The sequence below is a fragment of the Paraburkholderia madseniana genome (assembly GCF_009690905.1).
Classification (GTDB): Bacteria; Pseudomonadota; Gammaproteobacteria; order Burkholderiales; family Burkholderiaceae; genus Paraburkholderia; species Paraburkholderia madseniana.
In genome coordinates this window covers 1-57,671 of sequence record NZ_VOSW01000049.1, presented here as the reverse complement: position 1 = coordinate 57,671, position 57,671 = coordinate 1, and the positions used below count along the sequence as shown (strand labels likewise).

Sequence of the window (57,671 nt, the reverse complement as noted above, 5' to 3'; positions counted from 1 at the left end):
GAACTGTGTCGCGGACAGAAGAGCTTGTCCTATTGCGAGGAACGGGTGCTTCGCATTTTTGCTATGTGATCCAAAAGGCGCCGAAATCCCGGTTCGTTGGCCTCGGGCTGCAGGTCGACACCAAGGCCGCGCTCGATGCGCTTGCGGGGCTGCCTGGGGCATCTGCGGTCGAACGATCGCCCTTGCCGGGCGGCGGCTATACCGTACGATTGACTGATCCTTCCGGTTTTCGCGTCGATGCGATACGGGATCAGGCGCCGGCTTCGGCGCTATCTCATCGGCCACCGTTGCCGTTCAATTCCGTGGACGCGGCCGTGCGCATTAACGGAACGCAGCGGCCGCCCGAATGCGCGCCGGAAATCATCCGGCTCGGACATGTGGTGCTCGAACTCGTCGACTATCAGGAAACCTGCGCGTGGTATACGCAGCACTTCGGCTTTATTCCAAGCGATGTGCAGGTACTTCCGGATGGTTCGCCCGTCGTTGCATTCATGCGGCTCGATCTGGGCGACAAGCCGGCCGATCACCATACGCTCGCGCTCGCACAAGGTTTCGTGCCGACCTACAGCCATAGCGCGTACGAAGTCGTCGACGCTGACGCGATTGGCATGGGGCAGCGCGTGTTGCGCGACAAGGGTTGGACGCACGCGTGGGGCATCGGCCGGCATATCCTGGGCAGCCAGATTTTCGACTACTGGCAGGATCCGTGGGGCGACAAGCATGAACACTATTGCGACGGCGATCTTTTTACAGCCGACACGCCCGCGGGCGTGCATGCGGTGAGTCGCGAAGCGATGGCGCAGTGGGGACCGGCAATGCCGCGCAGCTTCACCAAACCAAAATTCACGCCCGCGAGCATCGTGGCGCTCGTCAAAAACCTGCGCCGCAGCCCCGACCTGACGTTCGCCAAGCTGCGCAGGCTGGCAAAGATTTTCGCCTGAACCAATCCCTTCCATAAAATACGGAGATCGATAAATGGCACTTCACGTTCTGCATTACCTGCATCACGGCCACGCCCAGTGGGGCGTGGTCGCTAATGGCGCTATCACGCCGATTCCCGGCGAATTCAGGTCGACCGCTGAGTTTATCGAGGCCAACCCGATCGAACGGCTGTTCCTGCCACGCGGTCTGACGATTCCCGAATCGGAAGTGCAATGGTTGTCGCCCGTGACTGCCAATCAGCAGTTCATCTGCCAGGGCGCAAATTATCGCCAGCATATGATCGAGTCCGGGATGGACCCGGATGTGAAGAAATTCAACATGATCTTCACGAAGGCGACGAGCTGCATTGTTCCGGCCGACTCGCCTGTGGTTAAGCCAAACGGGGTGCAGTTCCTCGACTACGAGATCGAACTCGGTCTCGTCCTCAAACGCGACATTACGTCCCGCGAATCTGTCACCGACGGGAATCTGCATGACTACATCGCAGGCGCCGTGATCGTCAACGACTATTCCGCGCGCGATATCCAGATTCCGCAAATGCAGTTCTACAAGGGCAAAAGCTATCGCACGTTTGGCCCCGTCGGCCCTTATCTTTGCCTCCTGGAGAAACAGGATATTCCGAAGCTAAAGGAACTCGTGCTGACGCTGACGGTAAACGGAACGGTCCGCCAGAATGACTCCACGGCGGGCCTCGTCTACGGCCCGGCGGAGACCTTGACGGAGCTTTCCGCCGTTCACGACCTGCACGCCGGCGATTTGCTCGCCACCGGGACACCTTCCGGTTGTGCGCTGAGCATCCCGTCGCCCGAAAAGCAGCGCGCCGCGGCGCAACTGCCCGAAGCAGAAAAGTGGCGCCTTTTTCTGAAGATGCAGGAGGACAGGCCGCAATACCTGCGGGCGGGGGACCTCGTGGAGGCGCATATCGTCAGCTGCGACGGCGCCATCAATCTGGGCGTGCAGCGGAACGTTGTTGTTGACGAGGCAGCATGACAGGCGTCGCGAACATGGACGATGTCCAGGCCATCGAAACGCAAAGTCAGTTGACGGACCTGCCGTCGAGTACCTACGAGATGATCTGCCGGGGCGCCGCCATCAATCCATCGGCACCCGCGCTTTCGTTCATTGCAACGGCCGACGAGTACCGGAACGGCGAGTGCTGGACCTATGGCCAACTGGTGCGCGACATCACGCGAACCGCGAACATGTTTTCGCGGCTGGGAGTGCGACGCGACTCAGTTGTCGCCTATGTACTGCCCAACCTCCCGGAGGCACACTTCGTGATCTGGGGCGCTGAGGCGGCGGGAATCGTCTGCGCGATCAATCCGCTGCTTGAGGGGGAGGCTATCGGCGAACTGCTCAACGCTTCGGGGGCCAGCGTGCTCGTCACACTGGCGCCATTTCCAGGCACTGATCTTTGGCAAAAAGTGCAAGCGGTGCTGCATAAAGTGCCTTCCCTGAAGGATCTTGTGCTCGTCAATCTGGCCGACCGGATGCCGCGCGAAAAGCGTTCCGCGGCCCGGACGCTGCACCGTGACGAGTGTTCAAGATTGCATGGGCCTGGCGGCATTCACAGTGCCGTTCCTTCACATGTGGGCATTCACGATTTCAGCACCGCGATTGCCAAGGAAGACGAGGCGCTCGGCAGCGTGCATGGGATGGGTGTCGACGATCTATCGTCCTTCTTCTGCACGGGCGGCACCACCGGACTGCCGAAGATTGCGATTCGACGGCACGGCAATGAGGTGGCCAATGCGTGGAACGCGGGTCAATTCTTCGGCGAAAGCATTGGGCCGGGGAAAACGATTTTTTGCGGATTGCCGCTTTTCCACGTCAACGCCGTACTGGTGACAGGTCTGCTGGCGTTCTCGCGTGGTGCCCACGTCGTGCTCGGCACACCGCAAGGTTATCGGGGCGAGGGCGTAGTCAAGCGTTTCTGGGAAATTGTCGAGCATTACCGCATCAATTTCTTCAGCGGTGTCCCGACACTCTATGGGTCTCTGCTGGACGTTCCGGTTGGCGAGCACGATATCAGTTCGCTCGAGTATGGGCTGTGCGGCGCCGCCCCCATGCCGGTGGAACTGCTCCGCACATTCCAGGAGCGTACCGGCGTAAGAATCCTGGAGGGCTACGGCCTCACGGAAGGTACCTGCGTCAGCAGCGTCAATCCTCCGCTTGGCGAGCGTAGGGTCGGTTCGATTGGGCTTCGTCTGCCCGGTCAGGCAATGAAAGCGGTGGTGGTCGACGAAACCGGCCGCTATGTACGGGATTGCGTTGCGGATGAGGTCGGCCAACTGGTTATCTCCGGGCCAAACGTGTTCGTTGGCTATACCCGCCCGGAGCAGAACAGCGGCCTCTGGATGGAAGGCGGTGACGGCACGCGCTGGCTCAACACCGGCGATCTCGGACGGTGCGACCCCGACGGTTACTTCTGGCTCACCGGCCGGCAGAAGGAACTGATCATCCGCGGGGGGCACAACATCGACCCGGCGGCAATCGAAGAACCACTGCATCGGCATCCCGCAGTCCAGATCGCCGCAGCGATAGGGCGCCCGGATATGCACGCCGGTGAGTTGCCGGTTGCCTATGTTCAGTTGAAACCAGGCACCACCGCAACCGAAGCAGAATTGGCCGAGTTTCTGCGCCACGAGATAAACGAACGTGCCGCGTTGCCGAAGGGCATACGGATCGTGGATGCGATACCTCTGACGGGCGTTGGCAAGATCTTCAAGCCGGCACTGAAGCGGCGCGAAATGACGGACGCCCTGCAGTCGGCACTCGTAGAGGCTGGCGTCGAGGATGCAACCGTTAGCCTGATTGATGACACCTCGCGCGGCATTTCGCTTCACGTCGAACTTTCCAACCCCGCGCTCAAAGCATTGGCGACTTCCGTGCTCGGGCGCTTTCCGTTCGCATTTTCGATCTCGGCCGCCGCCGCGAGGCCCTCACGGGCAGAGCAACCGACTGTGATGGACCCGGCAGCGATAGATGCGCGCGGCAGGCCAGCGTAACACGGACCGCGAGATCAAAAGGGCGCGTTCAGTCATGCGCGCGGAATAAAGGTTAATCACCCGTACGCACGCGTCCCGATGCGTATTTCCAATGCCTGACGGTGCTATGAGTTTAGGATATCTAATTTGTTGAAGAACAGGATGAGCGTTGTATCAGAAAGGTCTTTGCGTTCGCAGGTTGAAAAATGGCTCGGGTCGACTTCTTCGACGCCGGTTCGGGTTGCCCGGCTCGGCCGCGCGCGCTCGAATCAGAGACCCTGTGTTCGTATCGAGCTACTGCTACCGACAGGCCCAGTTGGATTCTTCTTCTTCCGGCACCGCGACGGCGCGTGGTGCGTGTTCCCGCCTGAGACGGAGCGCCTCGCGATGCACGCTTACTAGAGTGCAGGGCGATTGGGGCTTGCGGCATCCGTGACGATACGAAAGGCAGGAAAACTATCAATTGATCAGTTCCAAAGGCAACACCACTGATTCATAAAAATTTCCAGACAAAGAGACAGGAGAAGACACATGAGAAATTGCAAACGCGCGATCAGTTCGGTTGGTATGGCAGCTTGCGTCTGCTCGGCTGGGCTTATCGACAATGCCAATGCACAGTCGGCCGGAAGCGTGACACTGTCGACAGGATGGCTTCACGTTGCGCCACAGGGCGACGCAACACCACTGACCGTGGAAAGCATTGGCGGCGTAGCGGTGAATCGGCAGGTGGCTGGTAGCGGGGCGCACGCCAGCTCAACCGATACGGTGGGGATTACCACTGAGTACTACGTCACCGACAACATTGGTATCGCCATGCTGTTTGGACTGCCACTGAAGGTAAATCTGGTCGGCGATGGCACGCTGCAGAAGTATGGCAACCTCGGTTCGACGAGACCGATGCCGCCCGCCATCGAACTTCGATACCACCTGTTTTCAGCCGAATCGAAATTCCGTCCGTTCGTCGGACTCGGCGTGAACTATACGTGGTTCACCCAGGTTCGGACAACCAATAGCCAGTTTGTCACTGATAGCCTTGGTCCAGGCGGCTCGGCACGTGCGACACTCAGTTCATCGTGGAATCCGGTATTCGAGATCGGGGCAAATTACGCGATTACAAAACACTGGTCGGTCGGAACCTCTCTCGGCTACGTTCCGGTGAAGACCCACCTTACGTTATACGGGCAGACCGCAACGGGAACGCAGATCGTTTCGAAATCGACGCTCCGACTCAATCCGATTAACGTCTTCCTGAACGTCGCCTATACGTTCTAGCGCGTGCAGGTTCTCAATGCGTCAATCAAGAGGTTTGAACGCTCATTGAAGAAATGGACGTTTTTTTTCGGCACCCGGACCTGGCTGCGGTCGGCAACTTCACTGTCGAGTACGACATGTGGTGACACACGCTGATGCATTGGAGCCCGGCGTTGCCGGGTCTCTGCGCCACAGCCCGGCATGACTGCGCTGCTGCTCGGGGAAGCGGTCGGTCATGCAGTCATGCCACCGCTTGCGCAACAAAGCTTCTCTTTGGATCGAATAATGAAACGACAGGTCCTCAAGACCATTCTTTTTGCCTTGCCCAAGCTCCTTGAGCTGACGGCACGCCGGTTTCCCGCCTATCGTGATCGCCTGAAGGAGCGCGATCTCGTCGTCTCGATTGGGCTCATGGACGGAAGCATCAATCGGGTCATCGAGTTCAAGAATGGCCACATTCGGTCGCGTGCCGGCAATCATCGGCGATCCGACGTGCGCATGGCCTTCAAGGATGTCGCTACCGCGCTGAAGTTCTTTTCCTCCAAGCCGGACCAGGGCGAGATTATCCACGCTGCCAAGAACTTCAAGGTGGTCACCGAGGGCGAAGACGAACTGCTGGTTTGGGTCATGCAAACCCTGAGCATGATGCAGACCGTCGGTTTGCCGATGGGCACGCCGATGCGCGACGGCACCCGCCGCTACACCACCTGCACAAACGGCGGGCCGCTGTTCGTCTACGTCAAGGGTGGCCGCGTCATTCGGGTGACGCCCATCGACCTGGACAGCACCGATGCGCCAAGCTGGGTAATCGAAGCGCGCGGACGCCGCTTCAGGCCGCCACGGCGTGGATTGGTTGCGCCCCACGCGTTGACGCTCAAGTCGCTCGTCTATTCGGACAAGCGCATCCTTCATCCCATGAAGCGGGTCGATTTCGACCCTGACGGCGAACGCAATCCCCAGAACCGGGGCAAGTCCGGCTATGTGCGTATCAGTTGGGACGAGGCGCTGGACATTGTCGCCAAAGAAATCAACCGGCAGAAGCGCGTTCACGGTCCGGGTTCGATTACCTTCCCGCTGTCGTCCCACCACCAGTGGGGCAATGTGGGCTATTACCTCAGCGCGCTGACGCGCTTTGCCAACCTGATCGGCTTCACCCGGGTCGCCGCGAATCCGGACAGCTGGGAGGGCTGGTACTGGGGTGCCATGCATCATTTCGGCAACTCGATGCGCATCGGCGTGCCATCCGGCTATGGGGGTGTCGAGGATTGCCTCAAGGAAGCGGACATGATCGTCTTCTGGTCCTGCGATCCCGAAAGCACCAACGGCGCCTATGCGGGATTCGAGGGGACGCCGCGGCGCCTGTGGGCCAAAGAACTCGGCATCGAGTTCGTTCATATCGACCCGCACTGCAACCCCACCGCGCAATTGCTCGGCGGGCGCTGGATCCCGGTCCGACCGCAAACCGACGCTGCGCTCGCAACCGCCATCATGTACGTGTGGGCCGTGGAAAACCTGTACGACAAGGATTACGTCGGCACCCGCACGACCGGGTTCGACGAGTGGAAAGCCTACCTTCTCGGCGAAACCGACGGCGTTCCCAAGACGCCCGAGTGGCAGGAAAGCGAGACCGGCGTGCCCGCCAAGGACGTCCGCGCGCTTGCGCGCCGATGGGGGAACAGGAAGGTCCATCTGGCTGTCGGGATGACCGGTGCGGGATTTGGTGGCGCGGGCCGAGGCGCAACGGGAGCGCAATGGGCGCGCTGCATGATCATGATGATGGGGATGCAGGGCTGGGGTAAGCCAGGCGTGAATTTCGGCTGCCTTGAAGTCGGTGTCCCTCACGACCTCCATTTTTATTTCCCCGGCTACGCGGACGGCGGCATTTCCGGCGACCTGGCGTGGACCGCCAATGCGGTGAACAATTACCAGCGCATGCCGCACATCCTGACCATGAATCCCGTCAAGCAGATGGTCCCGCGGCAGCAACTGCCCGACGCCATCATCAACGGTCATGCCACGGGCTACCTGTGGGACGGCATGTCGCAGGAAGCCCAGTTCGCGCCGTTCACCTATCCCATGCCCGGGTATTCGCCGATCCACATGATCTACCGTTACGGCGGGTCCGCCTTCAGCACGGTGACGAATTCCGGACGCTGGGCCGACGCCTACCGACACTCGAGCATCGAGTTCGTGGTCAACCAGTCCATCTGGATGGAGGGTGAGGCTCAATTTGCCGACATCATCCTGCCTGCATGCACTTCTCTGGAGCGCTGGGACATCGGGGAATGGTCGAATTCCGGCGGCTACGCCCATCATGGGTACAGCACGGTCAATCATCGCATCATGACGCTGCAGCACAAGTGCATCGAGCCTATGGGCGAGTCCCGTTCCGACTACGACATCTTCACCGCGATCCTGACCCGGTTGGGCCTGGGCGCTGTGTTCACCGAGGGATGCAGCGAGCTTGACTGGGTCAAGCGGGTCTTCGACTCGTCGGATCTGCCCGATCACATTTCGTGGCGCGAGTTCTGCCGCAAGGGCTATTTTGTCGTGCCGCCCGAAAAGCCCGAGTTGCGCCATCCGGTGGACATGCGCTGGTTTGCGGAGGGCCGGCGAAAGGACCTGCAGGAACCACATCCGCTGCCGTCGCAGTTCGCTGAAAAATTTGGCACGGGCCTGCAGACGCCGAGCGGCAAGCTGGAGTTCGTGCCCGAGTTGCTGAAGCGGCATACGGCGGACAATCCCGAGCGGCCGCCGCTCAACCGCTATATCCCCTCCTGGGAGGGGCTGCGTTCGGAGCTGGCCCAGCGTTATCCGCTGCAGTTGATTGCCACTCACAGTCGTTACAGCTTCCATACCCATTGCGACGGCAAGAATTCCTCGGTTAACAGCATCGAGGACCATCGCGCGCTAATCGGCGGGCACCGCTTCTGGCTGCTGAGGCTTGGTCGGGCAGACGCGGCCATTCGAGGCATTGTCCATCGCGACCTTGTCAAGGTTTACAACGACCGGGGCGCAGTGATCTGCGCGGCCGACGTCTCACCGCTGGTCAACGCGGGAGTGGTCAAGTCGTACGAGGCGAGCGCCGAATTCAAACTGATTGAAATCGATGGCGAGCGCGTCGAAATCGGCGGTTGCATGAATATGCTGACCCCCGACCGGCCTCAAACCGCCGGCACGAGCAGCATGAGCCCTAACTCCTGTCTGGTGCAGGTCGAAAAATGGAGAAGTGCCGAGGCGTTCATGCTCGGTCGCGCAGCATGAGGAACATGGAATGAGCAAGTGGAATATGGTTATCAAGGTTGGGCGTTGCGAGAACTGCCAGAACTGCGTCATTGCCGCGCGCGACGAGCACGTCGGCAACGACTTCCCCGGTTATGCCGCGCCCGCCGCGGCCGATGCCGAGAGCCCCGTGCGCATCCTGCGCCGTGTTCAGGGCGACTCACATATGGTCGAGACCACGTATCTGCCGGTCATGTGCAATCACTGCGACGAAGCGCCGTGCATGCGTGTCGGCGGTAGCGCGATCCGCAAGCGCGCCGACGGCATCGTCATTATTGACCCGGACAAGGCGCGGGGCCGGAAGGACATCGTGAAGTCGTGCCCGTACAAGGCGATCGTCTGGAATGAAGAGCTTCAACTGCCACAGACTTGGATCTTCGATGCCCATCTGCTCGATCAGGGGTGGCCCCGGCCGCGTTGCCAGCAGTCCTGTCCCACCGATGTCTTCGAGACGGTCAAGCTGGATGACGCAGCGATGGCCGAGAAGGCCCGGCGCGAGGGGCTCAAGGTATTGCGGCCCAACCTCGGCACGAAGCCACGCGTGTGGTACAGCGACTTTGAGCGCTGGGAAACCTGCTTCATTGGCGGAAGCATCAGCGCGCAGATGGGCGAAGTGGTCGAGTGCATCACGGATGCGGTCGTCGCTCTGTACGTGGGCAATCAGAAGGTGGCCGAAACCGTCTCGGACAGCTTCGGTGATTTCCGGTTCGGTGGCCTTGTCAAGGGAAGCGGCCTCTACCGGGTCAAAATCCGTCATGACCTCGGCAACGCCTGGCGCAATTGCGTACTGGACGAAAGCGTTTACCTGGGCGACATCAGGCTCGCCCAGTCGACAAACGGCGTGGGAGTCGCGTGATCATGAGCACTGCAACGAAGCTGCTTTGCCTGGGACCGGAGGACCCGATCCGACTGGAGACACGAAAGACCGCGATGCCCCGACCGGGAAAAGGCGAGGTTCTGGTCCGGGTCGAGGCGACGTCGGTCAATCCCATCGACGTCAAGCGCGCCGAGGGGTACGGCCGGCGTCTCCTGAGCCTCAAGGGAGCAGGAACGTTTCCTTTGGTCCTCGGCAACGATTTTGCTGGAGAGATCGTTTCCGTTGGCGCTGGTGTCAGCGCGTGGCAACCAGGCGACCGGGTCATGGGATTGGTGCCGACTGGCAAGAAGGGCGGTGCGCATGCCACGCACCTGACGGTGGACGCTCGCCTGGTGCGGCCGGCGGTCCGCGGGCTTGCTTCCAGGGCTCTGGCGGCTTTGCCCTATACTTTTACCACGCTCTGGCTGGCGCTACGTGGTGCGGGAATCAGCGAAGGCAATGCAACGGGCAAGAACGTGCTGGTGCACGGTGCATCGGGGGGCCTCGGCCAATTGGCGCTTCAGGTCCTGGGAGCATGGGGAGCATCAGTCACCGCTATCTGCAGCACGGCAAATATTGACCTCTGCCGGAATCTCGGCGCGACGGCAGTCTGGGACAGAACCCACCGCCGTCTGGAGGAACTGCCTGATCATTTCGACGCCGGCGTGAATTTCGGCGCCTGGGAGGATGAGGCAACCCTTCTGTGCCGCCTCCGGCAAGGAGCCCTGGGATACGCCACGACCGTTCATCCCCTCCTGGGGAACATCGACCGTTGCGGTCTTCTGTCGGGAGCCTGGCGTTCACGCCAGGACTGGCGGCATATGCAATCGCTGGCCGACGCAAGGGGCGCACGCTACCGCTGGATCATCTTCCAACCGGACGAAGGCGCTCTCGACATGCTGCACCAGTTCCTCACGAGGGGCACGCTGACCCTGCCCGTGGGCGTCTCGGTACCTTTTTCCAATGCAGACCTGGCGTTCGAGCACACTGCCCGGCACATGAAAGGGCGCGCGATCTTGCTTCCCACGGGGGCCCTGTCAAGTTGACGAGCGTGGACTACCTGTCTGGCTCAAGCGTAGTTATCCTTATCAGATAGCTTTCTCGACCGGGGAAGAAACAGTCCAACCATGTCATATTGCAAAGCGTTCTTTGAGTATGGCGCGATGATGTACCCGCGTTCATCTGAAGTCTTGGCAACGCGAAGTGCTAGCGGATAGGGCCGAAGCATGAGAGAAACGCCTGCGGGTCGGCTGGTGGCTGATTTCGGCGTGGTTGTTCACGCGTGCCGCCGCTTTGACGAAAACGTGCTTTACCTGAGCGAGCCCCGGAATATCAGCCTTCGCCGCCGGATAACCGCGCAGTTGGTCGGTACCGATCCTGCGCGGCACCGGGTTTGAACGCAGCACCCGCCGGAATAAGCGCTTCGCCATGGCCTTGTCGCGTCGCTTTTGTACCAGCACGCCGAGTTCGGCACCGTGCTCGTCGACCGCTCGCCACAACAGATACTGCTCTCCGCGCAGCGTCGCGAACATCTCGTCCAGATGCCAGGTGCTGCCCGGCTTGCGTCGCGCCAACGACAGCAGTCCCCACAACCTGCGCCCTCAGCCCCTCGTGGAACCCGACGTTCGAGGTCGGATTCAACCTTGCGCGCAGCAAGCATCTTATCAACGCCTCGGTGACCTATATTCCGATGTCGACCTCACTCACGACCGACGCATTGAGTGCCATGGGTATGCACGGCGTGACGAAGTTGCACATCCGTACGCATCCGCTCATCAGGCACCTGGAGTTCGTCTACACATTCTAAAGATGGCTGCTGGTTACGCTCCAAGGGAGGTTGGCTGGACCGCAGATGGACAAATGGGACGAGCCACATCGACTGGGCAGTACGGCGCGAGACTCGCGCCGTACTGCGCACGGACTGCGCAGGCGGAACCTAGTACAATATCCCGTAAATAAATTTAATAATTGTCGGGCTGCAAGTAAGGCTGCAGGAGCGTAACGACCACCTCGGCCATCTCCTCGAGCGAACCTGTGCCTGGCAGAGTTTCCCAGCGGCCATTATGGCTGCGAAAGGCGGCGCTGTATCGATTGCGGCCGAGCTCGGTGAGGCGCGCCACGACGATGGGCTCCTCATCGTCCAGGCGTTTGATCAGCAGGTGACACCCGTAGCCTTGCGTGACGATTTGCTCGTGGCCGAGCAGGCTGCGCAGTTGACGCTGGAGTTCGGTAGCGTAATGTTTGGTGGGTAAAGCTGGCATGTCGTTCTCTCGATTACGATGCGCCGGTTTGCAGCGGATAGCCCCGGAAACTCACGCTATCTCGTCTGTCCGTCGCATCTCAACGCAGCAGCATCGCACATAGCGCCACGCCGGTCAGGTAGGTCCCAAGTGCGCCGACGAACCGGAAAGAGTTGGGTTTTGCCATCGTTGGCCATGCGATCAGTCCGACGACGAGCAAACAGCGGCACACGGTTGCCGCGACGATCAGCGACACTGTCGCCGTCGAAGGCGATCGCGCGCCAAGATAGAGAAACAGCAACGCGAGGAACGGCGCATATTCGGCGGTATTGGCATGAGCCCGGACGAGCTTGTTTAGCCGGTTCGCGGGGTTCGGCTCGCAGCCTGAGCTGGTGCCTTCGCGAAAACGCATTGCCGAGATGGATAATCCGAGGCCGAAAAGTAGTAGCCCTAGAACGACCACGCATGTGAGAGCAACGTTGTTCACTTGAACGAGCCTCCTTGGCAGGGAATCAACGAACGCCGGCTTGGTGGGTAGAGCTGGCATGTCGGTCACTCGATTCCGATGCGCCGGTTTGCAGCGGATAGCCCCGGAAACTCCATTTGAACGGGCGTGCCGCCTGATTGTGCGCGCGAATAAATTGCTCGGTGCGCTCGCGCAGGTGCGCGGTGCTGGTATGGCTGGTATGGCGCAGCACACGGCGCGTGTAGCGGGCAAACCACAGTTCGATCTGATTGACCCAGCTCGCGTGCAACGGCGTGAAGTGGAAGTGAAACCGCTCGCCGTGCCGCGCGTTGAACGCCTGCCAGACCGCCCGGGCGCAATGCGTATTGAGATTGTCCCAAATGACGTGCACCTGCCTGCCCGGGTACGCGGCCGCCACGCGCTCCATGAAGGTGACCAGATCTTCCTGCGTGCGCCGCTCGCGGCAGTCTGCCAGCACCCGTCCGGTATGCACGTCAAGCGCGGCAATCAGTGCCTGCGTGCCATGGCGGATGTATTCGAACTCACGACGTCGCAGCCGTCCCGGCGCCGGCGCGCGTCCCGGATGCTTGCGCTCGATGGCCTGAATGCCGGTTTTCTCGTCGATACTGAGCACCACCGCGCTTCGCGGCGCCTTGCGGTACAGCTTGCAGATCACGTTGACTTTCTCGCGAAACGCCGGGTCTGGACTGTGTAGCCATTGCTGGACCCGGTGCGGACGAACGTCACCGGCCTGCAGAATGCGCTGCACATGGCTGCGGCTGATCTGTTCGACGACGCCGCGCTCCACGGCGCGTGCCACGATCTCGTCGAGCGTCGGCGTGACCCGCCCCTCGGGTTCCTGCCCTTCACACGCCAGCGCGATCAACTGCAGTCGCGCTTCCTGCGTGATGCGCGGTGGACGACCACTGCGCTCACCCTCGCGAATGCCTTGCGCACCCTGCTGGGCAATGCGCTTGCGCCACGCGCTGACCGTTTGCACCGATACACCCAGTTCGCGCGCAATCTCCGTATTCGAGTGGCCCTCATCGGCCCACAACGCGATGCGCGCCCGCATCACATCCCGCTGCGCGGCCGTCTTGCGCCCGATCAGCAATAGCAGTTCCTGTTTTTCTTTCTTCGCCAGCTTCACCGGCTTTGCATGACGGCCTCGGCTCATTTCGCCATGGTAACCGAGGCAGTTATTTATTCAAGCTATTTAAGGGAGGTTGTACTAGGTCGCCTGCATGCGGGGCGGTTTGATATTACATGGCGACACGCAGCGTGCAGCAGCAGTGAGTGGCTTCGTTTGCTGCACCAGGCTGCCGACGTCGGCTTCGACTTTCGCCCGTTTCGGCGCCTGTCATGGTGCGTCCGGGATGGGGCGCTTCTGCGCCCGGTGATTCCGCTGTTTGGTATGACGATTCCGCTTTTCGCCTTCACCTCGGTGTAGATTTTATCGTCTTGATTGACATAAACATCAATATTGAGTTTAATGTCACTGTAGAAGTTTGGCCGATGCCGCAATAGAGGGCGTCGTCATGCACGGAGCCACGCGGCAGGCGCGTAGTCGGGAAGTTATCGGGAACATCAGGCACGTACCGCAAAGCATGCACGTGACGCGCTCGAGTTGTGAAAAACGATAGTGCAGAACCCTCGATATCGGGGGCAATCGCAGCCATGGCGTCAAGTCGTTCGTGGCATCACTCACTCCTCGGAGCAGTTGGCATGAGGCCGTTGAACTCGCGCATCGGCCCCTCCGTTTCTGGGGCACTCGCCTCGCGCCCGCTGTGCGGGCTTTGCTCGACTTACCTCGGGGCGCTGGTCGACGCAACCTCCAGCCGCGCGCGAGGTGAGTTCGTGTGCGTCGTCGAGCAACGTCATTTTTACGCCCTCGAATACCCTGGCAGAAAGCCGAACTGCATCAAATTCAGCAGGTTGATAGAGTTCGCCGAGGCAACATGATGAACACAACGCTCCTGTCAGCAATGGCAGCACTGTTCGGTGCAACGATCGCCGGCCTGACATCCGTTGTCACGCAACGAACGCAGGCTAAGGCAGAGTGGCTTGCGCACGACCGCATTCGCCGGCAGGACCTCTATAAGGAGTTCATCGAGGAGGCGTCGCATTGCTATGTCCACGCGCTTCAGCACGATGAGCCGGACCTCGCTGCTCTCGTCAGTCTGTTCGCAAAGATAAGCCGTATGCGCGTCCAATCCTCGACAGAGGTTGCGAACGAAGCCGATCAGGTTGGACGAAAGATTGTGGATACCTATCACGCCCCGGAAAAGACGTTCCTTCAACTACGTGAAATGCTCGCCGACGGTTCGATCGACATCCTCGGCCGCTTCAGCGACGTTTGCCGCGCCGAATTCGATTCGCTGCGAGCGCAGCAATTCTGAGTGAAGAATCAACCCGGAGTTTGCGCGAACCGCCGGGGTTGGGGCCTGACATTGTCAAATCCCCTGTCGAGAGAATCATTGCGAAATCCGTCGTCTGACACGCGCGTGCATGTGATGGCGCCGCAGATGGCGATCTGACCGGTACGTTATGCCATGAAACGGGAACGCCTGACACACGCACAGCGCAGGGAGCAGACGCGAGAGCGCCTGCTTGAGGCTGCGCGGAAGACGTTCGTCAAAAAGGGATTGGCCGCTACAAGTGTGGAGGACATCGCTGAGGCGGCCGGCTACACGCGCGGCGCGTTCTATTCGAACTTCGACGGTAAGCCGGAACTGCTGCTTGAGTTGCTGCGCCGGGACCACGATAGCGCGCAGGTCAATCTGAGGGCGATCATGGAAGAGGGCGGCACGCCCGCGGAAATGAAGGCGCGCGCCATCGCGTACTACAGCCGGTATTTTCGTGATCGAGACTTCTTTCTACTTTGGGTCGAAGCCAAACTATTCGCGCATCGGGACGCCGGGTTTCAGGTGCGCTTTAACGCGTTCCGGCAAGAAAAGCTCGACCAGATCAGCGCGTACATCCGCACGGTGTCGGAGCGCGACGGCAGGCCATTGCCCCTACAGGCGGACGCGCTCGCGCTCGGCTTGGTGAGCCTGCGCGATGGTGTGCAGTTCTCCAGACTATGCGATCCGCAGACGGCGGGCGACGAGGTGATGCAGACAGTGCTTGCCGGGTTTTTTTCGTGCGTATTGTGGCGACAACCGGAAGAAATACAGCACGCCGATCATCGCGCGGGCGTACCCGGCCGCAGACGTCGGACGCCCACCGCGGGCGCCGACAATATCCGTGACCAGGGTCCAGCACGATGAAATTGAAGGCAACTGCCTGGGCAACGCCCTGTACCCCGCTCAGCCTTTCGGTCGTCAGAACTCGGCGCCCCGACAGAGCCCCGAGTCTCGTACTGGTTGGCGCGGGCAGTTGTGTATGTAAACCCCTCAAAGGAGATGACCATGTTTAACGACCACACGGATTTCCAAAATAGCGATCGCGGAAGCGGCACGAATGATCGGAGCGACGTGGGTTGGGCGTCGAACCATGTCGTCGAGGTGATTAATCCCACTCCGGCAAGGAACTGGGCATGGGCGCACCATAGCGACTTATACGACTGGATGGACTGGCACAGTCCGTTTCCTGCGGCAGGCCCGTCGGAGTGAACGCGGTATGGCGGCGCTACGCTATTGCGGAGGCGAAGCTTCCGCTCGACTCCTTTCGCGAGCTATGAAAGGATCTCGACCAGCTCGACGGGCAGATCTCAGACATCGAACGGCGTGTGCGGACCTGGATGAAGTAAGACGAGCGGTCCAAAGAGAGCGCTGGCCATGTCGGGCCGTGCCAGCCACGAATGATATCCATGATGGTATCAATGCCGTCTGGAGTGTCGTTCGGTGATCGCCGGGTTTTAGCAGTACCTTCGTGCCCCCTACTTCAGAGGGTAGTCGTCCATTTCGTACATGTATGGCCCCGACGCCTTTTGCAATCTTCTTGTTCGTGATGTCGAAACGGTCTGCAGGCGTGTATCCGGCTCGCCAGATGGTGGAGGCTGCCTTCACTCGGTGCCCATCCGTCGCACCGGCAGCCGTAGTGGGCCAACCCAATCCCTATGCGGCGAGTTCCCCGTTGTCTATGTGACGCTTGCAGCAGGAAAGACGGCAATCGAAGCGGAAGCGATCGAGTTCGCACGTGAATATATCGCGGAGCGGCCTGCGTGGCCGAAGCGGGTGTACATCGTCGACGCATTGCCGCTGACTGAGTTGGGGAATGTCCATGAGCCTTCGCTGCGCGCCGATGCGGCGGTCCGACTGCTTGGCCGAACGCTGGCGGAACGCGTTCAAGATACTTCGTTCGAGATCGAGGCGAAGCAGGGCGGCAAACGCGGCTTCGCCGTTTCCGTCACGATGTTTGGTTCCAATGGTGCAATCGTGGACAAAGTCGATGCCGAACTGAAGGAGCTCCTTTTTGAATACACGATTCAGCGGGTGACCGCCCCCGTACAAAGCGCTTCGTAACCCTGGCGGTGATGCCTCCCGTATCAGCGAAGCAAGATTAAATTCGAGCCTTTGGAGACACACCATGCTCGTTACTCAGTATTTCTCGAAGGATCTGTACAAAGGCAAAACCGTTTTTGTCACCGGCGGCGGCAGCGGCATCAATCTCGGCGTAGCGAAGAATTTCGCTGCACTTGGTGCTAACGTCGCCATTTGTGGACGCACTCAGGAAATGCTCGATGCTGCGGCTGCAGAGTTACGGGCGTTCGGCACCAAGGTCAGCGCGGACGTGCGCGACAGTGCCCCACTCGAAGCGGCGCTCGAAAAATCCAGGGCAGCGCTGGGTGCAATGGACGTCCTCGTCTGTGGAGCAGCCGGCAACTTTCTCGTGCCTGCCGAAAAACTCTCTCCCAACGGGTTCAAGACAGTGATCGACATCGATCTGCTTGGATCCTTCAATGCCACTCGCAGTGCGTTCGAGCAACTCAAGGAGACGAAGGGCACGATCCTGTACATTTCGGCCGGCATGGCTTACATGCCTCATGCCTTTCAAGTTCATGTGGGTGCGGCCAAGGCTGGCATCGACATGATGATGAAGAACATCGCTCTGGAATGGGGACGATTCGGCATCCGTGCCAACAGCATCGTGCCCGGACCCATCGAGGAAACCGAAGGGTTGAAGCGCCTCTCCGATCCCGCGGAAAAGAAAAAGCTGATCAACGCCGTGCCGCTGCGCCGCACCGGAACCGTTGACGACATCGGCCAGGTCGCGGCATTTCTTGCCCCGCCGCTCGCCTCCTACATTACGGGTTGCGTGGTCGTTTGCGATGGTGGCCAGAACCTGCCCGGTTCGGCGCTGTTCAACATGGGTGCCGAGCAGATGTTGCGCGCCCAGCAAGGATGAACCCCGATCATGAACTTCGAAACACTTAGCGTCGCGCTCGCCGACGGCATTGCCACAATTGAGCTGAATCGTCCCGACTACGCCAATGCCATGAGCGAGCAGATGTGGCTGGACATCCGCGACGCATTTCGCTGGGTGGACGAGACGGCGGAGGCTCGGGTGGCCGTCATCAGTGGAGGGGGCACGCATTTTTCGTCGGGTATCGACCTCGCCATGCTCGCTGGCATAAAGAACGAGATCCAGGACCAGTGTGACGGGCGAGCGCGAGACAAGCTGCGCCGCCGGATTCTCGAGCTGCAGGACACGCTGACCAGCATCGAGCGCTGCCGCAAGCCTGTCCTGGCCGCGATCCACGGCGCCTGCATCGGCGGCGCCATCGACCTCGTCACCTGCTGCGACATGCGTTACGCGTCGGCCGGCGCCTACTTCTCGATCAGGGAAATCGATGTGGGCATGACCGCCGACGTTGGAACGCTGCAGCGCATGCCCAAGCTGGTGCCGGACGGCATCGTTCGCGAACTGGCCTACACCGGCCGCCGGTTCGATGCCGAGGAGGCGAGGCAAGTCGGTCTGGTGAATCGTGTCTATGATTCGCCCGAAGATCTGCGGAGGGGAGTGTCGGAGATCGCCGCCACCATCGCTGCCAAGTCGCCGCTGTCGATTCGCGGTATCAAGGAAATGGTGGTTTATTCGCGCGACCATTCGGTGGCCGACGGCCTGAACTATATTGCCACGTGGAATGCGGCGATGCTTCTGTCGGAAGACCTGACCGAGGTGATGACCGCCGCGAGGGAGAAGCGGCCAGCCAAATTCAAAAATTAGAGCGCGTAGCCCCAAGGCTGGCCGAGAGCGTGCAAAAGTTGGGGAGGTCGATTTCGTCAGGTTTCCTTATCTTGCGGCAGGGTTGAATGGTCTGTTCTTTCCGTCGGTCGGTGCCGGCCTGACAATGCGACCCCGATGTTACGGCTTCGCAAATCGCCGCAGCGTCGTTAGCATCGTTCTTCCCGCGTTTGCCCGACATCCTGTATGGCGCTACAAAGAGGGGCGGCCGGGATTCGCAAATATCTTAAGCTTAAGATATGGCAGAGGTCCTTTTGGTTGGCGATCGCGGCTACGGGCGCATGGACAGGTCGATCGAGGTCGGCCCGCGATCGGTAACCAAAAAAACCTCTGCCTTATGCTCTGCAGAGCATAATTGCGAATCCCGGCCATCCTTCAGCCACTTGGGGTTGGTGATTTCGGTCTCCACCGATTCCCGTTCCAGCGAGGCGATCATCTTGCTGCCGAACACGGAACGCTGCTCCGCCTTGAACTTTATCGCGATGTGGAACCAGTCGAGGATCCGGCCGCGAGCCAGCTGACTGCCCTGGACGGCCTTCTCAAATTCACCAACGTCGTCGCTGATAACGGTCACGCGTTCATCGCTCGCCACTCCTTTTTGACTGAAGAACTGATCGAGTCACGCGGAAGCCGAGGTGACTTCCTAGTGCACATAGGAGTATACGGCGTTGTCAACTTGCCATGCGTGAGACAAAACGCTGGAGGAGTGACGATGATTTAGAAACCAGTCGACGGATCTGGGGCGAGGTCGGTGAATTCGCGCCAGGCAACGAACCTTGCTGCAAGCTGTTTGCGATAAAGTGAAGCGCGTAGCAGGTGCCGCTTGAGCGCGAAGTGTTGCCGGATCAGTCCGAAGCTCGACAGGAAGGCCTGCGTGCGTTTCGGATTGCGGAAACCGCGCATGCGACGCTCGCGTTCGCGTGTCGGGTGGTGGGTGTTTTCAGCTCGGTTGTTCAGTCGGCTGCCGCTTTGACAGACACGTGCTTTACGCTCGCCAGCTCTGGAATCTCAGCTTTGGCGGCCGGATAGCCGCGCAGCTCATCGGTGATGATCTTGCGCGGCACTGGGCTCGAGCGCAGCACACGCTTAATGCGCTTGGCCGCGGCCTTATCGCGCCGCGTTTGCAGTAGGATGTCGAGTTCGGCGCCGCGCTCGCCCACTGCGCGCCATAGCAGGTAAGGTTCGCCGCGCAACGTCACGAACATCTCGTCAAGGTGCCATCTGCCGCCTGGCTTGCGACGCGCCGCTTTCACCCGACGAGCAAAGCCTGCGCCAAACTTATCGCACCAGCATCGGATCGTCTTGTAGGTCACGATCACGCTACGTTCAAAGAGCAGTTCTTCGATGTCACGCAAGCTGAATTGATACCAGTGGTACCAGCGCACGGCGCAACTGATCGCGCCCGCTGGAAAACGGTGACCGCGATACAGCGATTTCCATTTCTTCATTGCGTCATCTTACGTGAGACGACCAGCAACCTGACAACGCCCGTCGGATACCGGCCTCGTCGCCTTAGCCGACGGAGGTCCAAAGTGCCAGTTTCATGACCTGCATCAAGGCGTTGCGGAAACAGGCGAGTAGCTTGAATTCAAACGTGCCAGGTCGGCTTGTCGTTTTTATGCGCGATCAGCCGGCACATTAAAACGGAGTCGTTGCTCAGCGATTTGTGCAGTGGGACATCGAGTGCTCGGCAAGCGCCTTATGAGACACACACGTATCGTCGCGATTCACTACGGTGGTCCCAACGCGCTCGCGGTAGTTAAGGAGGAATGCTCCGAGCCCAAGGATGGCGAAATGCCGGTCAAAATGCCGGCCGCAGGTGTCAGCTTGACGGACTTGATGATGCGCGAGAGTGTTCCTCCCGAAACGCCGCGACTGCCTTTCACGCCGAGGTGCGGTCTGGTCGGCGTTGTGGATTCGCTCGGCGGTGAGGCCTTTGCCGCGATGCCGATCACCGGCGCGTACACGCACTCGCAGTATGTGTGTCTGCAGCACCGTGAATCCCGCTCCTGGCCGGCCTTCCGCCGCGCCGTTTGCAAATCAGATTTACTCAACCCGAAACCGATGCCGTCGTTTGCAACCGTTGCCCAGACGACGGGGCTGCCGCCTCGCCTTGCAGAGGTGTCAGGGCGCGGGCCGGCCGCCACGCTGGTCGTGTTGCTGGCGCTTGCTCTGGCGAGTTGCGCGACACCGGTCATGCAGCCCTCCATCGAGGTTCCCGGCCGGTTCGCGGCCGCGTCCGCATCTGCGGAGGAGCCCGAGACCGCTTGGTGGGATAGCTTCGGCGATCCGGTGCTTTCGGATCTGGTCCGTCGGGCGGCGCAGGAGAACCGGGACGTCCGGATCGCGGCGGAGCGCGTGCGGGCCGCGAGAGCCGGAGAAACAATCAGCCGCTCGTGGCTCCTGCCAACCTTGAGCATTGGCGCTAACGGCTTCGATCACAGGACCAATTACGACACAGTCCTCAAAAACGTCGTTCCTGAAGCGGCAAATACACGGGCCGGACAGGTCGGTATTGCTGCCTCGTGGGAAGTCGACCTCTTCGGCCGTCTGCGGGCGGGTGCGGCCGCGGCTGCAGCCGACACGATCGCGGTCGAAAATAACGCGCGCGGCGTGCGCCTTCTTGTGTTGACCGATGTCGCCACGAACTACTTCACGCTCGCCGGGGCGTTGCGTCAGCTGGAGACCGTGCGCGCGATATCAGCCGCGCAGGACGAGACGCTGCGCTTAGTGACGGCCCGCGAACGCGTCGGCCTCGCGACGCCGTTCGACGTCGAGCGCGTGAAGACCGAAGCTTCGAAAACGCGCGCGGCCATACCGCCGCTCGAGGCCCTTGCCGCCGTTTCGCGCCATCACATTGCGGTCCTCTTGGGAGATCAGGCCTTCAATGCCGGGAGCATCACGCCATCGGGCGTCGAAGCAATCGTTCCGCCCGCGCATCCGGGACAACCGGCCGCCCTGTTGCAGCGGAGGCCGGATCTGCTGGTCGCAAGCGCGCAGCTTGACGCGGCCAACGCGCGCAGGCAACAGGCGGTGGCGGAATGGTTTCCGCAGCTAATTCTCGGTGCAGTGTTCGGCCGTGAGTCCATCGATCTCAACGGGATTGCCCTCGGTCCGGCGCGCTTCAGCAACGTCGCCGGCCTCATCGCAATGCCGATCTTCAATGCCGGGCGGACGCAGGCGATCAACGACATCGCCGAGAGCGGTCAAAAGGAAGCGGTCCTTCATTATGAGGACGCGATCGTTCGCGCGCTCGAAGACGTCGAGAACGCGCTGGTTGTGCTCGACGACGAACGCCAACGTGCGCAGCTGCTGCAGAACGCAGCGACTTCGGCCGAAGCGGCGCTGGGCCACGCACAATCCCTTTACAACCGCGGCCAGATCGACCTTTTGCCGCTGCTCGACGCTCAGCGGACGCGGTTGGCCGTCCGTGCGATCGCTAACGACAGCAGCACGCAATTGCTGCTCGACAGCGTCCAGCTGTACAAGGCGCTTGGCGGAGGTTGGGAGGTGTTCGAGCCCGTTGCCGCGCCTGTCGGCACCGCGGTTTCGCGCAATTCATCAAACGTGGATCGACACGAGGAACCATCGTGAAAACCTCTCTCACTGCACTGTTCGCAGCCGCGCCTGTCGCAGCTATGCTGGTTGCCTGCGGGTCGAAGCCCGCCCCCGAGGCGCTTCGAGCAGTCCGCACTGCCGAGATCCGCTATGACAAGACCCCGGTGACCGACCGTTACGTCGGCACCGTGCAGTCGCGCCACGAAGTCAATGAGGCATTTCGTGTTGGCGGCAAGGTTGTCAAGCGCAAGGTCGACGTCGGCCAGAAGGTTCGCGAGGGCGACGTGCTGGCGGTGCTCGACGATACCGACTTTCGGCTCGCCGAGGAAGCAGCACGGCAGCAACTGACCGCCGCCAGTTCGCAGGCCCGACTGGCCGAGTCCGATCGGCAGCGGCTCAATTTGCTCAAAACCGACGGCTCGGTGAGCGTATCCGACGACGAGAAGGCGCAGACCGGTGCGCAGACAACGTCGGCGACGGCCCAAGCCGAGGGGAAGAAACTCGAGCTCGTACGCAATCGGTTGAAATATACGGTGCTGCGCGCGTCGCAGAGTGGCGTCGTCACCGCCGTGCGTTTCGAAGTGGGGGAGGTCGTCGCCGAGGGCCAGCCGATGGTTTCGATCGCCAACGAAGGCGAGCCCGAGATCGTCGCCGACCTGCCGGAAGATCGTCTCGCGACGTTCAAGACGGCCCGGTACAAGGCGTGGCTCGCTAGCGCGCCCGAGCAAAGTTTCGACGTCGTGTTGAGGGAACTCTCGCCCCAGGCGGCCGCGCAAACCCGAACTTACCGTGCCCGCCTGAAACCCGCGGTGCCCCGGGCGCTGCCGCTCGGTGCGACCGCCACGCTGTTGGTCGAGCGTCCGGTCGGCGAAGCGCCGGCAGCAGTCATCCCTGCCTCGGCCATCACGCAGAACAAGGGCCAGCCCGCCGTCTGGGTGGTTCGTCGTGCGGGTTCCGAGCCGGTGGGTACGGTCGACCTGACCGGCGTTTCGGTGCACGGCTATCGCAACGACGAGGTGCTCGTGTCCGGACCGCCGGCAGGCGAGCTGATCGTCACCGCGGGTGTGCAGAAGATGGCCCCTGGCCTGAAGGTCGCGCTCGCCGGCGCGCCGCGCACCTTCTAAACCGGGTAATCTGCACGATGAAGTCGTTCAACCTCACCGAATGGGCGCTGAGCCACCGCGCCATCGTGCTATTCCTGATCCTTGTGATTGGCATTGGCGGCTCGCTCAGCTTCACAAGGCTCGGCCAGCTCGAGGATCCGAACTTCTCAGTGCCGTCGATGACCGCGCTCGTGATCTGGCCCGGCGCCACGGCGCAACAGATCCAGGACGAGGTGCTCAACCGCATGGAGAAGAAGTTCGAGCAGCTCGATCACTTCGAGAAGGTCGTGACCTATGCGCGCCAAGGGTACGGCGGCATGACGATCACCGTGAAGGGCGGCACGTCCCGTGCGGACCAGCGCGAGGCTTGGTATCAGGCGCGCAAGAAGTTCAACGACATCAAGCTCGAGCTCCCCGACGGCGTCATCGGCCCGATCTTCAACGACGAATACGGCGACGTGACCGGGTTGCTCTATGCCGTCAAGGGCGACGGCATCAGCCAGTGGGAGCTATCTGACGTCGCCGAAGACATCAAGCGGCAACTCCTTAAGGTGCCGATGGTGAAAAAGGTCGACATCTATGGCAAGCAGGCCAAGAAGGTTTACGTCGAGTTCTCGAACGGGCGGCTGGCGGCGCTTGGAATCACGCCGCTGCAGATCGCCGAAAGCCTCAAAAATCAGAACAGCGTATTGGCAAGCGGACAGATCGACACGCATGGCGATCGCGTGCTCGTGCGCGTCAGCGGCCAGTTCAACAGCTTGGACGATATCCGCAACGTTCCGATCGCCGCCGGCGGCCGTCTGCTGAAGCTCGGCGACTTCACGTCGATCACGCGTGGATACGAAGACCCTCCAATTTATACGGTACGCCAGAATGGGCAGCAAGTGCTGATGCTCGGCATCACAATGACCGACGACGGCAACATAGTCGACCTCGGCAAGGCGATCGAACAGGCAGTCGCCAAGGTGCAGCTCGAGCTGCCCTATGGCGTCGAACTCGAGCGGGTGGCCGATCAGCCGACCGTCGTCAGCGAATCGATCTGGGAGTTTGAGCGCTCGCTGCTGGAAGCGCTGACCATCGTGCTCGCGGTTTGCCTGATCACTCTCGGCTGGCGCACGGGAATCGTGGTCGGGATCTCGGTGCCGATCGTGCTTGGTGTCGTCGCCCTGGTAATGCTTGCGATGGGCTGGAATCTCGAGCGCGTCTCGCTTGGGTCCCTGATCATCGCCCTCGGTCTGCTGGTGGACGACGGCATCATCGCGGTAGAGATGACGGTCGTGAAGATGGAAGAAGGGTGGGACCGCGTGAAAGCGGCCACCTACTCGTACACGGCGACCGCGATGCCGCGGCTGACTGGCGCGCTCATCACGGCCGCCGCCTTCATGCCGATCGGGTTCGCCAAGTCGACCACCGGCGAGTATGCGGGCGGCATTTTCTGGATCGTCGGCACCGCAGTGCTTTTCTCGTGGGTCGTCTCGGGGCTGATCACGCCGTACCTCGCCGTCAACATGCTGCCAAAGGACTTCGGCAGGCAGCACCATGGTGGCGACCCATATGACACAGCCTTCTACCGCAAGCTGCGCGGCTGGATCGATCTCGCCCTCGAGCGGCGCTGGTGGGTCATCGGGGCGACGGTGGCCGCACTCGCCGCTGCGATTGCCGGAATCAGGTTCGTGCCACAGCAGTTCTTCCCCAACAGCGCGCGGCCCGAGCTGCTTGTCGAGCTGCGACTGAAGGAAGGCGCTTCGTTCGCTGCGACCACCGAGCAGGTGAAGAAAATGGAAGCGGTTCTGAAGAAGGACGAAGACGTGCGTTTCTTCACGGCCTACACGGGCGCAGGCCAGCCACGCTTCTATCTCGCTCTTAATCCCGAACTGCCGAACCCGGCCTACGCTGTCTTCGTCGTCATGACGAAGGACACGCAGGCTCGTGAGCGCGTGCGGTCGCGCCTGATGGAGAGTGTTAACGAGGAATTCCCGCAAGTGTGGGTTCGCGTCACCCGCCTCGAACTCGGTCCGCCGGTCGGTTTCCCGGTACAGTTCCGTGTCGTCGGTTCCGAGACGCAGAAGGTCCGCGAAATCGCCCGCGAGGTCGAAGCGGTGGTGGCGTCCAGCCCCAAAGTGCGCGACGTCCAGCTCGACTGGAACGACCCGGTTCGTACCCTGAGAGTCGACCTGGACCAGGACAAGGCGCGCGCGCTCGGCCTGGCGCCGGCCGACGTCGCCTTCGTGACCCAGACCTTCATGAACGGCGTGACACTGTCCCACTTGCGCGAACACGAGGATTTGATCGACATCGTCGCCCGCGCCGTATCTTCCGAGCGGCTCGATCTGGACTCGCTGAAGGACGTCAATCTCTACACACGCGAGGGAACGGTGGTGCCGCTGTCGCAGGTCGCGCGCGTGCGCTACGAACTCGAAGAGCCGGTGCTCTGGCGCCGCAACCGTGACATGGCGATCACTGTGCGCGCGGACGTCAAGGACGGCGAGCAGGGCGTGTCGGTGACCCAGGAGATTCGGCCGCTCCTGAAGGACATTGAGGCGAAGCTGCCCTTCGGTTACCGCATCGACGTCGGCGGCGCAGTCGAGGAAAGCGACAAGGCCAACCGCGCGCTGATGGCGGTGTTTCCGGTGATGCTGATTACGATCCTCACGATCCTGATGCTGCAACTTCAGAGCTTCTCGCGCGTGACGATGGTGTTCCTGACGGCACCGCTGGGGCTCATCGGGGTTGTCGCCGGGCTGCTTATTTTCCAAGCGCCGCTCGGTTTCGTCGCCATTCTTGGGGTCACCGCTTTGAGCGGGATGATCATGCGCAACTCGGTGATCCTGGTCGATCAGGTGCAGGCGGAAATTGCGCAAGGGCGTGACACCTGGAGCGCGGTCGTTGATGCGGCCGTCCACCGGACGCGTCCGGTGGCGCTGACCGCGGCGGCTACGGTGCTCGCCATGATCCCGCTGACGCGGAGCATCTTCTGGGCCCCGATGGCGATCGCCATCATGGGCGGCCTCACGGTCGCGACCTTGCTGACAATTTTTTTCATGCCGGCCCTTTACGCGGCATGGTTCAAGGTCCGACGCAACGCTGAATCGTAACGCGCGGCGCGATTACCCAGCAGCGTCCTCGCGACCATGAAGCGATGCGGCGCGATACTCGTCGCTGGCTGCACCATCGGCAGAAGCAGCCTCACATCATCGCGAAATTCTTTGCGGCTCCGCACGTCGCTTACGCCCCCGACGGAGCATAAGACGCGACCTTTTTAACCATCTGGCTTAAACGGCGGCTGTTCGCGCATGCATTGCCCGCACACTCGAACCCTGCTGTCTCATGCTTGCGATCGTCACGCGTCCTTCAGGTTGAAGCTTTTGGTAAGTTTTTTTTTGCATCGGCGCACCCTACACGAGGTAAGGTGTTGCACTTCAAATCTGATGGCGCCGTTCATTCTTTTGTCCACTCCGGCTGGCTAGATAGTCAGGTTGAGAAGAACGCTGAACCGCCTGGAGCGGGCTTATGCGCGGGACGGCGCCTCAATCCCGATACGCATCACCTCGCTTCGATATCGGGTTCGAGGCCAGTTGACCTATGTCAAGACGCATTGTGTTCACGCATGCATACTACAGTCACAGAGGATTGTCGGAGAGTCCCGTGGCACAGTTGATGAAGGCCGCTGTCGTACACGCATTTGGCGAACCGCTACGCGTCCAGGAGGTGCAGGTGCCCACGCCGGGCCCAGGCCAGATCCTCGTCAATATCAAGGCGTCGGGCGTCTGCCATACCGACCTGCATGCTGCTGACGGTGATTGGCCCGTCAAGCCGACGTTGCCGTTCATCCCCGGTCACGAAGGCGTCGGTTTTGTCGCAGCAGTCGGCGATGGCGTCAAGGTCGTCAAGGAAGGCGATCGCGTCGGCGTGCCGTGGCTCTATACAGCGTGCGGGCACTGCGAGCACTGCCTAAGCGGTTGGGAGACGCTCTGTCATGATCAACAGAACACAGGCTACTCCGTGAATGGCGCCTATGCGGAATATGTGCTCGCTGATCCGAACTATGTCGGACACCTCCCGCCGCAGGTCAGCTTCGACGAAATCGCTCCAATCCTTTGCGCTGGCGTCACCGTCTATAAGGGGATTCGCGTGACTGACACACGTCCCGGGCAATGGCTTGCGATCTCCGGGATCGGCGGCCTTGGTCATGTGGCGATCCAATACGCAATCGCGATGGGACTTCATGTTGTCGCAGTGGATGTTTCAGCAGACAAACTTGCTCTCGCTCGCGAACTCGGCGCGAAGCTCGCTATCGACGCGTCGACTACCGATCCGGCCGCGGTCATTCAAAAGGAGATTGGGGGAGCGCATGGCGTACTCGTGACCGCCGTATCGCGCGGCGCCTTTGCGCAAGCGCTCGGCATGGTCCGCCGCGGCGGCACTGTGGCGCTGAACGGGTTGCCGCCGGGCGATTTCCCTTTGCCGATATTTTCAACCGTGCTCAACGGCATCACCGTGCGTGGTTCGATTGTCGGGACACGCCGCGACTTGCAGGAGTCGCTCGAATTCGCCGCAGAGGGCCGTGTACACGCGCGCATTCATCGGGACCGGTTGGAAAACATTAACGCGGTACTCGCCGATCTGAAGGGGGGAAAGATCGACGGACGCGTGGTGCTGGCGCTCGATTGATCGGCGCCGACGCCTGGTGCAGTCAGGCACGGTTTGACGGTTGTTTGGGGGACAAAGCAATGTCTGAGATCCGGAAAGAGGCGCAGGTCGCCGGTTCCAAATCGGGCAACAAGCCAGGGAACAAGGAACTAGGCAGCAAGGCATACCAGAAGGAACTGGCCCTGCTGCATGGTGAACTGGTCAAGTTGCAGGAATGGGTAGTGAAGACCGGAGCCAAGATCTGCATTGTGTTCGAAGGACGCGATGGCGCGGGCAAGGGTGGGGTGATCAAGACCATCACCGAACGCGTGAGCCCGCGAATTTTCCGGGTTGTCGCGCTGCCAGCGCCCACGGATCGGGAAAAGACCCAGATGTACTTGCAGCGCTATCTTCCGCACCTGCCGGCGGCTGGGGAAGTCGTGCTGTTCGACCGCAGTTGGTACAACCGCGCATGTGTCGAGCGGGTCATGGGCTTCTGCACGGAGGCGGATGTGCAGATGTTCATGATGACTACACCGCTCGTGGAGCGTGCCGTCATCGACTCCGGAGTCATCCTCATCAAGTACTGGCTCGAAATCAGCTCAGAAGAGCAGACGCGCAGGCTCGAAGCCCGGATTCACGATGAGCGCAAAATCTGGAAACTTTCGCCGATGGACATCGAATCCTATCGCCGCTGGTACGACTATTCGCGGGCGCGCGACGCGATGTTCAGCATGACCGACACTGAGTTCTCGCCGTGGTATGTTGCACGGGCGGACCGCAAGAAGCGCGCCCGCCTGAACATCATCAGCCACCTGCTCAGCGTGGTTCCGTACGAGACTGTGCCGCGGGAGAAGGTGTCGTTGCCCCAACGACAGAAGGCCGGGGGGTATCGCGAATCGGACCATCACTTCAGGTATGTGCCCGAGAAATTCTGAGCAATGCCGCATTGCGTCTGGCAGGGAACGAGGATTGCGGAACGCCCGCTGAAAACTCCGATGACGCGCGCCCGGATGCCCCTTTTTGTTCCTGCAACGCGTCGACGCGCAGGACCAAAGTCCAATTCCGCTGGCGTGCCCGAGTGACATGATGTAATCGGGAAAGCGGGACGGATGGAGAGCATGTTGTGCGAGGGTGCTTCCTCCGAATGGTTCGAACTGCGATTCGAAGAACGGATTCGAGGAACGATCGGGATGTACCGGATCGAAGAACCCCGGCTTGGCGGGCTGCGTATCAAGGAATGGCGGCGCCGCGCGCGCTTGGCGGTCGGCCTGCTGTTTCTGGTGCTGCTGGGATCGTCGGCGGGGCTTGTGGTGCTCGACCACTCGGATGCGCCGTTGCCCACGAAGATGTTTACGGCCTTGTGGGATGCGGTCAACCTTGTCACGACCTTGGGCGACTTCTCGGATTTCAATCCGGACCAGAAGATATTCATGCTGGTCGCCATACTTGCAACGGTGGTGGTTGCCGGCTACGCGTTGCGCCAGCTGACGGGGATGCTGTCGGGCGACGACGTGATGGTCTTCTGGGAGAACAGGGCCATGGAGCACAAGCTGGAAACGCTGAGCAACCATGTCGCGATCTGCCCGTTTGGTCCGGTCGGCCAGCTGGTCGCCGCCCGTCTGCGAGATGCGGGAGCGACCGTGCTCGTGCTGGAGACCGACGTAAAGCAGGCCGAAAAAGCATCCGGACTGGGATACATGGTCATCCAGGGCGATCAGAGCTCGTTCGACGATGTACTCGAGCGTGCCAGGCTGGATACCGCCAGTGCGCTGTTCGTGACGGGCACCGATCCGAACAGCAATCTGGAGATCACGCTGGTGGCGCACACGCTCAATCCCGCGCTCCAGATCGTAGTGTCAGGTGAGAACGATCTGCGCAGGATGTTGCTCGAGAAGGCCGGCGCATCGACCGTTATCGACCAGAACGACATCGTTGCGTGCGCCATGGTTGGGCAGATCGATGCGCCACAGGCGCGACGGACATGAAGCAGGGTGCTCGACAAGCGCAATCTGCTGGCGGTCTGCCGCCTGTACCGGCGCGGTTACGCATCGGCTGCACCGGCTGGCCTCAGAGCTCCGGGGGTAGCATACGTTCGCGCGATGCGGGCGTCCGAATGTACGCCGTGACGCTTTGGACTTGCTCACTGCCCGTCAGGAAGGAGGTTTCACACTGGAGTCGGCCATGCACGTGGACATGCTGAAGCCGGTTGGCGGAGGCGAACAGGCAGGATCCGACAATGGCACGGTCTCCTCCGGCGTCCGATTCGTGGACACGCATCCGGTATCGCTGGGGCGACCTGTGAACGATTTGGGGATTTGATGACAATAGGGAATCCGCGCGACTATGGGACACGATTCATCAACACATCCCACTGGCGGCTTTCGCATTCCGGTGCTGGAGTGGGTCCGCGACTATCAGAAGGAGTGGATCAAGCCGGATATTATTGCCGGTGTGACCGCTGCGGCGGTGGTTCTTCCGAAGGCCCTGGCATACGCGACTGTCGCGGGGCTGCCCGTGCAGGTCGGGCTGTATACGGCCTTCCTTCCGATGGTGATCTACGCGTTCCTGGGATCGTCGCGGCCGCTCAGCGTGAGCACCAGCGCAACGATCGCCATCCTCGCCGCAGCGGCCCTCGCCCGCGTGGTCCCAGATGGAGGGATGGCAGACCTGCTGAGAGCCTCTGCAACGCTGACGCTACTGGTCGGGGCCATCCTCACGCTCGCCGCGCTCCTGCGGTTGGGATTCGTTGCCAACTTCATCTCCGATCCTGTGCTGACCGGATTCAAGGCCGGTGTCGCGGTCGTCATCGTGCTGGATCAGGTGCCGAAGCTGCTCGGCATTCACTTTCCCAAGGGGTCGTTTTTCCACAACGTGCTGGCCATCGTCACGGGTATTCCACACGCGTCAGCGGCGACAGTCGCTGTGGGGGCGATTACGGTGGGCATTCTGGTGGCAATCGAGCATTTCTTTCCACGGGCACCCGCGCCGCTGATCGCGGTGGCTTGCGGGATCGGCGGCGTGAGCCTGCTCGGCCTGCAGTCTCACGGGGTCGACATTGTCGGCCACGTGCCGACGGGCTTCCCTTCCGTCACCATGCCGGACCTTTCGCTTGTCGCGTCGCTTGGGCCAGTTGCCGCGGGCATTGCACTGATGAGCTTTACCGAAACGATCGCGTCCGGGCGAGCGTTCGTTGAGAGCGGGGAACCTGCGCCACAGGCGAACCGGGAGTTGCTGGCGATCGGTCTTGCCAATGTGGGAGGCGCGCTGCTGGGCTCCATGCCGGCGGGCGGAGGAACGACCCAGACGGCCGTGAACCGTCTCGTGGGCGCCCGCAGCCAGCTTGCCGAACTGGTCACGGCTGCCGTCACGCTGGGCACGATGCTGCTGCTCGCGCCGTTCATCGGACTGATGCCGCACGCCACGCTGGCAGCGGTTGTCATCGTCTATTCGATCGGCCTGATCAAGCCCTCGGAATTTCGCGCGATTGTCGCTGTGCGACGCACAGAGTTCGTGTGGGCGCTGGTTGCGGTCTCCGGCGTCGTGCTCTTCGGCACCCTGCTGGGCATCCTCGTCGCCATTGTCGTGTCGCTCCTGGCGCTTGCTCACCAGACGTCCGATCCACCGGTATATGTGCTGCGCCGCAAGCTTGGCACGAACGTGTTCCGTCCTGTGTCCGCGGAGCACCCCGACGACGAGGCTTTTCCCGACCTCCTGCTGTTGAGGCCGGAAGGGCCCGTTTTTTTTGCCAACGCCGAGCACGTCGGCCAGAAGATCCGCATGCTGATCGAGCAAACTCATCCCCAGACTGTCGTGCTTCATATGCGCGCCGTAATCGATCTCGAGTACACGGCGCTCAAGATGCTGACGGAAGCGGAAAAGGAGCTGCGCAGGCAGGGCATAACCCTCTGGCTCGTGGGTCTCAACCCGGGCGTGCTGGCGATGGTGCAGCGTTCACCGCTCGGCGAGACGCTTGGGCGCGAGCGGATGTTCTTCAATCTGGATCGGGCGGTCGCGGCATGGGAGGCGCAGCAACCACCGGGGGCCGTGCGGGGAGCGACGCCCAGCTGCCGGCCTAAGTGATGTAAAAGGCATCTCTGATAATGATGGTCAATGCGGACTTTAAGATCTGTACGCGTTCCCCATGTCGACAATCGCGCGGCGTGCCCGATCCAATCTGCAGACGTTGGGCCGAGGTGTCGAAATATGGCCACGATTGATCTATGTCACAACTCGTGAATGGCGCACGAGCATGCTGCACGAGTTGCACGCGTATCGGTGTGCGCACGCACGGGCGAGCCCGTGAGCAAACAGCGGGGCGGCCGCGGGCGCGGCCTTAATCAATGTCGCAATGGAGGACGGTGTCATGGACGCAGCCACGCAATTGGCGCGCAGTCAGGAAATTGCCGGAAACATCTTGCAGGGGCTGCAAAAGCGCGTGCAGGGCGCGATGGAGCGGTATGAGAAACGGTTGCGTGGAGCCCTGGATGGCGAGGCCAGCCCTAACGAGGGCATCGCTTCGTTCGCATCGGGATTCGACCCATGGAACACATGGCATTACGCCGTCGACGTTGCGCAACGCTCCATCCTGTTCTGGGATACCTTGCGCGAGCGCGGCACCGGGTTCGTCGAGAGCACTGCACAGGGCCTCAAGCCCGCGCTGCATTTCGACTATGAGATCGTGCTCGACGGCAGGCAATTCGGGCGGCCTGTCAACTATGCGCTGTTATGCATTAAAGCGCCCGAGGGCGTGGCCATCGACGCGAAGAAGCGCCCCTATCTGATCATCGATCCGCGCGCCGGTCACGGCCCAGGCATCGGCGGCTTCAAGGACGATTCGCAGGTGGGCGTCGCGTTGCGTGCGGGCCATCCCGTCTACTTTGTCGTGTTCTTCCAGAATCCGGAGCCCGGCCAGACCTTGCTCGACGTGTGCGCCGCCGAGCAGGAGTTCGTCAGGAAGGTACGCGCGCTGCATCCGGATAGCCCCAAACCGGCGATCATCGGCAACTGCCAGGGTGGCTGGGCCGCGATGATGCTCGCGAGTTCCTCGGCAGAAGACACGGGACCGATCGTGATCAACGGCACACCGATGTCTTACTGGAGCGGCGCGTTCAGCGAAGGCGAGGGCGACAATCCGATGCGCTACGCGGGCGGCATACTGGGCGGCACCTGGCTCGCGTCGTTCTCATCGGATCTCGGTAACGGCAAGTTCGACGGCGCGCACCTCGTGCAGAACTTCGAGTATCTGAACCCCGCTAACACGCTGTGGGACAAGTATTACCACCTGTACAAAGACATCGATACGGAGTCGCCGCGTTTTCTGGAGTTCGAGCGCTGGTGGGGCGGCTACTATCTGATGAACCGCGAAGAGATCGAGTGGATCACGCGCAACCTGTTCATCGGTAACAAGCTCTGGTCGGGCGAAGTGCGCGGCGTGTCGGGCAAGGCGTTCGACCTGCGGGATATCCGCTCGCCGATCATCCTGTTCGCCTCGATGGGCGACAATATTACGCCGCCGCAGCAGGCGTTCAACTGGGTGGCCGACCTCTACGGCAGCACCGAGGAAATCAAGGCGCGCGGCCAGGTCATCATCGGACTGATGGACGAGGAGGCCGGACATCTTGGGGTGTTCGTGTCGGGCAAGGTGGCGAAGAAGCAGCATGCGCAGATCGTCAACGTGCTCGAAACAATCGAGACGCTCGCGCCGGGCCTCTACGCGATGTTGATCGATGAGGCGAAGGGCGCCGACGGGAAGGTTGCCTACAAGGTGACATTCGTCGAGCAGCGTCTCGAGGAGGTCGTCCACCGTTTCAACCGCTTCAGGCGCGAGGACGAAAAGCCTTTTGAGGCCGTGGTCGAGCTTTCCGAATTCAACCAGCGCCTCTACGAGCTGCTTGCGCAGCCATACGTGCAGTGGGCGTCGAACGAGACCACGGCGCATCTGCTGCGCGAATTTCATCCGCTGCGCTTTCAGCGCTGGGCCTTTTCGGACCTGAATCCGTGGCTTGCATGGCTGCGGCCGACGGCCAGCGCGGTCAGGGCGAACCGGCAGCACAACGGCGACATCGAGCCGTGGCGCAAGGCCGAGCAGCGTGGATCGGAAGTCATCAGCGCCTCGCTCGATCACTACCGGGCGATGCGCGATGCCGCCGCCGAGACGCTTTTCTTTGCCATCTACACCCATCCCTGGCTGGCCCATTTCGCCGACCGGCACCGCACTCGCGAAGCGGCCGCGTCCGTCTCCACCGATCCGCGCGAGCTGCCTTTCGTGAAGGACGCGCTTGCATCGATCCAGCAGGGCGGCTACGCCGAAGCGGTGGCGCGCACGGCATTCCTGCTGTTCGCGCGCAAAGGGGAGCCTTTGCCGTTTGCGCTGCTTGCGACGGCGCGGGAAGTGGTGGACAGCTACGCCGAGTATCTGCCGAGCTTGCCGCCCGACCAGTGGCGGCGCATCCGCGGCGAACAGGAACTGATCGCCACCTACGAGCCGCAGCAGACGATTGCGACGTTGCCGGCGTTGCTCGCCAAACCGGAAGACCGCGAGCGGCTACTGGCGCTGATGGACAGGTTGCTGGCCGACGAGCGCGTACAAGGCGTGACGCCGACCGCGCAGCAATGGGAGGCGTTACAGCGCATTCGCGCGGTGCTCGGCGTGCCGCCCGCAGCGCGCCCTGTTTCGGTGCTCGAGCGTGCGCCGTCGTGAACGTGCTCGTCTTTTCGTAAAGGGATCAGCCATGGAAGCCAGACACGCGAAGTATCACGAGCTCATTGCCCGCTGCCGGACGCTGGCGCCGATGCCCACGGCCGTTGCTCATCCATGCGACAGGAGCTCGCTGGAAGGCGCCGTGGAAGCGGCGCAGAAAGGCCTGATCGCACCGATCCTGGTCGGGCCGCGCGCGCGCATCGAATCGGTTGCCGCGCAGTGCAACCTGTCGATCGGCGATTATCCGATCGTCGATGCGCCGTTCAGTGAGGCTTCGGCGGCAGCGGCCGTGCAACTGGTGCGCGAGGGCAAAGCCGAGGCGCTGATGAAAGGCAGCCTTCACACCGACGAGCTCATGGCGGCGGCGGTCCGGCGCGATGCCGGGCTGCGCACCGGCCGGCGCATCAGTCACTGCTTCGTCATGGACGTGCCTGCGCGCGCAGACCCGCTGATCGTGACCGACGCCGCCGTGAACATCGCGCCGACGCTGGAGGAGAAGGCCGACATCCTGCAGAACGCGATCGACCTCGCGCACGCGCTGCAGTTTCCGCAGGTGCGCGTGGCAATCCTTTCGGCGATGGAGACTGTCAATCCGAAAGTGCCTTCGACGATCGAAGCCGCCGCGCTGTGCAAGATGGTGGACCGGCGGCAGATCACGGGAGCGCTCGTCGACGGCCCGCTTGCACTCGATAATGCCATCGACCCCGAGGCCGCGCGCATCAAGCAGATCGATTCGCCCGTGGCCGGACGGGCCAATGTCCTGATGGTGCCGGACCTCGAAGCGGGCAACATGCTCGCCAAGAGCCTCTCGTTCCTCGCGGGCGCGGACGCGGCCGGCATCGTGCTGGGTGCGCGCGTGCCGATCATCCTGACGAGCCGTGCCGATTCGCTCATTACGCGGCTCGCCTCGTGCGCGGTGGCGGTGCTCGTCGCGCTTGCGCGGCGCGAAGCCGCAAAGACCGTCGGGTGATGCCATGGCAGACGTGATTCTGGTATTGAATGCCGGCTCGTCGAGCATCAAGTTTTCCGCATTCGAAGAGCAGGGCGATGTGCTCGAACTGGTCGTGCATGGGCAGGTCGACGGCCTGTACACGGCAAGCGCGCGGTTCGAAGCCGTCGACGGTCACGGCGAGCACCATGCGAGGGAATGGAGCGACGGCGGCGAGCTGGATCATCGCGAAGGCATTGAGCAAATCGGTGCGTTCCTGAGCGAGCACCGCGAAGGACACGAGCTTGTCGCGGTCGGCCATCGCGTCGTGCACGGCGGGCAGCGCTTCAGCGGTCCGGTGCGAGTCACGCCCGCGGTAGCGGACGAGCTGGCGAAGCTCACGCCGCTCGCGCCGCTGCATCAGCCGCACAACCTGACGCCCATACGCATCCTCGAAGAGCTGCAACCGGACGTGCCGCAGGTGGCGTGCTTCGACACGGCTTTCCATCGCACGCAACCCGAGGTGGCCCAGGCGTTCGCGCTGCCTGCGTCGATCACCAGCCGGGGCCTGCGCCGCTACGGCTTTCATGGGCTGTCCTACGAGTACATCGCGAGCGTGCTGCCTGACATCGATACGAAAGCGGCCAGCGGACGCACTGTCGTCGCGCACCTTGGCAATGGCGCGAGCATGTGTGCGCTCGTCGCGGGCAAGAGCGTAGGGAGCACGATGGGCTTCACGGCCGTGGACGGATTGCCCATGGGCACGCGCTGCGGCAACCTGGACCCGGGCGTGATGCTCTACCTGATGGAAGAACTCGGCATGGACGCGCGTGCCGTCGAGGATCTGATCTATCGCCAATCGGGGCTGCTCGGCGTGTCTGGCGTATCGAGCGACATGCGCGCGCTGCTCGCGAGCGACGATCCTCACGCCCGTTTCGCCATTGAGCTCTATATCTACCGCATAGCGCGCGAACTCGGCTCGCTTGTCGCGGCCATGGAGGGCATCGACGCGCTCGTTTTCACGGCGGGAATCGGCGAGCATGCGGCGGCGATCCGCGAGGGCGTGGTGCGGCACGCGGCGTGGCTCGGCGCGGAGCTCGACGCCGAAGCGAACGCCAAGGGCGGTCCCCTCATCACCACCGCGTCGAGCCGGATAGCGGCGTGGGTTATCCCGACCAATGAAGAGCTGATGATCGCGCGCCATACGCGCGCGGTCCTCGAATGAAGGAGAAATGCCATGTCGCCCGAAGGCACTGATCGATCACGTCCGGTACTTGCGGGCATGAAAGCGCTGATCACCGGCATTGCCAACGAACACTCGATCGCATACGGTTGCGCGAAAGCGTTTCGCGAGCTTGGTGCGGATCTGGCCATCACCTACGCGACGGAAAAGACCAGGCCTTATGTCGAGCCGTTGGCGAGCGAGCTTGAAGCAGAGCTGTTCCTGCCGCTCGACGTCGGCGACGCGGCGCAGCTGGAAGCGGTATTCGGGCAGATCCGGCAGCGCTGGGGACGTCTCGACATCCTGCTGCACTCCATCGCATGGGCGCCGAAAGACGATCTGCAAGGCGGGCTGTTGCATTGCTCCGGCGAGGGCTTTGCGCGCGCGATGGACATTTCGTGTCATTCGTTCGTGCGCATGGCGGCGCTTGCCGCGCCGCTCATGGACAAAGGCGGCACATTGCTCACGATGAGCTACTACGGCGCCAACAAGGTCGTGCCGAACTATAGCGTGATGGGGCCGGTAAAGGCCGCGCTCGAAGCCTGTGCGCGCTATCTCGCTTACGAGCTTGGGCCGAAGGGCATTCGCGTGCATGCGATTTCGCCGGGTCCGCTCAAGACGCGGGCGGCTTCCGGCCTCAAGAACTTCGACCTGCTGCTCAACGAGGCGGCCGAGCGCGCGCCGCTCGGCGAGCTGGTCGACATCATGGACGTCGGCTACACCTGCGCGTTTCTCGCCACCCCCTACGCGCGGCGGGTTTCGGGCGAAACGCTGTATGTCGACGGCGGCGTCAACATCATGGCCTGACATGGCTTCGGAAAGGAAACACCATGGCTCAACTTTTACTGGGTAATGTCGAAGAAAACGTGCCTGACGAGGAAATCAACGAGTTCCTGCAGAGATACGGATTCCCTCCGTTCGATTCGATCGAGCGCGTGCCCGCGGGAAGCGGACAACCCATCGCGCTGCTCAGGTTCAGCGACCTCTCGTCTGAGGCGCTGAACCTGCTTCGTTCGAGGATTCACAACATGTTCTGGAAGGACCACACGATCAGTGCGCAGATCCTGCCGGAAAGGCAAGATTGAGCCTCAAGGAGGCGAGCATGAGCATTCTGGATAGGCTGTTTCATCGCGAGGGCATATCGGAAAAGAGCGCCCCGGGTTCCGAGCAGGTGAGTGACGCCATCGAGCGCATTGCAAGACTGAGTCCGCAGTTGCGGCTGGCGGAGCGCTATCAGGAACGCCTCGCGCCCGCGGTCAGGGCCTCGCTCGACTATGTCGGGGCATTGGTGGACGACATGCCGCCGGCTCGCGAGGCGAGCGCATCCGCCTGGACGACGGACCCGTACATCCAGATCTTTTTCGCCACCCCGGAAGACGTGCCGCGCGCGTTGAGTCATTCGACCGAACTGCGTGCGCACTTCGCCGCCAACCCCCTGGCAAACGAGGCCTTTGCCGTGCTCGGCATGGCGATGACCGAGCGGCGGACAATCGGCGTCCAGCAACATGGCTCGGCCGCGCGCACCGACGTGCAGCGAACCACCGTGAATTTCAGCGATCATCGCGCACGGGTGTGCGCCAGCACGGAGCCGGCGCTTCGGGAGGAAATCGTGCGCCATGTGATGGATCAGCTCGTGCTGGCGGGCCTCGAGCGAATCGGTGCGGAAGCGTTGCGCCGCGACGAACTGGAGAAGGAGCGCGCGCTGCTCAAGACGCGCCTCGCGCTGCTGCAGCGACAGGGCAGCGGGATGAGCGCCGTATTGGGCGCGCAGCCGTTGTCCGGTCTCGTGGAGCTGGCGCGCCTGCAGGCGCAGATGGAAGAAAACGACGCGGAGCTGGCACGTCTGGGACTCGCGACCGAGGCGATCGACCGCCGGCTGGGGACCATTGCTGATGTGCTCAATTCGCCCGCGGAACACCTGCATGTACTCAAGAGGGACCTGCGGCTCGATCGCATGAACGTGATCGTGGAAAACGGGCACGCGCGCGAGGGCACAACGATCGAATTGAGGCTCGCGAGCGTGCCGGAAACAGCGGGTGCCATGCGGGCGTTTGCGCTGGTGCAATTTGCCCGCTCCGATCTGCTGCCGGCGCCCAGCATGGTCGATGAGGAGAGAAAGTTCTTGATATGACGACGCCACGAACGCTTTCGAGGAACCGGACCGCGCTCGCGTGGTGTTTTCCAATACAAAATGGATTGCTGTGCGGTATTGACTGCGTACTGACAGGCCATCCACGGATCGAACGACGAGAGCGCCGCAGGCAACATCGCAGCAGCATGTTACTCGCCGTCGAATGCGGCGCGTACTCGCTGATACAGATTTTTCCGCGCGACCAGCGAAAAAGGCTCCCCGCGCGGGGTCATAGTCGTCCCCGCTCCCATGAATGCGCGCACTGTTGGATGATCGCAGGTGTCGCGCAACGCCTGCGGCGTGCGAAGTGCGATGGCCGTCCCAGTCTGCGCATCCAAAAAGACGCCGTCATCGCAAATTCCGAACAGGCTCGGCAGTTGCGGGTGGCCCGTGTGACCGCCTCGGCGCAGAGGCGGTCAATGACGTTCACGGCAGGTAACAGCGCGGAATGGCGACACAGATACTCGATCAGCGCGCGGGCGAGTACGATGCTCTTGTCCGTCTGGGTGGCCAGTTCAATAAGCGCCCCCACCGCGGCCCGGTCGTCCGCGACGGTGAACGGCCGCATCCGGAGCAGTGCCTGCAGTTCAAGCAGGTGCTCAAGGCGCGTCTGGTCGCGCTGTCCATCTGTGTTCCCAGTGCATCGGCGCAACGCCTAACTGGCGGGCGACAAACGCCAGCAGGGCGGGTGGAGGAGCATCACCCACGGCCAGCATGATGCCGGGAACGCGCATGTAGCAGAACTGAGTGGCGAACCCCAGACGGTTCGGTGCACCCCGGCGCTGGCAGATCAGCGGCAGATCCGCTTCGCTGAAGGTGTAGTTGCGGATGAGGTCATCCTCGCTGTCCGGAAACGACAGCAGATTGTCCCGTTCAGCAGTGGAGAGAACTGGGCGACGCGGCATATTCGGGTTTGGGGCGCAGTACGACCGAAAAACAGGGTTATTCGTGAGTGTCGCTGGGACGCCCGACCGGCACGTCCCACTGAATCGGCCAGGTACATCGAGCGGCTTCCGAAAATTTTTCGCAGTTGTCTGCGTCGGGGGGAGTTCGGCCAGCTCCGGTCGTTCACCCAAACCCGCTTGCGGACATTCGAGCGTCGGTTACGCCCTGACAGCGGAGCTGGTACTCTCTTCCAAGTAAGTAAGTCGGCGGCCTGCGCCAGAACATTATTCCACGGACGGGGTGGGCCCGATGCTGTTGCATCGCTCATGCGCGTGAACAGCACCCTGTAGCCGGGGCCAATCAATGAGTGTCCGGTGGCTGGCCGAAGTCCTTTGACACCTGCGCGTCCAGAGCGATCTGCCTGCGAAGCGCCTCGAAGCGCTCCAGTACATTGTCTCCGAAAAGCGGATCTGGGCTAGCCGGTACCGCCGCATCGACTGCAGCCCAGTCCTGTTCTGTCAGCACCTGCGCAGCGCGAGGCATCACGTCTCGCTCCTCAGTGGAAAGGTGGTGACGATAGTACACAAGATACGTGGCCGTGGCCGCCTCCAGAGCGGCGCGAGGGATTACAACATCTCCCGCGGCTTCATTGATGCGAATCAGGAGTTCATCGCCGGCCGTGGCAATCACGCGATGCTCCTGCAAAAGGCGGTTCACCACGATTTGAGTCCCGGGATCCAGTTCAGCAAGCCGCGCGTACGCAACATCCTCCCGTGGATGATGAACACGATCGGAGAAATTCCGCATGTAGTAAAGGATATCGCCCATGAGAGCGTAATTCGGACTCTCGCCCCGGTGGAGCGCAGCTACCTGTTCTTCAAGAATGTCGAGTAGCCGGGCGAAATTAATGTGCTCGGTGTGCCATACGGCAAGTGAGTCGGCCATGGCGTGCTCCATTGAAATGGATCAAGTACACGATAGACCGTCTGGACCAAAGCGCAAATGCATTCCTTGTGGCGCGGTCGACAGCGTCCAGCGCGATCAGTGCAATTGAAATACTACTGGTTGCAACCCGAGAAGAACTGACACAGGTCAAGCCACTGCGGCATCTGTGCGCGGAGATCCTGCTGGACCAGACGGCTGGGGCGTGACTTGCGTGCCACACGCACTTCGGCCGAGTACAAGGCAGCCGACATGACAGCACGGATAGCGGCGGTCCCATGGCAGCGTTCGTCTTGCTGGCGAAGTCGCGTATGACCGGAGAGGACCGTCTTCTGCCCGACGCAACCTATCCTACGCCGCAACATTCCGCAGCAGTTCCATCGGACCGTGTTCGGCCATGCGGAGATATTCGCGCGAGAGCCGCAAAGCGGTCACTTTTGGCATCCAAGATTCAATTACCTGATCTGGCCAGTCCGCAAGTTCATCCTCGGCAACATCAAGGGCTCCGTGCATCGCCATCTCGTGATCGAGGTGTGAGCAGTGTCTCATATGTAGCTGCTTACCTGCCCGTGTAACAACGTCGAGGCGGCCCTCGTAGCCGTTGGGTCGGGTTCAAATTCAGACTTTAGTTCGGCAATCAGGCTGCATGTCAGTCTGGGGTCGCCAGCGAACTCGACCGCCATCTGTGCGGACAGAATGTGAAGCTTTAGCGCATGACTGGTGCCGCCGCCCCACCCCTCGTTGCCCTCCAGTTTGATGGGGAACAGTACCCGCGCCGTTTCGTATGTGTGAAACCGCACGCCTGCCATCAACTTTCTCTGCGCGCCGTGCCTGGATAGCTCATATGCTGAGCAGATGGCCCAGCCACTGATATCTTCAATCCGCTCAGCCTGACGAGAACGTCCATGAAAAAGATATTTGCTCCCCGGATGTCTGCGGTCGCGCTATTTGCCGCCGCTGGCATCGCCTTGATACCAGTCCTCACACAAGCCGAGGATGGTGCCCGCATTGCCGGGCAGATTTGCGCTGGCTGCCACGGCGTACACGGGCGCAGCGAATCACCGATGTTTCCGAAGCTCAACGCCCAGACACCTGAATACATCGAAGCCCAGCTCAAGGGATTCCACGATCACGCGCGCGGCGAAACTGCTGCCCGCGATTACATGTGGGGTATGGCCGCACTCCTGGACGAGGCAGCCGTCAAATCGCTGGCCGATTATTATTCGCATCAGGCCGCAACCCGGGGGGCGGCGGGTGACCCCACCTTGATGGCCAAGGGGCAGGAGATCTTCGAACACGGCGTGCCGGACAAGGGCGTACCGGCCTGCGCTTCATGCCACGGTGCGCAGGCCCAGGGGGCCGGTACTTTCCCGCGCCTCGCAGGGCAGCATCAGGAGTATCTGCTGCGTCAGATCGAAGTCTTCCAGAACGGTACCCGCGGCAACGCGCCCGTGATGACCGCCGTCGCGCATACGTTGAGCGCCGACCAGGCGAAGGCGGTTGCGGCCTTTCTGCAATCCAGATAAGCGGTTGCCAATTTATGCGGTCGACGGGTGCTGGCCCCATGGTCCACCATGTCCGCACAGCCGTTGATCTCCATCAAAGCTGTGGTGTTAGCTCGCTTTGATGTCCAGCGGAGGATGACTAGCATTAAAGTATTGGCGCAGCATCCTGCCCATGCCACTGGTGTGAAGCAGCAAATCGATTCGCCAATGCTTTTCATGTACTGCTGCGGAGTTTGATATGCAGTCTCTGGAACCGCGTTCCGCCATAACCGTCATCCTTCATGAACACGAGCAGATGTCGACCGTGGTAGAGGGCATGCGGCGCTTTGTGGGCCTGCTGGCAGCAGGTACGCCGGCTCCGGGCCTCATGGTGCTTCGGGCGATGCTTTATTACATCCGCGAGTACCCCCAGCAGGTGCACCATCCTAAAGAGGATCGCTATCTGTTCATGCCGCTGCGCGATCGGACGGATGAATTTGACCACGTCCTTACGGAGCTGGAGTCACAGCACGCTCGAGGTGACGTGAGATTGAGGGATATCGAGCACGCGCTGACCCGGTATGAATTGAAGGGCGCTCCCGCACTTCGGGAGCTGCGGGCCCTGGTGGATACGTATGCCGAGTTTTATGCAGACCACCGGTGTATGGAAGAGACGGTGATTTTGCCGGCCGCCAGACGTCTGCTAACAGAAGAAGACTGGGCTGAAGTCGACGCCGCCTTTGGCGCAAATCATGATCCGTTCGAGGGGGCAAAACTTGAAGACGATCTCGGCAAACTATTCTCGATGATCGTCAGAACGATCCCGGAGGCGGAAAGTTAGCAGTCCGGTTGCGCGTTGCGATGGGTGGCCGGTCACGTGATGCAAGTGCGGATCAGCGGGATTCGTGGCCGCGTCATTGAACAAAGAGTTTTTGTGAGCACCAAACGCCGACGCGGGAGGGGATATGCAAGCCGCTCGTCACTTTCACCTGGAACTGCGGCACGCAAGCGTGCCGACCTATGTTGCCAGTTACCTCTTTCCGATCCTGCTGCTGGCGTATGAGGTGCATAGGGTGGGCAGGTGGATCTTCGATTACGGGATGAATTTCGCGAACTTCAGGTTCATGGGTTACGAGTTTCTGCTGATGCTTGTGTTCGTTGCGCTCCAGGTCGTCTTTGAAGGCATTTTCCTGATTGGGGCGTGGATGAGCCGGGATCACGATTTCGAACACCGGGTCGCGAATCTCCTTGCGGGTCTCGGCTGTTCGCTGGTCGTCATCGGTTTCGACCTGGCTTTGCAGTACGCCCTGTAACGCGAGTTCTGCGTGCCGGCCAGGTCCGCTTTCAGAAATGCCAACTGTGCCGTTAGGGTCGACTTGGGACGCCAACGCTCCGCGTCGGCGCAAGCTCGCATATTGATGCGAGCGGTGAAATCGTGCACTCGGACCGCACGCCACTTCGGTAACCGCTGACCTACAATATAAGCATGGTCGCGACCTAATAAGGAGGCTGCCGTGACCCAGTCTATGATCTACTTCGTTGTCGGCTTGGCGGTCTTGTTGGTCGCCGGGTTCATGGTGGCACAACGTTACAGGCGCGATCACCCCGCAGAGGGGATGGCCCAGTGGCTTGATTCGCACCATATGGGTTGGCTGCACCGGCACAAACATTGATGCCGCATCGCAAATTGAAAGGCCCCGCATTCCAGCGGGGGTTCGTGCGATATGTCGGAACTCACAATCTTCGGCAGTAGTTCTCCTGCTTGTCGCACTTCCGCGACCCGTGCGCGATACTTATCGACCACAGCCATCTTTGCTCAGGCGGCACTTATGTGACGATGAGCCGCGCTTCGATTTCCGCCGCGACTCGCGCAGGGCGCGCACCAATCACCGGCCGCCGTGATGAACAGGGTACGGAGCGTGACGATGAGAGACTTCAACGTGCCCGACACCCACCTCAAGCGCCTTGAACAAGCGGCTAGGGCACGGGCCTCACGTTCCTTGCCGGCACTCTCGCTCACCTTATTGATCTTCACACCGGGACAGCCATCCATCGTTGCCGCCGAGGAGCGCACCATGACCCTGACGCTAACGTCGCAAGCCTTCCGACAGAACGGCGAAATTCCCGCGCAGCATACATGCCAGGGCGCCGATGTATCGCCGCCGCTCGCGTGGTCCGGCGTGCCCGCAAACACAAAAAGCCTGGCGCTGATCGTCGACGACCCTGACGCGCCGGACCCGGCCGCGCCGAAAATTACCTGGGTACATTGGGTGCTCTACAACATCCCGCCGACGGCAACTCGGCTTCCCGATGGCGCTGCGGCGCAGGCTTTGCCGGGCGGTACACTCGAAGGCATCAATGACTTCAAGCGTGCCGCTTATGGGGGCCCGTGCCCTCCCGTGGGACGCCACCGTTATTTCCACAAGCTGTATGCGCTCGACACCGTACTGCCCGATTTGAAAGGGCCCAGCAAGGCGGCGCTTGAAAAGGCCATGCGGGGGCACGTACTAACGCACGCGGAACTAATCGGCACCTATCAGAAGCGATGAGCGATGCGTCGTTGCATGAATTGGGATTGAGGACAAAGGAAATCCAGTGGTGCCGACACGTTATCCACGCGCGTCAGGCAGAGATCGGCCGAGGGTGAGTCAAAACTCAGGCTCACGCCTCTCGTTCAAAAGGTCGGCTTTCGAGAAGGGCCTACAACGGCTTGATGGCGTGTCGGGAAGGGTAAAGTGACCCCTCAAAACCTTCAACTTTTGCGTTTTGACACACCCTCGGCCACAAGCGGTCACTGAGGACCTGAAATTCACGGCCGGAAAGCAGTCGTTCGAGCTTGATGACGTTGAAATTCCTGATGTCGGATGTACGTTCACAAGAGCGTTTGATTCTGATCAAATCGCGACGACAAAGACGATACACACTGTAATCTCGTCGCTGTGGACAACCGGTTTGATATCGAGGCGGAACCGTGAGCAGCTCATACGTCAGCCAGAATGCGCCGTCAGGATTCGATCGTATATTGGTCGCGGTGGACCTGTCACCGTCATCCCTGCGGGCATTGGAATTCGTCAGAAATATCGCCCCAACTACTGCGCACATTCGCCTCGTGAGCGTTGCCGACAATCCTCGGACGCTTAGTCCTATGCCTCCGAAGGCGAGTGCGGAACTGTATGCCGCACGCGCGGAACTTCTGCGTGACGCTGCAGATGCCCTCGTTCAGGCAAAGCACGTCTTTGCAGGTTGTAATTTTCTCCTCGAAGAGGATGTAGTCGACCTTTCGAAGCGAGGTGGCGACATCGCCACGGCATTGATCGATGCTGCCGACGACTGGCGTGCCGATCTTCTGGTTGTCGGCGCACGTCAGCATCATGGACTACTGCGCTGGGTCGAAGGCACAGTGTCCCAGCCACTGACAATACATTCCCGATGCTCGCTCCTGATCGTGCCGCCTTCCCACGAGGAAAAGTTGGCGCGCCCCCCGCAACGGGTTCTGATCGCGATCGACGGAAGCGCGCCGTCGTTCGAGGCTTTGAGGTACGGCATGCGGTTTGCGAAGCCGGAAGTCAACATGCGGGCGGTCTATGTCGTCGATCGCGCGGTGCGTCTGACGGATTTTGTACCCATTCATGTGCTTGAAGACGCGTTTATCGAAGAGGGCAAAGCGGCGCTTGCCACAGCGGCGGAAGTATTTGCGGGTTCGTCCTGTCACTGCGATACCGCACTCATCAGTACCAAGCAGACAGGAGACGACATCGCCCACGCGATCGTTCGCCAGGCAAGTCACTGGAATGCTGACCTTCTGGTCATGGGCACGCATGGCCGACGTGGAGTAGCGCGATGGCTACTGGGCAGCGTCGCGGGCCGTGTCGCGCATATTACGCAGACGCCCTTGCTGCTCGTTCATGCCCAAGACTCGTGACACAACGTGTCGATGAGGCACTGCGCATGAAGCGATATGCCAGCCTGCTCCAATGGATCGTGCAATGCTGCGAGCGTTTATGGCGAACTGGGGGAACGGGTGACCGGGAAGCGGACCTCGACGCCCAACCCCCGGCCGTCAATGCCCGATGTATAGGTTAGATGTCCGTCGAGGCGAACCACAATCCGAGCGACGATCGAGAGACCCAATCCACTACCACTTTGACGACTTCCCCCAGCCCGGAAAAAGCGATCGCTCAGACGCAACCGGTCCTGCTCCGACACACCTGGGCCGTTATCTCGCACAAGCAGTAGGGTCGCCTCCGACGTTCTCCGGGTGACGACCTCGACACTACCTCCCGTCTCGCCATACTTGATAGCGTTGTCTACCAGATTGTCCAGCAGGATACGCACGAGTGCGGGCTCCGCTAACATCGTCACGTGTGTATCTCCGTTCAGGACTAACCCGATGCCTTTGGACGACGCATTCGCTTCGTGAGCAGTGATGCATTCGCGGGCAACGGCATCCAGCTCCACGGTCAAAGCTGGTGCGGGTACACCTTCGTCAAGTCTCGCCAGCAACAGAAGTTGATCCGCCAGATGTGTGCTCCTATCGACACCTTCAACGACCCGCTGCATCGCGAGGCGTTGTTTTGCCGGATCCCGCGTGGTAAGAGCGACCTGTGCCTGAACCTTGATCGCCGCCAGTGGCGACTTGAGTTCGTGTGCAGCATCGGCCGTGAAGGCCCGCTCACGGTCGAGTGACCCTCGCAGCCGCGAAAACAGAACGTTGAGCGCGTCGACCAAGGGACGCACTTCGGCAGGTGTGCGACGCATATCGATGGGGTCCAGATTGCCGGCGTTTCTGGCACCGATGGCCCGCGAGAGTGTTTTAAGCGGCGCGAGGCTGCCGCCAATGCCCACCCAGATCAACAATGCGAGAACCGGCAGCGCATAAGCAAGCGGCTTCGCGATGCGGCGCGCCACTCCGGCGCCCAGATCGGCGCGGCTATCGCTACGTTCAAATACCCGCACACTCCTGCCACGCGCCGCGTCATGGAGCACGTAGGTATTCCATTTGAGCGAGTCGTATTTCGCTACAGCGCCCACCGCTGCCTGAGACGACGGCGGCTCCTTCGCGGCGGCACGCGGCAAACCGGGGCTCGCTGCAAGCAAGCGCCCTTCGGCGTCGCGCACTTCATAAAGGAGCCGGCGTGACAGGTCATCGTCGCCGTCATCATCGGATACATGGAACCCATCTTCGGTAAGCGCCGCGAGATCATTGGTATCCACGAGCGTGAGTGTGCGAGCGGCCTGTTCGATTCGCGCATCGTCCCATTCACCGACTTCATGAATGGCCTGGCGGTAACTTGAAACGAGGGCTGCGACCCAGACGACCGAGACGCTCGCCAACACAAGTAGCATAAGGCGTTGACGGATTGACCGTGTCACGACGTCTTCTCCACAACGTACCCAACGCCCCTGATCGTCCTGATCAGTCCAGGTCCCAGCTTTTTGCGCAGATTGGAGATGTGCACCTCAACGGCATTGCTCTCCACCTCTTCCTGCCAGCCGTAAAGACTTTCCTCAAGGCGGGCGCGGGAGAGCGGCGTACCTTGGTGGGTCAGCAGCTCGATCAGCACAGCACATTCCCGTGAAGTCAATGGCTGGCGCAGACCGTTGCGTGTGACCGTGAACGTCGAGGGATCGACGCTCAGATCCTGATACTCGATCGTCTCGACGCTGCGACCATGCGCGCGGCGCAAAAGCGCACGGCAGCGCGCAATCAGTTCAGTGAGATCAAAGGGCTTGCCGAGGTAATCGTCGGCGCCGGCGGTCAGGCCTCCTACCCGGTCCGCTACCGTGTCCCTTGCGGTCATGACTAGAACGGGCGTATCGTCGCGACGGGCTCGCAGCCAATCCAGCAACTCAGTTCCAGATAGTCTCGGCAGACCGAGATCGAGCACCACCAGTTCGTACTCTGTTGTGGTCAGCGCCAGCATCGCCTCCCGGCCATCGTGCGCCCAGTCGACCGTCATTCCGGCGTCGCGCAGACCTTCTTCGACGCCGCTTCCTATCAAATCATCATCTTCGACCAGTAACACGCGCATTTCGTCGCACTCCAAAAGGAACAGGCAGGCAGCGGAGCCTGCTGCAAAGTAACCGCCCGGATCATCAGCTTCGATCGTCAAGTCTAATCCCGCTCCGCATGCCTGCGCGAGGGTGTTCTGCTTAAGATTCCCTTCAGGCTCGCGTTGCAGCATGCATCTGTAAATAGCACCGTCGATATTGTTTCAACCCACCTGACTATGGAGTTCCACGTGAAAACGATGAATGTTCGCCTCGCCGCTGCAGTTGCCCTGATTGCGCTGCCGTTTGCCGCACATGCGACCGGATCCTGCACTACCGAACCGAAAACGAAATGGATGCAGGACAAGGAAGTTTCGAACCAGCTGGAGAAGCGGGGTTACCAGGTCAAGCGGGTCAAGACTGAGGGAAGCTGCTATGAGGTCTATGCATTGGACAAGAAGGGTAATCATCACGAGATGGTTGTCAATCCTGTCGATGGCAAGCCTGTCAGCGAGGAGGTCAACGAATGAGTTCCCTGAGCCGAGAGGAAGGCGACGCCTCCCGATCAACGCTAGTGTGGGACCTGTTCGTACGAGTGTTCCATTGGGGTCTTGTGGGTGCATTTGGTGGTGCATACGTTTTGAGCGAAGACGGCGGAACCGTCCATCATGCCCTCGGCTACGCGGTTCTTGGGTTGGTGGCGGCTCGTATCCTGTGGGGCTTCGCGGGAAGTTATCACGCCCGCTTCGCCAACTTCGTACCGACGCTGCGTGCATTTGCCGAATACACAAGAGCCATGCTGGCGGGCCGCGAGCGGCGGTACCTCGGGCATAACCCCGCGGGTGGGGCAATGATCATTGCCCTTCTTATGCTACTCACCGCGACGGGCGTGACCGGATGGTTGCTCACGACCAATGCATTCTGGGGTTCCGAAGCGCTGGAAACTCTCCACGGGGTATGCGCCAACGCAGTGCTGGTGTGTGTCGCAGTTCATGTCGGTGGCGTTTTGCTGGCAAGCTGGCGTCACCGGGAGAATCTGGTCGGCGCGATGCTTACCGGCCGCAAGCGCAAAGATTAAAACCTCTCCGGCTGGTACAAGTGCACCGGCCGGCTATTCGCGGTTAGACAAGTTCGCCCGGAAATCCCCCCAAGGTTCGCCTATGGTTGCAGGTCCGGTCCGGCGCTCAAGTCCGCCAGTTTCCAGATGCTTTTTACTGCCGCCTGAAGCGGAACCTATGCTCGTTCAGAAGGTGTGCCCAGTCGAGCTTCATGAAGATGAACACCAATCCCAACAACACCAGTTGGGAAGCGATGAAATAAGCGCCCAGATACCCGCCTTCCAGCTCTGTCTCCGGATCGACGTGCGAATGCGTCAACTGCGCGAGGTGCGTCCAGACCGCATAGCTTGCGAGACGCCCAAAAAAGAAAGGCACGCCGATGAGCCACAGGCGTAACCTGGTCAGCCCGTATGCAATGAACAGGTAGTTCGATGGAAATGGACTGAATGCATACAGCAGCAGTGCCCCCGCGGTGACCGCTTTCCTTTTTTCCAGCCAGACCTTCACCACGTCGATGTTTTGCCGATCCGCTTCGCGCATCAGGTGTCCGCGCACGAGCCAACCGGAGCATTGCGCGAGAATCAGGCGTCCCGTCGTGGCAGCGCTCGCCGCGACGACGGCGAGAAGCAGCGGATTCTGCTCGGGATGATTGAAACCCATCCACGACATCGCTATCCACGTCGGAGGCGCGAATGCTGGAATAAGGTTTAGCAGCAAAATGGCCACGAAAAGCACTGCCATCGTCATCACAGGAGGACTCTCCGCAAGTCAATTTTGTGCGTGCTATACGCCCGCATCAAGGACTGAGCAGCGCAACCAGTCCAAACAGTCGCGCTAGGGCAGGAACGGTCATCAAAAGCAGTAGCGCTACCCCCGTTGTGATCAGAACAATCCGAAGGTAGTGATTCTGCTGAGGCGCATGGGCACCGCTTCCCGACTGCGGCAACACACGGATCACGAAGATCAACACGACGTTGCAGGTTACAAGTGCCACGAATGCGAGTGTGCGGGCGAAGGGCAGTTGGTAGCCATGAGACAGCAGGCCAGCGTACAGACCCAGCACCAGCATGGCGGCCACAGCGCCTGCCGCCGCCCCTTGAGCCAGTGCGCGATTCGATAGCAGCCGCGCGCCGGCGCGGCGTGGTGGCAGACGCATCAGGTTCTCGCGCTCAGGCTCGTTCTCGAACACGACCGAGCACACTGGATCGATAACCAGTTGCAAAAAAACGATATGGACCGGCGCTAGCATCGGCGGCCAGCCGGCAAGAACCGGAATCATGCTGGCGGCTATCATCGGAATGTGAACGGCAACCGTGTAGCTGATCGCTTGCACGAGATTGGCGTAGATACGCCTTCCTAGCCGGATCGCTGACACGATCGGCGCGAAGTCGTCACGCAGCAGGACCAGCGAGGCTACCTCGCGCGCAACTTCGGCGCCGCGCAGCCCCATCGCAATGCCGATGTGCGCCGCCTTAAGCGCGGGCGCGTCGTTCACACCGTCGCCCGTCATCGCGACCACCTGGCCACTCTCCCGGAACGCGTTGACGAGCCGTAGCTTCTGCTCCGGTTTGACGCGGGCGAATGCGTCAACGTTCTTTATGGCATCGCGAAGCTGTGCGTCGTCCATCGCTGCCACTTCCTGGCCGGTCACGATCCGCGCGCCGTCGATGCCGACTTCGGTCGCAATGGCCCGCGCTGTCGACGGATAGTCGCCGGTAATCATCACCACGCGGATGCCGGCTGCCTGGCATTCTGCGATGGCACCTGCGACCTCCGGCCGAACCGGGTCCAGCAGGCCGACCAGCCCCACGAAAGAGAACTCGAAGTCATGCTGCTGTTCCGGCCAATCGGGACGTGAGTGCCGCGCCTTGGCTACCCCAAGCACCCGCAGCCCACCCGCGGCCGTCTGCGCGGCCTGATCAAGAACAGTCTGCGTTTCCAGTTCGCCCAGGTGACACAAAGCACAGACCGCTTCTGGCGCGCCCTTGCAGGCCACTGCGTGATGGTCGAGTTCTGGCGCGTGCCATACGTGGGACATGGCCGGCAATTCCGGCGAGAGAGCGTACTCGTGAACCAGCGACCAGTCCTCGTGGAGACGTCCCGTGCCAGCGAGCCCAACCCGGCCTGTTTCGTGAAATGCCAGCTCCATTGGATCGACCGGTTCGATTTCGCTGGCGAGAACCAGATATTCGATAAGTTCGTGATACGCCTCATCAATACGCTGAGTGGCCTGATCAATGACTTGCCGCTTTCCTTGCGCGAAGAGCACTCGCACGGACATGCGGTTTTGCGTCAATGTGCCCGTCTTGTCGACGCACAGCACTGAGGTCTGGCCAAGGGTTTCGATGGCGCTCATGCGGCGCGTCAGCACGCCTTCGTTGGCGATGCGGCGAGCCCCTAGTGCCATGAACACGGTTAGTATCACCGGAATCTCTTCGGGAAGAATCCCCATGGCCAGCGTGATCCCGGCGAGCACGCCCGGAAGCCATTCCCCGGAGCGCCAGCGATAGGCCATGACGAGCAGCAGACACAGTGCGATCGCAGCCAGCGCAAAGCGATTGACGAATGTTCTCGTCTCCAGTTGCAGCGGCGAGCGGGTTTCCGTGATGCCGGTCAACGACTTGCCAATGCGACCGAGCGTCGTATTCGACCCCGTCGCAGTCACGACCATCTGCCCCTGGCCCTGCACCACCATTGATCCAAAAAAAAGCTGCCCGCCAGGATTTTCCTCCGGATGAGCATCGGGTCGTGCCACGGACTTGTTCACCGAAACTGACTCGCCTGTCAGTAGCGACTCATCTACGCTCAGTTCGTGAGCTTCCGTCACGGAGCCGTCAGCGGGCACGCGTGCGCCTTCGTCGACGAAAATCACGTCGCCAGGCACCAGTTCGGCAGCGGAAACCAGTTGCCGTTGCCCGTCCCGAAGGACCTGCGCGCGGGGCGCGGACAGCTCGCGAAGAGAGTCGAGAACCCGCGCGGTGCGGTGACTTTGAAAAACCGTGAGAAAGACGATCCCCATCACGAACGCGAGGAGCGTCACCGCTTCCGAAACATCCCCGAGCACAAAATAGATACCGCTCGCGGCGAGCAACAGAAGGAACATCGGCTCACGGAGTACCTCCCACAGGGTCTGCAACCAGGTGCGCCGCGCCGTTGAGTCCACGACATTGCGTCCGAATTTGGCACGCTGCGCCTCCACCCGCGCGCTCGACAGCCCACGCTTCCTGTCGGCGTGCACGACCGGCGGTGCCGGTTCGATGCTGTCAGAGGTTACGTCCGGGACGCGCTCAACGGGATTTGTCTGCATTCTGGTGTCCATCAGTACGCGGATTGCGACACGGAACAGGCCGCTCAGGGACGGCCCATATCTGGACAGCTCTTGCAGATGTGCACGACTCCGCGACGGTCCGGATCTTCCCAGTAGAAACGCAATTCAGCCCCGCCACGTGCGGGCACCTGGATCTTTCTGGTTTCGATGATGTGGCGCGTTTGTGCCCTGATCTGATAGCGCCCTGCCGGTAGCCGGACGAAGAGAAACGGTCCTTCTGTGCGAATGGTCAGGACCGATCGTCCGGCTCCCGACGTTATCGTCACATCGATGTCGGACAGATAACTCCCTGTCTTCGACGCAAACGTCATGCGAAGGTTGTAGTTTGCGGCGGCGGCGCGAAATGCCTGAACCTCATCTTCGCCCACACCGCCAGTTATGTAGGAGATGCCGTTCTGCGAAGCGGGTTGCGGTAGCGATTGTGCGAGTGCAGCACCACTTACACAGGTGAAGAAGAGGAAAGGTAGAAGCATCGAAAAGTGGGCATTCCTGAACATGACAATCCTCGATATGCGAACTTGCTGGCGACGCGGGCGACCGAAATCCTGGTTTGTTGACGTCCGGACAAGGAATGGTCAATCAGCTGCCGACATGTGTCCTGCGTGGACAACGTATCCATTTTCAGAATGACGCCAGGCGAACACGCAGGCGTTGACCTACATCAAGCAGCGGACTTCCGGGTGAAATAGCCTGAACTCAGCGATCCGTTGTTGCAGCGTTGCGCGGCCGAAGATCTGACTGTCGGATACCCGGAGGTGGATGATGATCAAGCTGATTCCAGTGCGGTGGAGCATCCTGGGTGCACTGCTGATATTTTCGTCTTCCGTTGTCGTAGCCAAGGAGCTGGCGACCATCGATACGCATACCCAGCGATATGGTTCTCACATCGCCATTTCGGCTTACGACGATCCCCTCGTGAAAGGCGTGACCTGCTATGTCTCAGAGTCGCATTCCGAGGGCGCACTGGGAAGTGGACGAATCTCCCGCGGGACGGATCTGACGGCATCCTGCCATCAGACAGGCGACATCCGGGTTGCCGAAAGTGTGCCCAGACAAGCACAAGTATTCACTGCTGAGTCAGATCCAACTTTCGACTCGCTCCATATAATCCGGGTGCTGGACACCGAACGTCACTCGCTTGTCTACTTCACGTACAACGAAGACGAGGTTGCAGGAGACTTGCCGGGTCGCATCTATGTGATCCGTTTGCCGGCAGGTCCCAGGATGCCCACCAGACAGTAACTGCCATGAACTCCACTTCGTTCTGCGTGCACAGACGCGCTCCGTGGGTGAAAGCGGGGACCACCTATGCCCTCCTTGTCTTCGCGATAGGATTCGCTCTCGGTGCAATACGCGTCCTGGTGCTGGTGCCGCATCTCGGCGCAACTGCCGCCGTGGTACTGGAAACGCCAATCATGCTTGCGGCCAGTTGGAAGGTTGCGCGATGGAGTGTGCAGTGGTTCAATCTGCAACCCGATTGGCGTAGTCGTCTCCTTATGGGGATCGTGGCCTTCATCGTTCTCGTGGTCGCAGAACTTGGTGTCGCTGTGTTCGCGTTTGGTGAGTCTCCGGCACAGTATGTTTCGGGTATCGGGTCGATCGCTGGAGGGATCGGCTTTGCGGCACAGATCTGCTTTGCCGGATTCCCCTGGCTACAAGCCTACCGACATTGAGCGGCTACGAGGATCAACATGGAAATCAATTCGCGAGATTTTCGGGTCCCGGAAGGCGGACGGATCAAGCTCGACAAATGGCCGACGAAGGTAGAGCCCGCGAACAGTTCACGGGAACCAGTACATGAAGGCCTACGAGGAATGCCTCAATGCGAGCAGCACCCAGCGCGCTCCCTGGTACATCGTTCCAGCCGACGACAAGGAGAACGCGAGGCTGATCGTGTCGAAGATCGTTCCTGAGACGCTTGAGGAACTTGAAATGACCTATCCGAAGGCGAACGCTGAACGCAGAAAGGAATTGCAGTCAATTCGTGCGCAGCTCGAGAAATGAGGAATGGGAGCTGAGCGAAGTCAGGATTGCAAGCGAGGCCCGCTCCGAAGAATGCGGTAGAAGTATGGCATGCCAGGCCGGTGCCAGTTACAGATCGAACCGAGCTGCGCACAAGCTAGCCGGCCAATCACTCGCTCGTACAGTCAACGCCGTGCTGCGCGGAATAGCTGCGAACGGCATCTGTCACGGTCTCGAAAAAGTGTGTTTCGTCAAACATTTCAAAGAGTCCGTAGGCTCGCAGTCGGTCTTTCACCGGGCCTTTCATTTCCGCAAAATACAGAGCAATGTTCGCTGCTACAAGCTCTTGATAAAGCCCAGAGAGCATGTCGGCAGCCGTCACGTCGATATCGGTGATCGGCTCCGAGGCGACGACCAACCAGGCTGGTGGTTGAGATGCCTGCGCGATCGCCTGTCGCACGTGCTGGCGAAATATGTCCGCATTTGCAAAAAAAAGTGGTGCATCCCACCGAATCAACAGAAGACCGGGGACTTGCTTTGCATCAGGGTGCCGCACAACATCGTGATACCCGGGTCTTCCGTCAATCTTGCCCAATACGGCATCGTAAGGGTGCCACGCGCGCCAAATGAATGACAGCAGCGACAAGCCGATTGCGATGAAAATGCCCTGTACGACGCCGACAGTCAGGACACCTGCGAAGCAGGCCATGGACAACGTGAACTCACTGCGGCGCATTCGATAAAGACGAGTCACGTTTCCAAGATCGACGAGCGAAAATGCGGCGGAGACAATGACGGCGGCAAGCGCCGCGTTAGGCACGTGAGTTAGCAATGCCGGGGCCGCGATTAGCAGAAATGCGATGCAGAGCGCGGACACAACGCAGGTCAACTGTGTCTTTGCACCGGCTGCCTCGGCAACTGGCGTTCGAGACGCACTACTGCAGACGGGGACACCCTGCAACAGACCGGCCGCGATATTGGAAACGCCAAGCGCCACCAGTTCCTGGTTCCGGTTGACCGTGTAGGCGCCACGCAGGGCAAACGCTCGGGACAAGACGCTCATATCGGCGAACGACACGAGAGCAATCGCGACCGCCGCACCGATCAACGCCTGTACATCCTGCAGCGACACCGCGGGAAGGTGAAACATCGGCAAACCCTCAGGTAGCCGGCCTACGACAGCAATGCCGGCGCGGGTCTCCGGTTCGAGCAACCAGACTGCTGTGGTTGCCGTGGCCACGACAATCAAGGTACCTGGCAATGCAGTCGCGTACCGTTTGAGCGATACCATCGCCGCCAGACACGACAAGCCAATCGCACAGGCAACCCAGTTTACTTTCCCGGCGGCGACACCATGGATTACGCTAGCCACATCGTCCAGAAAAGTACCGCCTGGAATCGCAAATCCAAACAATCTGGAAAACTGGCCCGCGAACAGTGTCAATGCAATCCCGTTGAGATAGCCGTATTGAATTGGCTTGGAAAGAAGGTCTGTTACAAAGCCCAGCCTGAACAGTCCGATCAGGACGCAGAAGATACCCGACATAATTGCCAGCACTCCGGCGAGTGCAAGAGCCGATTCTGGACGGCCGCCAGCGAGAGGAACCACAGCAGCCGCAATCAGCACCGTCAGTGCAGAGTCGGGACCGAGAACGAGAATTCGACTTGGGCCGAAAATGGCATATGCGATCAGGGCGGCGATGCTTGCATATAGGCCACCGACGCCTGGCAGCCCGGCGGCTTGCGCAAAGCTGAGTCCGGTAGGCACGAGTACTGCCGTCAGCACGATGCCGGCGAACACGTCTTTCGTGAGCCAGCCGGGCTCGTAGGTTCGCAACGTAGAGGCTGCCGGTATCCAGCGCCATATCCCTTTCGGTGGCTGTTCAGTGCGACGCCATAGATGTGGATGGTGTGGCATATGCGTGTGCAGGATTCGGGAAGCTGTGCAAGAGACCGCAGGAACACGGACATCACGCGCTATGGCACCTTTACTCTGGAAGCAAGTTTTTGCTGTATTGCCCGGATTGCGCTACCGCCAGCAATCATCCTGTTTGACATCGATCAACCTGGGCGAGATCGGACTTGCCGCACGGATCCGCCGTTGCCGGACTTGTTCTTCTGGGTATTCAACCTATGCTGAGCCTATCACGACCAGGACGGCTCGTTTTGAGGAATGGCTTTCTGCGGTCACTCGAATTCTGAAATACCTCAAACCGGACAGTGACGACTGGCTGCTTCGGGTCGATGAACAGCGCCCGCCGACGGCGGTAGTGTGAGGCTGACCGGTTTGCGGCAGTCTCGCTGCCGCGCTCGATGCCGGCTAACATGATGACTGGCATCCGGACTCGATGCATATCCGGACCGGGTCATCCGATCGACATTGGGGCGGGGCCGTGACCATCCGCAAGCCGTGGATTCGCGCACTCGCGTTCTGCGTAGCGGGGTCGCATTGGCAGGTGAGGTCAAGGTGATGATTTCGGGTGGGTTCGCGTCGTCCTATCGCGAACTGGGCCCGCAATTCGAGGAGGCGACCGGCCGTAAGCTAATCACCGTCTTGGGGGCCCGCAGTGGGTACGGCCGCGAATGCGATCCCTGTGCGGCTTGCGCGCGGCGAGTGAGCCGACGTGCTGATCGTGGTTGGGTATGTACTCGACGATCAGATCAATGCCGACAAGGTCTTGCCTGACAGTATGGTGGACTTCGCACGCTCGGCAATCGGCATGGTGGTTCGCGAGGGGAAGCCGAAGCCGGATATCAACTCGGCCGACGCATTGCGGCAAGCGTTGCTCGCAGCAAAGTCGATCGTCTATCCGGACAGCCCCAGTGGCGTCTATGTTGGCAGCGAACTGTTCCGGCGTCTCGGCATCGCGGAGCCGATGGAGAGCAAGAGCCGCATGATTCCGGTCGCGCAGGTCGCCGAGGCCGTCGCGAATGGAGAAGCTGAGATCGGAATTCAGCAGGTCGTCGAACTGTTGTCGGTGAAGGGGGTGACGGTGGTCGGCAGTTTGCCCGGAGAAGTGCAGAGGTACACGGTGTTCTCCGGGCGCATCGCCACCAATGCGAAAAATCCGGCCGGCGCAGAGGCGCTGATCCATTTTCTGTCGTCACCGGACGCGGCGCCCGCAATTTCGAGGACGGGGCTCGAACCGCTTTCGGCGACGCCTACGAAATGAGCGAAAACGCGTGTCCTATTCGCCGTTCGACCTGAGTGGCCGGCGACTTTCCGGGAACGGCCATCCAGTCAGCCGTAGAATTGTTTAGCTGTCCGCTGTCGAGGGCAAGACGAGGCGTTCGCTATGACGCTGCTACCTTCAGTTAGGAACTCCTTGCGACTTTCGGTCCATGCTCTGGTCACTGGTCCGGAAACTCGACTATTGATGGAGTTCTCTGCGCACAGATCGCCGCAAGAGATATGCTCGGATCTGGTGTACGGGGGAGTTGAGGCGGGAGATTGAAGGCGGTGGAGGTTTTAGCTGAGAATCTGATTGTCGAAGTCGGAAACCAGCAAACAACAAACCATCCACCATGAACAAG

At 60.9% G+C, this 57,671-nt stretch carries 49 protein-coding genes and 4 pseudogenes (1 of these 53 running past the window's edge); 38 read left to right on the top strand and 15 right to left on the bottom strand.

What is annotated here, in order from left to right; all coding sequences use genetic code 11:
* From FSO04_RS24785 to FSO04_RS24755, 7 genes are all read left to right on the top strand, one after another.
* On the top strand, window positions 1-941 hold the 3' portion of the coding sequence (locus tag FSO04_RS24785; RefSeq protein ID WP_154563449.1) for a VOC family protein. 130 nt of this gene lie to the left of the window's left edge; the window shows 941 of its 1,071 coding nt (coding positions 131-1,071); its start codon lies beyond the left edge, outside the window; its stop codon occupies window positions 939-941.
* 34 nt (window positions 942-975) lie between these two features.
* Window positions 976-1,932 carry a fumarylacetoacetate hydrolase family protein gene (locus tag FSO04_RS24780; RefSeq protein ID WP_154563395.1) on the top strand — a complete coding sequence of 319 codons (957 nt, stop codon included), beginning with the start codon at window positions 976-978 and terminating at the stop codon, window positions 1,930-1,932.
* Window positions 1,929-3,950, top strand: coding sequence for an acyl-CoA synthetase (locus tag FSO04_RS24775; RefSeq protein ID WP_154563393.1), 2,022 nt, complete (start codon window positions 1,929-1,931; stop codon window positions 3,948-3,950). The genes FSO04_RS24780 and FSO04_RS24775 overlap by 4 nt, the downstream gene beginning before the upstream one ends.
* 510 nt (window positions 3,951-4,460) lie before the next feature.
* Complete coding sequence (locus tag FSO04_RS24770) at window positions 4,461-5,201, top strand: OmpW/AlkL family protein (RefSeq protein WP_154563391.1); 741 nt, start codon at window positions 4,461-4,463, stop codon at window positions 5,199-5,201.
* A gap of 264 nt (window positions 5,202-5,465) precedes the next feature.
* The gene (locus FSO04_RS24765) at window positions 5,466-8,444 is read left to right on the top strand and encodes a molybdopterin-dependent oxidoreductase (RefSeq protein WP_154563446.1); all 2,979 of its coding nucleotides are present in this window, start codon (window positions 5,466-5,468) and stop codon (window positions 8,442-8,444) included.
* 10 nt (window positions 8,445-8,454) lie between these two features.
* On the top strand, window positions 8,455-9,318 hold the full coding sequence (locus FSO04_RS24760) for a 4Fe-4S dicluster domain-containing protein (RefSeq protein WP_154563389.1): 864 nt from the start codon (window positions 8,455-8,457) through the stop codon (window positions 9,316-9,318).
* A 2-nt stretch (window positions 9,319-9,320) separates the two neighbouring features.
* A complete protein-coding gene (locus FSO04_RS24755; protein WP_154563387.1) occupies window positions 9,321-10,364 on the top strand; it encodes an alcohol dehydrogenase catalytic domain-containing protein in 1,044 nt (347 codons plus the stop codon).
* A gap of 84 nt (window positions 10,365-10,448) precedes the next feature.
* Here the strand turns inward: FSO04_RS24755 and FSO04_RS24750 are convergent.
* The 4 genes and pseudogenes from FSO04_RS24750 to FSO04_RS24735 form a co-directional block, all read right to left on the bottom strand.
* A pseudogene (locus tag FSO04_RS24750) lies at window positions 10,449-10,889 on the bottom strand (DDE-type integrase/transposase/recombinase); the annotation flags it as partial.
* 390 nt (window positions 10,890-11,279) lie between these two features.
* A complete protein-coding gene (locus tag FSO04_RS24745; RefSeq protein ID WP_154563385.1) occupies window positions 11,280-11,579 on the bottom strand; it encodes a hypothetical protein in 300 nt (99 codons plus the stop codon).
* 79 nt (window positions 11,580-11,658) lie between these two features.
* A complete protein-coding gene (locus tag FSO04_RS24740; RefSeq protein WP_168435822.1) occupies window positions 11,659-12,045 on the bottom strand; it encodes an MAPEG family protein in 387 nt (128 codons plus the stop codon).
* Between the two features lie 25 nt (window positions 12,046-12,070).
* Entirely contained in the window at window positions 12,071-13,201 is a 1,131-nt protein-coding gene (locus FSO04_RS24735) for an IS630 family transposase (RefSeq protein ID WP_154563383.1), read from the bottom strand.
* Between the two features lie 682 nt (window positions 13,202-13,883).
* Here FSO04_RS24735 and FSO04_RS24730 point away from each other — a divergent pair.
* The 6 genes and pseudogenes from FSO04_RS24730 to FSO04_RS24705 all read left to right on the top strand — a co-directional run bounded on the left by FSO04_RS24730 (window position 13,884) and on the right by FSO04_RS24705 (window position 18,195).
* Window positions 13,884-14,423: a hypothetical protein gene (locus FSO04_RS24730; RefSeq protein ID WP_233464970.1), complete on the top strand. Its 540-nt coding sequence runs from the start codon at window positions 13,884-13,886 to the stop codon at window positions 14,421-14,423.
* Window positions 14,424-14,576: 153 nt separating this feature from the next.
* Window positions 14,577-15,179: pseudogene (locus FSO04_RS24725) on the top strand (TetR/AcrR family transcriptional regulator); the annotation flags it as partial.
* 255 nt (window positions 15,180-15,434) lie between these two features.
* Window positions 15,435-15,638: a hypothetical protein gene (locus FSO04_RS24720; protein WP_154563379.1), complete on the top strand. Its 204-nt coding sequence runs from the start codon at window positions 15,435-15,437 to the stop codon at window positions 15,636-15,638.
* A gap of 297 nt (window positions 15,639-15,935) precedes the next feature.
* The gene (locus tag FSO04_RS24715; protein WP_154563377.1) at window positions 15,936-16,490 is read left to right on the top strand and encodes an AMP-binding enzyme; all 555 of its coding nucleotides are present in this window, start codon (window positions 15,936-15,938) and stop codon (window positions 16,488-16,490) included.
* Between the two features lie 64 nt (window positions 16,491-16,554).
* Entirely contained in the window at window positions 16,555-17,373 is an 819-nt protein-coding gene (locus FSO04_RS24710; RefSeq protein WP_154563375.1) for an SDR family oxidoreductase, read from the top strand.
* Between the two features lie 9 nt (window positions 17,374-17,382).
* Entirely contained in the window at window positions 17,383-18,195 is an 813-nt protein-coding gene (locus tag FSO04_RS24705; RefSeq protein ID WP_154563373.1) for a crotonase/enoyl-CoA hydratase family protein, read from the top strand.
* Window positions 18,196-18,484: 289 nt separating this feature from the next.
* Here FSO04_RS24705 and FSO04_RS24700 read toward each other — a convergent pair whose 3' ends face one another.
* Window positions 18,485-18,787, bottom strand: coding sequence for a hypothetical protein (locus FSO04_RS24700; protein ID WP_154563371.1), 303 nt, complete (start codon window positions 18,785-18,787; stop codon window positions 18,485-18,487).
* A 143-nt stretch (window positions 18,788-18,930) separates the two neighbouring features.
* Window positions 18,931-19,661 (bottom strand): annotated as a pseudogene (locus FSO04_RS24695) (IS6 family transposase).
* 235 nt (window positions 19,662-19,896) lie between these two features.
* On the opposite strand from FSO04_RS24695, the gene FSO04_RS24690 reads away from it, so the two are divergent.
* The 13 genes from FSO04_RS24690 to FSO04_RS24630 all read left to right on the top strand — a co-directional run bounded on the left by FSO04_RS24690 (window position 19,897) and on the right by FSO04_RS24630 (window position 38,487).
* Window positions 19,897-21,807, top strand: coding sequence for an efflux transporter outer membrane subunit (locus FSO04_RS24690; protein ID WP_233464969.1), 1,911 nt, complete (start codon window positions 19,897-19,899; stop codon window positions 21,805-21,807).
* A gap of 44 nt (window positions 21,808-21,851) precedes the next feature.
* Window positions 21,852-22,895 (top strand): efflux RND transporter periplasmic adaptor subunit, encoded by a 1,044-nt coding sequence (locus FSO04_RS24685; RefSeq protein ID WP_154563369.1) that lies wholly within the window; start codon window positions 21,852-21,854, stop codon window positions 22,893-22,895.
* A 17-nt stretch (window positions 22,896-22,912) separates the two neighbouring features.
* Window positions 22,913-25,969 (top strand): efflux RND transporter permease subunit, encoded by a 3,057-nt coding sequence (locus FSO04_RS24680; RefSeq protein ID WP_154563367.1) that lies wholly within the window; start codon window positions 22,913-22,915, stop codon window positions 25,967-25,969.
* A gap of 550 nt (window positions 25,970-26,519) precedes the next feature.
* Window positions 26,520-27,545 (top strand): alcohol dehydrogenase AdhP, encoded by a 1,026-nt coding sequence (adhP, locus tag FSO04_RS24675; RefSeq protein WP_168435820.1) that lies wholly within the window; start codon window positions 26,520-26,522, stop codon window positions 27,543-27,545.
* A 59-nt stretch (window positions 27,546-27,604) separates the two neighbouring features.
* Window positions 27,605-28,441, top strand: a complete 837-nt coding sequence (gene ppk2 / locus FSO04_RS24670; protein WP_154563434.1) for a polyphosphate kinase 2 — start codon at window positions 27,605-27,607, stop codon at window positions 28,439-28,441.
* Window positions 28,442-28,624: 183 nt separating this feature from the next.
* The gene (locus tag FSO04_RS24665) at window positions 28,625-29,491 is read left to right on the top strand and encodes a potassium channel family protein (RefSeq protein ID WP_233464968.1); all 867 of its coding nucleotides are present in this window, start codon (window positions 28,625-28,627) and stop codon (window positions 29,489-29,491) included.
* A 358-nt stretch (window positions 29,492-29,849) separates the two neighbouring features.
* A complete protein-coding gene (locus FSO04_RS24660) occupies window positions 29,850-31,586 on the top strand; it encodes a SulP family inorganic anion transporter (protein WP_154563363.1) in 1,737 nt (578 codons plus the stop codon).
* Between the two features lie 283 nt (window positions 31,587-31,869).
* The gene (locus FSO04_RS24655; protein WP_154563361.1) at window positions 31,870-34,206 is read left to right on the top strand and encodes a DUF3141 domain-containing protein; all 2,337 of its coding nucleotides are present in this window, start codon (window positions 31,870-31,872) and stop codon (window positions 34,204-34,206) included.
* Window positions 34,193-35,176 (top strand): phosphate acetyltransferase, encoded by a 984-nt coding sequence (locus FSO04_RS24650; protein WP_267905045.1) that lies wholly within the window; start codon window positions 34,193-34,195, stop codon window positions 35,174-35,176. Before FSO04_RS24655 ends, FSO04_RS24650 begins: the two co-directional genes overlap by 14 nt.
* 4 nt (window positions 35,177-35,180) lie before the next feature.
* A complete protein-coding gene (locus FSO04_RS24645; RefSeq protein ID WP_154563357.1) occupies window positions 35,181-36,359 on the top strand; it encodes an acetate/propionate family kinase in 1,179 nt (392 codons plus the stop codon).
* Window positions 36,360-36,371: 12 nt separating this feature from the next.
* Window positions 36,372-37,163: an enoyl-ACP reductase FabI gene (gene fabI, locus FSO04_RS24640; RefSeq protein WP_154563355.1), complete on the top strand. Its 792-nt coding sequence runs from the start codon at window positions 36,372-36,374 to the stop codon at window positions 37,161-37,163.
* Window positions 37,164-37,186: 23 nt separating this feature from the next.
* Window positions 37,187-37,441 carry an RNA-binding protein gene (locus FSO04_RS24635; protein WP_154563353.1) on the top strand — a complete coding sequence of 85 codons (255 nt, stop codon included), beginning with the start codon at window positions 37,187-37,189 and terminating at the stop codon, window positions 37,439-37,441.
* Between the two features lie 17 nt (window positions 37,442-37,458).
* Window positions 37,459-38,487, top strand: a complete 1,029-nt coding sequence (locus FSO04_RS24630) for a hypothetical protein (RefSeq protein ID WP_154563351.1) — start codon at window positions 37,459-37,461, stop codon at window positions 38,485-38,487.
* A 379-nt stretch (window positions 38,488-38,866) separates the two neighbouring features.
* On the opposite strand, the pseudogene FSO04_RS48770 reads toward FSO04_RS24630, so the two are convergent.
* The 3 genes and pseudogenes from FSO04_RS48770 to FSO04_RS24610 all read right to left on the bottom strand — a co-directional run.
* Window positions 38,867-39,392: pseudogene (locus FSO04_RS48770) on the bottom strand (DUF4158 domain-containing protein); the annotation flags it as partial.
* A gap of 340 nt (window positions 39,393-39,732) precedes the next feature.
* The gene (locus tag FSO04_RS24615; RefSeq protein WP_154563349.1) at window positions 39,733-40,317 is read right to left on the bottom strand and encodes a hemerythrin domain-containing protein; all 585 of its coding nucleotides are present in this window, start codon (window positions 40,315-40,317) and stop codon (window positions 39,733-39,735) included.
* Between the two features lie 348 nt (window positions 40,318-40,665).
* Window positions 40,666-40,833 carry a hypothetical protein gene (locus FSO04_RS24610; RefSeq protein ID WP_199203062.1) on the bottom strand — a complete coding sequence of 56 codons (168 nt, stop codon included), beginning with the start codon at window positions 40,831-40,833 and terminating at the stop codon, window positions 40,666-40,668.
* A 386-nt stretch (window positions 40,834-41,219) separates the two neighbouring features.
* Between FSO04_RS24610 and FSO04_RS24605 the strand changes: the two genes are divergently transcribed.
* From FSO04_RS24605 to FSO04_RS24580, 5 genes are all read left to right on the top strand, one after another.
* On the top strand, window positions 41,220-41,840 hold the full coding sequence (locus FSO04_RS24605; RefSeq protein ID WP_154563345.1) for a c-type cytochrome: 621 nt from the start codon (window positions 41,220-41,222) through the stop codon (window positions 41,838-41,840).
* Window positions 41,841-42,057: 217 nt separating this feature from the next.
* A complete protein-coding gene (locus FSO04_RS24600) occupies window positions 42,058-42,639 on the top strand; it encodes a hemerythrin domain-containing protein (protein WP_154563343.1) in 582 nt (193 codons plus the stop codon).
* 124 nt (window positions 42,640-42,763) lie between these two features.
* On the top strand, window positions 42,764-43,111 hold the full coding sequence (locus FSO04_RS24595; protein ID WP_097389460.1) for a hypothetical protein: 348 nt from the start codon (window positions 42,764-42,766) through the stop codon (window positions 43,109-43,111).
* 762 nt (window positions 43,112-43,873) lie between these two features.
* Entirely contained in the window at window positions 43,874-44,347 is a 474-nt protein-coding gene (locus tag FSO04_RS24585) for a YbhB/YbcL family Raf kinase inhibitor-like protein (RefSeq protein WP_154563429.1), read from the top strand.
* A 422-nt stretch (window positions 44,348-44,769) separates the two neighbouring features.
* Window positions 44,770-45,720 (top strand): universal stress protein, encoded by a 951-nt coding sequence (locus FSO04_RS24580; RefSeq protein ID WP_168435819.1) that lies wholly within the window; start codon window positions 44,770-44,772, stop codon window positions 45,718-45,720.
* Window positions 45,721-45,797: 77 nt separating this feature from the next.
* Here FSO04_RS24580 and FSO04_RS24575 read toward each other — a convergent pair whose 3' ends face one another.
* Complete coding sequence (locus tag FSO04_RS24575; RefSeq protein WP_168435818.1) at window positions 45,798-47,171, bottom strand: ATP-binding protein; 1,374 nt, start codon at window positions 47,169-47,171, stop codon at window positions 45,798-45,800.
* Window positions 47,168-47,830, bottom strand: a complete 663-nt coding sequence (locus FSO04_RS24570; RefSeq protein ID WP_154563423.1) for a response regulator — start codon at window positions 47,828-47,830, stop codon at window positions 47,168-47,170. The genes FSO04_RS24575 and FSO04_RS24570 overlap by 4 nt, the downstream gene beginning before the upstream one ends.
* Before the next feature lie 219 nt (window positions 47,831-48,049).
* On the opposite strand from FSO04_RS24570, the gene FSO04_RS24565 reads away from it, so the two are divergent.
* Complete coding sequence (locus FSO04_RS24565) at window positions 48,050-48,319, top strand: PepSY domain-containing protein (RefSeq protein WP_233464972.1); 270 nt, start codon at window positions 48,050-48,052, stop codon at window positions 48,317-48,319.
* Entirely contained in the window at window positions 48,316-48,867 is a 552-nt protein-coding gene (locus tag FSO04_RS24560) for a cytochrome b/b6 domain-containing protein (RefSeq protein ID WP_154563339.1), read from the top strand. The genes FSO04_RS24565 and FSO04_RS24560 overlap by 4 nt, the downstream gene beginning before the upstream one ends.
* 133 nt (window positions 48,868-49,000) lie before the next feature.
* On the opposite strand, the gene FSO04_RS24555 is transcribed toward FSO04_RS24560, so the two are convergent.
* The 3 genes from FSO04_RS24555 to FSO04_RS24545 are packed head-to-tail and all read right to left on the bottom strand — an operon-like array spanning window position 49,001 to window position 52,672.
* Window positions 49,001-49,597 carry a hypothetical protein gene (locus tag FSO04_RS24555; protein WP_168435816.1) on the bottom strand — a complete coding sequence of 199 codons (597 nt, stop codon included), beginning with the start codon at window positions 49,595-49,597 and terminating at the stop codon, window positions 49,001-49,003.
* A gap of 46 nt (window positions 49,598-49,643) precedes the next feature.
* Window positions 49,644-52,154: a cation-translocating P-type ATPase gene (locus FSO04_RS24550; RefSeq protein WP_154563337.1), complete on the bottom strand. Its 2,511-nt coding sequence runs from the start codon at window positions 52,152-52,154 to the stop codon at window positions 49,644-49,646.
* A gap of 44 nt (window positions 52,155-52,198) precedes the next feature.
* The gene (locus FSO04_RS24545) at window positions 52,199-52,672 is read right to left on the bottom strand and encodes a carboxypeptidase regulatory-like domain-containing protein (protein WP_154563335.1); all 474 of its coding nucleotides are present in this window, start codon (window positions 52,670-52,672) and stop codon (window positions 52,199-52,201) included.
* A 265-nt stretch (window positions 52,673-52,937) separates the two neighbouring features.
* Here FSO04_RS24545 and FSO04_RS24540 point away from each other — a divergent pair, with 265 nt between their 5' ends.
* The 3 genes from FSO04_RS24540 to FSO04_RS24530 all read left to right on the top strand — a co-directional run bounded on the left by FSO04_RS24540 (window position 52,938) and on the right by FSO04_RS24530 (window position 54,179).
* On the top strand, window positions 52,938-53,417 hold the full coding sequence (locus FSO04_RS24540) for a CreA family protein (RefSeq protein ID WP_154563417.1): 480 nt from the start codon (window positions 52,938-52,940) through the stop codon (window positions 53,415-53,417).
* Window positions 53,418-53,422: 5 nt separating this feature from the next.
* Window positions 53,423-53,848 carry a hypothetical protein gene (locus FSO04_RS24535; protein WP_154563333.1) on the top strand — a complete coding sequence of 142 codons (426 nt, stop codon included), beginning with the start codon at window positions 53,423-53,425 and terminating at the stop codon, window positions 53,846-53,848.
* 124 nt (window positions 53,849-53,972) lie between these two features.
* Entirely contained in the window at window positions 53,973-54,179 is a 207-nt protein-coding gene (locus FSO04_RS24530; RefSeq protein WP_233464967.1) for a polyphosphate kinase 2 family protein, read from the top strand.
* Window positions 54,180-54,306: 127 nt separating this feature from the next.
* On the opposite strand, the gene FSO04_RS24525 is transcribed toward FSO04_RS24530, so the two are convergent.
* Entirely contained in the window at window positions 54,307-56,055 is a 1,749-nt protein-coding gene (locus FSO04_RS24525) for a SulP family inorganic anion transporter (protein WP_154563331.1), read from the bottom strand.
* Between the two features lie 61 nt (window positions 56,056-56,116).
* Here FSO04_RS24525 and FSO04_RS24520 point away from each other — a divergent pair, with 61 nt between their 5' ends.
* Window positions 56,117-56,413: a hypothetical protein gene (locus FSO04_RS24520; protein WP_154563329.1), complete on the top strand. Its 297-nt coding sequence runs from the start codon at window positions 56,117-56,119 to the stop codon at window positions 56,411-56,413.
* A gap of 348 nt (window positions 56,414-56,761) precedes the next feature.
* On the top strand, window positions 56,762-57,310 hold the full coding sequence (locus FSO04_RS24515) for a molybdate ABC transporter substrate-binding protein (protein ID WP_233464966.1): 549 nt from the start codon (window positions 56,762-56,764) through the stop codon (window positions 57,308-57,310).
* The last annotated feature ends 361 nt before the right edge of the window (window positions 57,311-57,671 follow it).

Coding starts and splice junctions, on each gene's coding strand:
- FSO04_RS24520 (WP_154563329.1), top strand. CDS start 56,117: ATGGCACCTTTACTCTGGAAGCAAGTTTTTGCTGTATTGCCCGGATTG.
- FSO04_RS24615 (WP_154563349.1), bottom strand. CDS start 40,317: ATGGCCGACTCACTTGCCGTATGGCACACCGAGCACATTAATTTCGCC.
- FSO04_RS24570 (WP_154563423.1), bottom strand. CDS start 47,830: ATGCGCGTGTTACTGGTCGAAGATGATGATTTGATAGGAAGCGGCGTC.
- FSO04_RS24710 (WP_154563375.1), top strand. CDS start 16,555: ATGCTCGTTACTCAGTATTTCTCGAAGGATCTGTACAAAGGCAAAACC.
- FSO04_RS24770 (WP_154563391.1), top strand. CDS start 4,461: ATGAGAAATTGCAAACGCGCGATCAGTTCGGTTGGTATGGCAGCTTGC.
- FSO04_RS24665 (WP_233464968.1), top strand. CDS start 28,625: ATGTTGTGCGAGGGTGCTTCCTCCGAATGGTTCGAACTGCGATTCGAA.
- FSO04_RS24585 (WP_154563429.1), top strand. CDS start 43,874: ATGACCCTGACGCTAACGTCGCAAGCCTTCCGACAGAACGGCGAAATT.
- FSO04_RS24560 (WP_154563339.1), top strand. CDS start 48,316: ATGAGTTCCCTGAGCCGAGAGGAAGGCGACGCCTCCCGATCAACGCTA.
- FSO04_RS24755 (WP_154563387.1), top strand. CDS start 9,321: ATGAGCACTGCAACGAAGCTGCTTTGCCTGGGACCGGAGGACCCGATC.
- FSO04_RS24685 (WP_154563369.1), top strand. CDS start 21,852: ATGCTGGTTGCCTGCGGGTCGAAGCCCGCCCCCGAGGCGCTTCGAGCA.
- FSO04_RS24735 (WP_154563383.1), bottom strand. CDS start 13,201: ATGAGCCGAGGCCGTCATGCAAAGCCGGTGAAGCTGGCGAAGAAAGAA.
- FSO04_RS24645 (WP_154563357.1), top strand. CDS start 35,181: ATGGCAGACGTGATTCTGGTATTGAATGCCGGCTCGTCGAGCATCAAG.
- FSO04_RS24720 (WP_154563379.1), top strand. CDS start 15,435: ATGTTTAACGACCACACGGATTTCCAAAATAGCGATCGCGGAAGCGGC.
- FSO04_RS24565 (WP_233464972.1), top strand. CDS start 48,050: ATGAATGTTCGCCTCGCCGCTGCAGTTGCCCTGATTGCGCTGCCGTTT.
- FSO04_RS24635 (WP_154563353.1), top strand. CDS start 37,187: ATGGCTCAACTTTTACTGGGTAATGTCGAAGAAAACGTGCCTGACGAG.
- FSO04_RS24600 (WP_154563343.1), top strand. CDS start 42,058: ATGCAGTCTCTGGAACCGCGTTCCGCCATAACCGTCATCCTTCATGAA.
- FSO04_RS24765 (WP_154563446.1), top strand. CDS start 5,466: ATGAAACGACAGGTCCTCAAGACCATTCTTTTTGCCTTGCCCAAGCTC.
- FSO04_RS24705 (WP_154563373.1), top strand. CDS start 17,383: ATGAACTTCGAAACACTTAGCGTCGCGCTCGCCGACGGCATTGCCACA.
- ppk2 (WP_154563434.1), top strand. CDS start 27,605: ATGTCTGAGATCCGGAAAGAGGCGCAGGTCGCCGGTTCCAAATCGGGC.
- FSO04_RS24610 (WP_199203062.1), bottom strand. CDS start 40,833: ATGGCGATGCACGGAGCCCTTGATGTTGCCGAGGATGAACTTGCGGAC.
- FSO04_RS24780 (WP_154563395.1), top strand. CDS start 976: ATGGCACTTCACGTTCTGCATTACCTGCATCACGGCCACGCCCAGTGG.
- FSO04_RS24630 (WP_154563351.1), top strand. CDS start 37,459: ATGAGCATTCTGGATAGGCTGTTTCATCGCGAGGGCATATCGGAAAAG.
- FSO04_RS24660 (WP_154563363.1), top strand. CDS start 29,850: ATGGGACACGATTCATCAACACATCCCACTGGCGGCTTTCGCATTCCG.
- FSO04_RS24535 (WP_154563333.1), top strand. CDS start 53,423: ATGAACTCCACTTCGTTCTGCGTGCACAGACGCGCTCCGTGGGTGAAA.
- FSO04_RS24745 (WP_154563385.1), bottom strand. CDS start 11,579: ATGCCAGCTTTACCCACCAAACATTACGCTACCGAACTCCAGCGTCAA.
- FSO04_RS24605 (WP_154563345.1), top strand. CDS start 41,220: ATGAAAAAGATATTTGCTCCCCGGATGTCTGCGGTCGCGCTATTTGCC.
- FSO04_RS24595 (WP_097389460.1), top strand. CDS start 42,764: ATGCAAGCCGCTCGTCACTTTCACCTGGAACTGCGGCACGCAAGCGTG.
- FSO04_RS24525 (WP_154563331.1), bottom strand. CDS start 56,055: ATGCCACACCATCCACATCTATGGCGTCGCACTGAACAGCCACCGAAA.
- FSO04_RS24715 (WP_154563377.1), top strand. CDS start 15,936: ATGTATGGCCCCGACGCCTTTTGCAATCTTCTTGTTCGTGATGTCGAA.
- FSO04_RS24545 (WP_154563335.1), bottom strand. CDS start 52,672: ATGTTCAGGAATGCCCACTTTTCGATGCTTCTACCTTTCCTCTTCTTC.
- FSO04_RS24530 (WP_233464967.1), top strand. CDS start 53,973: ATGAAGGCCTACGAGGAATGCCTCAATGCGAGCAGCACCCAGCGCGCT.
- FSO04_RS24775 (WP_154563393.1), top strand. CDS start 1,929: ATGACAGGCGTCGCGAACATGGACGATGTCCAGGCCATCGAAACGCAA.
- FSO04_RS24760 (WP_154563389.1), top strand. CDS start 8,455: ATGAGCAAGTGGAATATGGTTATCAAGGTTGGGCGTTGCGAGAACTGC.
- FSO04_RS24550 (WP_154563337.1), bottom strand. CDS start 52,154: ATGCAGACAAATCCCGTTGAGCGCGTCCCGGACGTAACCTCTGACAGC.
- fabI (WP_154563355.1), top strand. CDS start 36,372: ATGTCGCCCGAAGGCACTGATCGATCACGTCCGGTACTTGCGGGCATG.
- FSO04_RS24655 (WP_154563361.1), top strand. CDS start 31,870: ATGGACGCAGCCACGCAATTGGCGCGCAGTCAGGAAATTGCCGGAAAC.
- FSO04_RS24680 (WP_154563367.1), top strand. CDS start 22,913: ATGAAGTCGTTCAACCTCACCGAATGGGCGCTGAGCCACCGCGCCATC.
- FSO04_RS24540 (WP_154563417.1), top strand. CDS start 52,938: ATGATCAAGCTGATTCCAGTGCGGTGGAGCATCCTGGGTGCACTGCTG.